At 61.2% G+C, this 43973-nt stretch carries 43 protein-coding genes and 1 pseudogene; 26 read left to right on the top strand and 18 right to left on the bottom strand.

The window, feature by feature from the left end:
• The 3 genes and pseudogenes from FY112_RS19540 to FY112_RS19530 all read right to left on the bottom strand — a co-directional run.
• A pseudogene (locus FY112_RS19540) lies at positions 1-333 on the bottom strand (amidase); the annotation flags it as partial.
• A gap of 445 nt (positions 334-778) precedes the next feature.
• Positions 779-1294, bottom strand: coding sequence for a MarR family winged helix-turn-helix transcriptional regulator (locus tag FY112_RS19535; protein WP_151519077.1), 516 nt, complete (start codon positions 1292-1294; stop codon positions 779-781).
• A gap of 128 nt (positions 1295-1422) precedes the next feature.
• Positions 1423-1860, bottom strand: coding sequence for a DUF6163 family protein (locus tag FY112_RS19530; RefSeq protein WP_025394019.1), 438 nt, complete (start codon positions 1858-1860; stop codon positions 1423-1425).
• A gap of 233 nt (positions 1861-2093) precedes the next feature.
• Between FY112_RS19530 and hemB the strand changes: the two genes are divergently transcribed.
• The 6 genes from hemB (at position 2094) to FY112_RS19500 (ending at position 6201) form a co-directional block, all read left to right on the top strand.
• Complete coding sequence (gene hemB / locus FY112_RS19525) at positions 2094-3107, top strand: porphobilinogen synthase (protein ID WP_151519076.1); 1014 nt, start codon at positions 2094-2096, stop codon at positions 3105-3107.
• A 101-nt stretch (positions 3108-3208) separates the two neighbouring features.
• Positions 3209-3667, top strand: a complete 459-nt coding sequence (locus tag FY112_RS19520; protein ID WP_003547150.1) for an RDD family protein — start codon at positions 3209-3211, stop codon at positions 3665-3667.
• A gap of 193 nt (positions 3668-3860) precedes the next feature.
• Positions 3861-4637 (top strand): arginyltransferase, encoded by a 777-nt coding sequence (locus tag FY112_RS19515; RefSeq protein WP_017959862.1) that lies wholly within the window; start codon positions 3861-3863, stop codon positions 4635-4637.
• Positions 4638-5525, top strand: a complete 888-nt coding sequence (locus FY112_RS19510) for a DMT family transporter (protein WP_151519075.1) — start codon at positions 4638-4640, stop codon at positions 5523-5525.
• A 59-nt stretch (positions 5526-5584) separates the two neighbouring features.
• On the top strand, positions 5585-5806 hold the full coding sequence (locus tag FY112_RS19505) for an AbrB/MazE/SpoVT family DNA-binding domain-containing protein (protein WP_151519074.1): 222 nt from the start codon (positions 5585-5587) through the stop codon (positions 5804-5806).
• Positions 5806-6201, top strand: a complete 396-nt coding sequence (locus tag FY112_RS19500; RefSeq protein ID WP_151519073.1) for a type II toxin-antitoxin system death-on-curing family toxin — start codon at positions 5806-5808, stop codon at positions 6199-6201. Before FY112_RS19505 ends, FY112_RS19500 begins: the two co-directional genes overlap by 1 nt.
• Here the strand turns inward: FY112_RS19500 and FY112_RS19495 are convergent.
• Together FY112_RS19495 and parC are read right to left on the bottom strand one after the other, a co-directional pair.
• A complete protein-coding gene (locus tag FY112_RS19495) occupies positions 6185-6643 on the bottom strand; it encodes an SRPBCC domain-containing protein (protein WP_151519072.1) in 459 nt (152 codons plus the stop codon). The two genes, FY112_RS19500 and FY112_RS19495, sit on opposite strands and share 17 nt — an antisense overlap.
• Positions 6644-6966: 323 nt before the next feature.
• Entirely contained in the window at positions 6967-9222 is a 2256-nt protein-coding gene (parC, locus tag FY112_RS19490) for a DNA topoisomerase IV subunit A (RefSeq protein WP_131708386.1), read from the bottom strand.
• A gap of 507 nt (positions 9223-9729) precedes the next feature.
• Between parC and FY112_RS19475 the strand changes: the two genes are divergently transcribed.
• Positions 9730-10917: a hypothetical protein gene (locus tag FY112_RS19475; RefSeq protein WP_131622354.1), complete on the top strand. Its 1188-nt coding sequence runs from the start codon at positions 9730-9732 to the stop codon at positions 10915-10917.
• Between the two features lie 59 nt (positions 10918-10976).
• On the opposite strand, the gene FY112_RS19470 is transcribed toward FY112_RS19475, so the two are convergent.
• Complete coding sequence (locus FY112_RS19470; protein ID WP_131622356.1) at positions 10977-11618, bottom strand: TetR/AcrR family transcriptional regulator; 642 nt, start codon at positions 11616-11618, stop codon at positions 10977-10979.
• 66 nt (positions 11619-11684) lie between these two features.
• Here FY112_RS19470 and FY112_RS19465 point away from each other — a divergent pair, with 66 nt between their 5' ends.
• Positions 11685-12851 (top strand): serine hydrolase domain-containing protein, encoded by a 1167-nt coding sequence (locus FY112_RS19465; RefSeq protein ID WP_131622358.1) that lies wholly within the window; start codon positions 11685-11687, stop codon positions 12849-12851.
• Positions 12852-12914: 63 nt separating this feature from the next.
• On the opposite strand, the gene aspS is transcribed toward FY112_RS19465, so the two are convergent.
• On the bottom strand, positions 12915-14705 hold the full coding sequence (gene aspS, locus FY112_RS19460; protein WP_065282401.1) for an aspartate--tRNA ligase: 1791 nt from the start codon (positions 14703-14705) through the stop codon (positions 12915-12917).
• Positions 14706-14960: 255 nt separating this feature from the next.
• On the opposite strand from aspS, the gene FY112_RS19450 reads away from it, so the two are divergent.
• From FY112_RS19450 to FY112_RS19435, 4 genes are all read left to right on the top strand, one after another.
• Positions 14961-16352: a multicopper oxidase family protein gene (locus FY112_RS19450; RefSeq protein ID WP_131622360.1), complete on the top strand. Its 1392-nt coding sequence runs from the start codon at positions 14961-14963 to the stop codon at positions 16350-16352.
• A 164-nt stretch (positions 16353-16516) separates the two neighbouring features.
• Positions 16517-17662: a ribonuclease D gene (gene rnd, locus FY112_RS19445; RefSeq protein WP_027665291.1), complete on the top strand. Its 1146-nt coding sequence runs from the start codon at positions 16517-16519 to the stop codon at positions 17660-17662.
• A gap of 79 nt (positions 17663-17741) precedes the next feature.
• Positions 17742-18803: an adenylate/guanylate cyclase domain-containing protein gene (locus tag FY112_RS19440; RefSeq protein WP_017959851.1), complete on the top strand. Its 1062-nt coding sequence runs from the start codon at positions 17742-17744 to the stop codon at positions 18801-18803.
• A gap of 106 nt (positions 18804-18909) precedes the next feature.
• A complete protein-coding gene (locus FY112_RS19435; protein WP_017959850.1) occupies positions 18910-20268 on the top strand; it encodes an esterase-like activity of phytase family protein in 1359 nt (452 codons plus the stop codon).
• A gap of 95 nt (positions 20269-20363) precedes the next feature.
• Here the strand turns inward: FY112_RS19435 and ppx are convergent, their stop codons facing one another.
• From ppx to FY112_RS19415, 4 genes are all read right to left on the bottom strand, one after another.
• Positions 20364-21881, bottom strand: coding sequence for an exopolyphosphatase (gene ppx, locus FY112_RS19430; RefSeq protein WP_017959849.1), 1518 nt, complete (start codon positions 21879-21881; stop codon positions 20364-20366).
• A gap of 12 nt (positions 21882-21893) precedes the next feature.
• Complete coding sequence (locus FY112_RS19425) at positions 21894-24098, bottom strand: RNA degradosome polyphosphate kinase (protein ID WP_151519071.1); 2205 nt, start codon at positions 24096-24098, stop codon at positions 21894-21896.
• 66 nt (positions 24099-24164) lie between these two features.
• On the bottom strand, positions 24165-24878 hold the full coding sequence (gene hdaA, locus FY112_RS19420; protein ID WP_131622371.1) for a DnaA regulatory inactivator HdaA: 714 nt from the start codon (positions 24876-24878) through the stop codon (positions 24165-24167).
• Positions 24871-25995, bottom strand: a complete 1125-nt coding sequence (locus FY112_RS19415) for an AI-2E family transporter (RefSeq protein WP_017959846.1) — start codon at positions 25993-25995, stop codon at positions 24871-24873. Before FY112_RS19415 ends, hdaA begins: the two co-directional genes overlap by 8 nt.
• Before the next feature lie 245 nt (positions 25996-26240).
• Between FY112_RS19415 and purM the strand changes: the two genes are divergently transcribed.
• Positions 26241-27314, top strand: a complete 1074-nt coding sequence (purM, locus tag FY112_RS19410; protein WP_151519070.1) for a phosphoribosylformylglycinamidine cyclo-ligase — start codon at positions 26241-26243, stop codon at positions 27312-27314.
• Positions 27311-27979, top strand: coding sequence for a phosphoribosylglycinamide formyltransferase (purN, locus tag FY112_RS19405; protein ID WP_151519069.1), 669 nt, complete (start codon positions 27311-27313; stop codon positions 27977-27979). The genes purM and purN overlap by 4 nt, the downstream gene beginning before the upstream one ends.
• Here purN and FY112_RS19400 read toward each other — a convergent pair.
• Positions 27976-29145, bottom strand: a complete 1170-nt coding sequence (locus tag FY112_RS19400; protein ID WP_151519068.1) for an alpha-D-ribose 1-methylphosphonate 5-triphosphate diphosphatase — start codon at positions 29143-29145, stop codon at positions 27976-27978. The genes purN and FY112_RS19400 overlap by 4 nt on opposite strands.
• A 179-nt stretch (positions 29146-29324) precedes the next feature.
• On the opposite strand from FY112_RS19400, the gene FY112_RS19395 reads away from it, so the two are divergent.
• Positions 29325-29564 carry a type II toxin-antitoxin system prevent-host-death family antitoxin gene (locus tag FY112_RS19395; RefSeq protein WP_017959842.1) on the top strand — a complete coding sequence of 80 codons (240 nt, stop codon included), beginning with the start codon at positions 29325-29327 and terminating at the stop codon, positions 29562-29564.
• On the top strand, positions 29564-29968 hold the full coding sequence (locus FY112_RS19390; protein WP_151519067.1) for a type II toxin-antitoxin system VapC family toxin: 405 nt from the start codon (positions 29564-29566) through the stop codon (positions 29966-29968). Before FY112_RS19395 ends, FY112_RS19390 begins: the two co-directional genes overlap by 1 nt.
• Here the strand turns inward: FY112_RS19390 and FY112_RS19385 are convergent.
• Both FY112_RS19385 and FY112_RS19380 read right to left on the bottom strand, forming a co-directional pair.
• Positions 29965-30555, bottom strand: a complete 591-nt coding sequence (locus FY112_RS19385) for an NUDIX domain-containing protein (protein ID WP_151519066.1) — start codon at positions 30553-30555, stop codon at positions 29965-29967. The two genes, FY112_RS19390 and FY112_RS19385, sit on opposite strands and share 4 nt — an antisense overlap.
• Positions 30552-32756, bottom strand: coding sequence for a molybdopterin oxidoreductase family protein (locus tag FY112_RS19380; RefSeq protein ID WP_151519065.1), 2205 nt, complete (start codon positions 32754-32756; stop codon positions 30552-30554). The genes FY112_RS19385 and FY112_RS19380 overlap by 4 nt, the downstream gene beginning before the upstream one ends.
• A gap of 16 nt (positions 32757-32772) precedes the next feature.
• On the opposite strand from FY112_RS19380, the gene FY112_RS19375 reads away from it, so the two are divergent.
• Positions 32773-33642 (top strand): 23S rRNA (adenine(2030)-N(6))-methyltransferase RlmJ, encoded by an 870-nt coding sequence (locus FY112_RS19375; protein ID WP_151519064.1) that lies wholly within the window; start codon positions 32773-32775, stop codon positions 33640-33642.
• 60 nt (positions 33643-33702) lie between these two features.
• Positions 33703-34299 (top strand): glutathione S-transferase, encoded by a 597-nt coding sequence (locus FY112_RS19370; RefSeq protein ID WP_151519063.1) that lies wholly within the window; start codon positions 33703-33705, stop codon positions 34297-34299.
• Between the two features lie 85 nt (positions 34300-34384).
• Here FY112_RS19370 and FY112_RS19365 read toward each other — a convergent pair whose 3' ends face one another.
• Positions 34385-35020 carry an outer membrane protein gene (locus tag FY112_RS19365; protein WP_017959836.1) on the bottom strand — a complete coding sequence of 212 codons (636 nt, stop codon included), beginning with the start codon at positions 35018-35020 and terminating at the stop codon, positions 34385-34387.
• Positions 35021-35385: 365 nt separating this feature from the next.
• Between FY112_RS19365 and FY112_RS19360 the strand changes: the two genes are divergently transcribed.
• From FY112_RS19360 to FY112_RS19340, 5 genes are all read left to right on the top strand, one after another.
• Complete coding sequence (locus FY112_RS19360; RefSeq protein ID WP_017959835.1) at positions 35386-36153, top strand: SDR family oxidoreductase; 768 nt, start codon at positions 35386-35388, stop codon at positions 36151-36153.
• Complete coding sequence (uvrC, locus tag FY112_RS19355; RefSeq protein WP_151519062.1) at positions 36150-38192, top strand: excinuclease ABC subunit UvrC; 2043 nt, start codon at positions 36150-36152, stop codon at positions 38190-38192. The genes FY112_RS19360 and uvrC overlap by 4 nt, the downstream gene beginning before the upstream one ends.
• A gap of 192 nt (positions 38193-38384) precedes the next feature.
• On the top strand, positions 38385-38975 hold the full coding sequence (gene pgsA / locus FY112_RS19350; RefSeq protein WP_003547103.1) for a CDP-diacylglycerol--glycerol-3-phosphate 3-phosphatidyltransferase: 591 nt from the start codon (positions 38385-38387) through the stop codon (positions 38973-38975).
• A complete protein-coding gene (gene moaD / locus FY112_RS19345; protein WP_017959832.1) occupies positions 38972-39226 on the top strand; it encodes a molybdopterin converting factor subunit 1 in 255 nt (84 codons plus the stop codon). The genes pgsA and moaD overlap by 4 nt, the downstream gene beginning before the upstream one ends.
• A gap of 196 nt (positions 39227-39422) precedes the next feature.
• Positions 39423-39884: a molybdenum cofactor biosynthesis protein MoaE gene (locus FY112_RS19340; protein ID WP_151519061.1), complete on the top strand. Its 462-nt coding sequence runs from the start codon at positions 39423-39425 to the stop codon at positions 39882-39884.
• Here FY112_RS19340 and FY112_RS19335 read toward each other — a convergent pair whose 3' ends face one another.
• Positions 39885-40781 carry a branched-chain amino acid ABC transporter permease gene (locus FY112_RS19335; protein WP_131708402.1) on the bottom strand — a complete coding sequence of 299 codons (897 nt, stop codon included), beginning with the start codon at positions 40779-40781 and terminating at the stop codon, positions 39885-39887.
• A 64-nt stretch (positions 40782-40845) separates the two neighbouring features.
• Here FY112_RS19335 and FY112_RS19330 point away from each other — a divergent pair, with 64 nt between their 5' ends.
• The gene (locus FY112_RS19330; RefSeq protein ID WP_094086301.1) at positions 40846-41391 is read left to right on the top strand and encodes a CGNR zinc finger domain-containing protein; all 546 of its coding nucleotides are present in this window, start codon (positions 40846-40848) and stop codon (positions 41389-41391) included.
• A complete protein-coding gene (locus FY112_RS19325; RefSeq protein ID WP_131708403.1) occupies positions 41388-41891 on the top strand; it encodes a hypothetical protein in 504 nt (167 codons plus the stop codon). Before FY112_RS19330 ends, FY112_RS19325 begins: the two co-directional genes overlap by 4 nt.
• An 85-nt stretch (positions 41892-41976) precedes the next feature.
• On the opposite strand, the gene ndk is transcribed toward FY112_RS19325, so the two are convergent.
• Positions 41977-42399 (bottom strand): nucleoside-diphosphate kinase, encoded by a 423-nt coding sequence (gene ndk, locus FY112_RS19320; RefSeq protein WP_004680549.1) that lies wholly within the window; start codon positions 42397-42399, stop codon positions 41977-41979.
• An 81-nt stretch (positions 42400-42480) separates the two neighbouring features.
• Positions 42481-43170 carry a glutathione S-transferase family protein gene (locus FY112_RS19315; protein WP_151519060.1) on the bottom strand — a complete coding sequence of 230 codons (690 nt, stop codon included), beginning with the start codon at positions 43168-43170 and terminating at the stop codon, positions 42481-42483.
• 139 nt (positions 43171-43309) lie between these two features.
• Here FY112_RS19315 and FY112_RS19310 point away from each other — a divergent pair, with 139 nt between their 5' ends.
• A complete protein-coding gene (locus tag FY112_RS19310; protein WP_094086304.1) occupies positions 43310-43819 on the top strand; it encodes a DinB family protein in 510 nt (169 codons plus the stop codon).
• Positions 43820-43973: the final 154 nt, after the last annotated feature.

Below are 43973 nucleotides of genomic sequence, written 5' to 3'. Positions count from 1 at the left end.
GCTTACGCCGAGCTGCAGACGCTGATCACCGGGATTGACCTCAGGCCAGCCGCCGGCTGCGGCGATCTGCTGATACTGCATGATCGCCTGCTGGGCGCTTGCGACCGATTGGGGCCCGAGGATCGGCGTGTTGGAAACCATGGCGGTCGCCGTGCGCGACGCCGCCTTGGCGTCAAATTGGTCATCCCAGTTTCCGCGGCGCGGCGCATTGATCAGCGTATCGAGCGCCGATTGCGCGAATGCCGGCGCGGCAATCGCGCTGGCGCCAACCATTGCCGCGGACGCAAGGAAAGCGCGGCGCGAGAGAGCTTCAATTCCGTTTTTCTTCGACATAGTCCCAACCACTGAATGCCGCTATAAAAAGAATCTGCGGCCTTTTGCGATATCACTGCGCGTAAACGCAGATCCCAGTCCACTCGTTGTCCCGGCGCACCGAAAAATTCCGCTTGCCCCATCACAAGATTGCGATGCGGCAGCCTGAGCATTCCTGATCGGTCTATTGAAAGCGCCGGTTGTTAAGCCTTCCGCTGCCACACCAATATGGCCAATTCGTGTTGCCTGGCCGGAAGGCGGACTTGCCGACTGCCGGAAACAGGACGCAACGAACCATATGACGGGGTAAAGCGTGCCGGTTAATAACGGCTAAAAAACGGCTTAAATACCGGGCTTTGCGCTTGTCTGCCCCGCGTTGCAAAGATGCCACGCGAGAGCAAACGGCAAAATCGGACGTGCAGGGACACGTCCGATTTTCTGCAACCCTGGAAGGAGGTCAGGGGTCTCAGAGGCGATACAGGATCTGGTCGTTCCAGAAACGGTCCAGACGCTGGAGCAGCTTGTTCATCTGGGTGAACTCGTCGGTGCCGATGCCGCCGACCTTGTCGATCGAGGCGATGTGGCGTTCGTAGAGCTTGGCCACCGTTTCGGCGATGTCCTGGCCGGTTTCGGTCAGGCTGATGCGGACCGAGCGGCGGTCGATGCGCGAGCGCTGGTGGTTGATGAAACCGAGATCGACCAGCTTCTTGACGTTGTAGGAGACGTTGGAGCCGAGATAGTAGCCACGCGAGCGCAGTTCGCCGGCGGTCAGCTCGGAATTGCCGATGTTGAAAAGGAGCAGCGCCTGGATGGCGTTGACGTCGCTGCGACCCTGACGGTCGAATTCGTCCTTGATAACGTCGAGAAGACGACGGTGCAGACGTTCAACGAGATGAAGGGACTCCATGTAAAGATCACGGATGTCGTGGTCCTGCTGGTCACGGAAGGTCGATACCGACTGCGGCTTTATTTTCGTGTTCATATTGACTGCCTCACTGTTTGTTTGGCGGTGTGTTTTCTTCCCGCCTTGAGTGAGACCCTATCGAATACATATAAAATTCGACTTAAACCGCAGGCTTAACGGAGCCTTACCGGTAACTCCACGTTGTCTCAGGGTAAATCAACACTTACCTGGCGGCGATGCCGGCGCTTTTCCAGCCACAGCAGCAGGCGGAAAATCAAGTAGACCACCGCGACGATGACATGCAGCAGGATGATCAGCTGGTTGGGGCCGAAAATATCCGGCAGCAGGCCATACATGAGGATTTGTCCGCCGGCGGCCAGCACCCAGATGACCGGCCCCCAGGAGACGGTCAGCCAGAGGCCGAGGGAGGCAACGGGGAAGAGCACGGCGAGGCTGGTGCTCGCCACTTTCCATGGCAGGCTCAAAAGATCGAAGCGGCCGGCGCCAACCAGCGAATAGCCGACGAGCATCGCCCAATATTGCAAGCCGAACCAGAAGCAGGATAAGGCAACCAGTCTCAGGAAGAGAATGAAGAGGATATCCGCCAGTGTGCGTTTCGGTATCGTCGGGGATTCGGTTTCCATAGCGCAGACATCGGTTTGGGGTTGCATCTTCATAAGGAACGCCGCGTGTCTGACAAGACGCGCTGGAGAACGCTTTATCACTTTGAGTTTGCGCATACCCCCGAAAAATCGATTCCGATTATCGGCATCATGCGCCAGCGGTTCTTCCGCCGCGGCCAATCGTCCGGTTTGGATTTTCCAGGCGCCATGATAATGAGCGCTCCGATAAATGGAATGGGCCAGGGATAGATATCATGCAGGACAGGACTCATCTCGTCGACGAGATCACCGGCCATCGCCGCATGCGGCGCAACCGCAAGGCGGATTGGACACGCCGGCTGGTGCAGGAGAACCGGTTGACGGTCGATGACCTGATCTGGCCGATCTTCATCGTGCCGGGTTCAGGCATCGTCGATCCGATCCCGGCCATGCCCGGCGTCAACCGGATGAGCATCGACAAGGCCGTCGAGGCCGCGCGCGAAGCGGCCGGCCTCGGCATTCCGGCCCTTGCCACCTTTCCGAATATCGAGATGGAGCTGCGCGACGAGACCGGCTCGAACAGCCTCGAAGCCAACAACCTGATCAATCAGGCGACGGCGGCGATCAAGAAGGCGGTACCTAATATCGGCATCATTACCGATGTCGCGCTCGATCCCTTCACCAGCCACGGCCATGACGGCATTCTCAGAGGCGGCGAGATCGTCAATGACGAGACGGTCGACCAGGTGGCGCGCGCCGCCGTGATGCAGGCAGATGCCGGCGCCGACATCATCGCGCCGTCGGAAATGATGGACGGGCGCATCGGCGCGATCCGCATGGCGCTTGATGCGGCCGGCCACCAGAGCGTCGGCATCATGAGCTATGCGACGAAATTCGCCTCCGCCTTCTACGGTCCCTATCGCGAGGCGATCTCGACGGGCGGGCTGCTGAAAGGCGACAAGAAGACCTATTATATCGATCCCGCCAACGGCACCGAGGCGATCCGCGACGCTGCCCTCGACGTCGAGGAAGGCGCCGACATGCTGATGGTCAAGCCCGGCCTGCCCTATCTCGATATCTGCTGGCGGATGAAGGAGGCCTTTGGCCTGCCGACCTTCGCCTATCAGGTGTCCGGCGAATATACACAGATCAAGGCGGCGGCGATGAACGGCTGGATCGATGGCGAGCGGGCGATGCTCGAAACGCTGCTGTCGTTCAAGCGGGCGGGATGCGACGGTGTCCTCACCTATTTCGCGGTCGAAGTGGCGAAAATTCTCGCAAAGCGGTGATTGGGCGGAACCGGCCCAAAATCATCCGAATCTAGAGCAAATATTGCATTTTGCCCTGCCGATACCATATCAGCGGCATCGTTTTTCCGCAGGAGATTGAGATGAGCTACAACCCCAATCCGCTTTATGCCGCACCGGAGGACTGGCGCGCCTATAGCGGCGTGTTGAGCCGCCGGGTCTTCGCCTTCATCCTCGACTACGTCATCGTGGCGCTGCTCTGCATTCCCGCGGCGATCGTGCTGTTCTTCCTGTCGATCGTCACGCTGGGGCTCGGCTTCTTTCTCTACCCTGCCCTCTTCGTCATCGTCGCCGGCATTTACTTTGGCCTGACGGTGGGCGGGCCGAGCCAGGCCTCGCTCGGTATGCGGGCCATGGGGATCGCAATCGTGCGCGTCGACGGACGGCCGATGGATTTCATGACAGCGATCGTGCATCTGGCTCTGTTCTGGATCCTCAACTCGGTGCTGACGCCGCTCATTCTGCTTGCCGGCCTGTTCATCGAACGCAGCCGTCTCGTTCACGACCTGCTTGTGGGCACGGCGACGGTGCGCACGGCCTGAGACCCTAACTGCGAACCCGGGCGGAGACCAAATAAAGTCTCCGCCTTCCCTTTGCCGGCACGCCCCAGCGCTCCATATCTAAAATTAGAAGACTGATATGAAGGGCGAAACGCGCCCCGCTGTTGACGTTTTTTATTCTTAGGTCATGCTGTCAGGAAACGGCACGGTCTCGACAAGGAAATTTCCGCGACAAATGAATACGCAGACGACGCCATCCCCGCAGTTTTATCTGACGGCTCCGGCTGCGTGTCCGTACCTGCCGCATGAGATGGAGCGAAAGGTGTTCACCCATCTGGTCGGCCCGCGCGCCGCCGAGATGAACGACATCCTGACGCAAGGCGGTTTCCGCCGCTCGCAGAACATCGCTTATCGCCCGGCCTGCGAATCCTGTCGCGCCTGCGTTTCCGTGCGAATTCTCGCCCAGGAATTCGAGCCGACCAAATCGATGAAGCGGGTGCTTGCCGCAAATTCCGACGTCATCGCTACCGAATTCGCGGCCCAGCCCTCCAGCGAGCAATATTCACTCTTTCGACGCTATCTCGATTTTCGCCACCAGCAGGGCGGCATGTCTGACATGACCGTGCTCGACTATGCAATCATGGTGGAAGACACGCATGTGAATACGAGGATCATCGAATATCGCCTGCGTGAGGAAGGCTCAGGACTGGAGCAGCGCCCGAAAGGCGAACTGCTTGGCGCTGCGCTGACCGACACGATGAGCGATGGGCTGTCGATGGTTTATTCCTATTTCAATCCGGCGCTTGAGCGGCGTTCGCTCGGCACCTTCATGATTCTCGATCATGTCAGGCGCACGAAAGCGTTGGGACTGCCGCATGTCTACCTCGGCTACTGGGTTCAAGGGTCGCGGAAAATGGACTACAAGACGCGCTTCCAGCCGCAGGAACATCTGACCCCGCGCGGGTGGGAACGCTTCGATCCCTCGTCCATGCCCGAGAGCACCCACGACTGAATGTTCCCCACCGCTCTTTCCGACCATCGGAAGGGCCTGCTGCTGACGGCGATCGGCGGGCTGGCGCTTTCCGTGGATATCCCGCTGATGAGGCTCGCCGACGGCGAGCTGTGGTCGATCCTGGCCGCGAGAAGCATCGCGACCCTTGGCGTGACGCTTCTGGTCGCCACAGTGCTCAGGATCGCCAATGGGCGCTGGCCGCTGCTTGTGCCGGGCTGGCCGGGCCTGGTCACCGGTCTGCTTTACGGCCTGACGACGGTGGTCTTTCTTCTTGCCGTTTTCAACACGTCGACGGCCAATGTCGTTTTCATCATCGCCTTCAATCCGATGTTCGCCGCCCTTCTTTCCTGGATTTTCCTCAAGGAGCGGCCGGCGCTAGCAACGCTGATCGCCATGGCGGCGATGATCTTCGGCGTCGGTCTGATCGTGCGGGATGGGCTTTCGGGCGGCCATCTCTTCGGTGATATCATGGCGCTGCTGACCGCCTTCATCATTGCCGCCGCCATCACCGTCAGCCGCGCCTCGCGCCGGGAGACGGGCTTCGTCTCGCTGCTTTCGACGGTGCTGCCGGCGGCGGTCGGCCTGATCTCGGTCATACCGGCAGGCGGTTTTTCGATCGAGCATCCCGCCTGGATCCTCTTCAACGGCGCAGTGATGATGCCGCTTGCCTTCTGGTGTCTGGCGACCGGGCCGCGTTACCTCTCCGCGCCGGAGGTCGGCATGTTCTATCTGCTCGAAACCGTGCTCGCGCCGATCTGGGTGTGGCTGATCTTTGCGGAAACGCCGGCGCCAATGACGCTGGTCGGCGGCGGCATCCTGGTGGCGGCGATCGCAGCCCATTCCGTCTGGATCGTGCGGAGGAAAAGCATCGTTCAAATGGCAGGCTAGGACGTCCTCGCCTGCTCTACCTCATGTTATAACTCCGTTACCACACAGAGGATGAAGCGATGAACGTCACAATCCGCAAGATCGGCAATTCCGAGGGTATTATCATTCCCAAGGAAGTTCTCGACCGCCTTGGATTGAAGGCTGGCGATTCACTGGAGTTGCAGATCGAAAACGGCGGCATCACTTTGAAGCCGGCCGATGAGGATTTGTCTCGTCAGCTCGAAGCGGCGCGATATTTCATGGACAAGTATAAGGTCGCTTTGAAAAAGCTGGCCGAATAATGGCCTTCAAATTCCTGACCAGACCGCTGGTGGAGAGCCTGCAGAAAATGCAGATCGAGCGCTTCGGCGGTCTCACAGGACTGCGTGACGAAGGCGCTCTGGAATCGGCTCTCGGCCGGCCTGTACACAAGGCAAATTACGGCTGCGACGGCGTCATCGAATTCGCCGCCGCCTATCTTTTTGGTCTTGCCCGCAACCGTGCATTCGTCGACGGCAACAAGCGGATCGCGATCGTAACCGCCGCTGTGTTCCTTCTCGAAAATGGCTACGAGATCGAAACGACCGATGCCAATCTCTACGCTTTCGTTCTTGCGGTAGCCGCCGGCGAGATCGACGAAGAAGGCGCGACCCGCTTCCTGCGGGATTTCAGCCTACCGCTCAGCCCGTCGCCTTGAGCTGCTGCTGCTCCAGTTCCCTGCCAAGCCCCTCGACCACATGCGCCCAGCCTTGCCGGGTCTTTTCCTCGTGTTCGGCCCATTCCGCGCACATTTCATGGGTCAGCGTCAGGCGGCTGCCGCCGCCCAGAGGCTCGATGTTGATCTCGACGCGGTCGCAATTGTGGTCGTGCTCCTCGACGGAAAAGCTGAAGACCATGCGTTGCGGGCGCTTCAGTTCCAGGAAGACGCCCTGGTGGAATGCGTCGCCGGTCGGGCGGCGGTCGACGACGAAGAAACGGCCGCCGACATGCGGATCGATATCGGCGCGGATGACGTGACCGTCATCGGTCGCAAACAGGAAGCGGCGGGCGATTTCGGGGTTGAGCCAGGCGTCGTAGACGACGGCGGGCGGCATCCTATAGGTGTGGCTGACATGCAGTTTGATGGTGCTGGCGGGCATCGATTTTCCTCCGGTAACGGCGCGCACACTCCTCCCGTGCGCGGCCTGCGGCCATTCCGTCCGCCTCCGGAGCCGGCCTGCTCATATTTTTGCTAACAGGATTGAGATAGAGGAATTGTCGCGCCCGCCAAGAGTCGGGCGCGGAATTTACTGCATCTAAGTTTTACAATGCCCCTTGCGCGTCTGAAAAGACGCGCGGCGCTGTCGTGCCTCAGAGCATGATGCCGAAAAGTGTGAGCGGTTTTCGGACGACATCATGCTCAACTATTTAAATTAGAACAGGATTCAGATTTTAGGCCGAACAGGCCCAAAATCATCCTGTTCTAGCCGGCGAATTTGCCGCTGCGCGGGAAGCCCTTCGGCACTGTGCGGCCGGCGGTGGCGCGATCGGCCAGCCATTCGGCAAGCTCGTCCTTGTTCTTCGTGAAGGTGCGGCCGGCGCTGTCTTCCCAGATGAGGCCGTCCGATATTGCGAAGCAGCGGACGTCGGAAATGCCGCCATCCTTGTAACGCTGCAGACGCACGCCCTTGCCGCGCGACATTTCCGGCACCTGCGCCAGCGGAAAGACCAGCAGCTTGCGGTTTTCGCCGACGACGGCGACATGGTCGCCGCTGACGGGCACGAGCAGCTGCGTTTCCTCGGGCAGCCCGACATTCATGATCTGCTTGCCCTTGCGGGTATTGGCGACCAGCTCGGCTTCGGGAACGACGAAGCCGTTGCCGGCGGTCGAGACGATCAGCTGCTTGCGCGAGGGATCATGGACGAAAGCGGTCAGAACCGCCTGGTCGTTATCCATATCGACGATGATGCGCAGCGGCTCGCCATGACCGCGACCGCCCGGCAGCTTGTCGCCGCCGAGGGTGAAGGCCTTGCCGCCTGTGGTGAGGATCAGGATCTTGTCCGTGGTCTGCGCCGGGAAGGCGATCTTCAAGCCGTCGCCTTCCTTGAAAGTCAGCGTCGCCGTATCGGCGATATGGCCCTTCAGCGCGCGGATCCAGCCCTTTTCGGAAATGACGACGGTGATCGGTTCCTTCTCGATCATCGCCTGCTGGATCGCTTCCTCGTCGGTCTCGGGCGCGTCGGCAAACTGGGTGCGGCGGCGGCCGATCTCGGTCGCCTTGGCGAATTTCTTCTTCACTTCGCCGATTTCCCAGGCGACCGTCTGCCACTGCTTGTCGTCGGAGGAAAGCAGCGTCTCGATCTCGCCCTTTTCCTTGGTGAGTTCGTCGAATTCCTTGCGGATCTCGAACTCTTCCAGCTTGCGCAAGGCGCGCAACCGCATATTGAGGATCGCCTCGACCTGATTGTCGGTGAGATCCCAGCGCGCCATCATGACCGGCTTCGGCTCGTCCTCCTCGCGGATGATACGGATGACCTCATCGATGTTGAGGTAGGCGACCAGCAGGCCACTGAGGATTTCGAGGCGCCTGTCGATCGCCGCCAGGCGGAAGCGCGAGCGGCGCTGCAGAACTTCGCGGCGGTGGTCCAGCCACTCCTTCAACACCTCGTTCAGCGCCATGACCCGCGGGATGCGGCCCATGGAGAGCACGTTCATGTTGAGCGGGAAGCGGCTTTCGAGCTCCGTCAGCTTGAACATCGATTCCATCAGGATCGTCGGATCGACGCTGCGGGTCTTCGGCACCAGCACGACACGAATGTCTTCGGCCGATTCGTCGCGGATATCTTCCAGCAGCGGCAGCTTGCGGGCGATCAGCAGCTCGGCGATCTTCTCGATCAGCCGCGATTTCTGCACCTGGAAGGGAATTTCGGTGATGATGATCTGGTAACCGCCGCGGCCAAGATCTTCCGTCTGCCATTTCGCCCGCACGCGGAAACCGCCGCGGCCGGTGCGGTAGCTCTCGATGATGCTTTCGCGGTTGTCGATGATGATGCCGCCGGTGGGGAAATCCGGGCCGGGAATGAATTCGACGAGCTTTTCGACGGTCGCATCTGGATGTTTGATCAGATGCAGGGCGGCATCGCAAAGCTCGTGGGCATTGTGCGACGGGATCGAGGTCGCCATGCCGACGGCGATGCCGGAGGAGCCGTTGGCGAGCAGGTTCGGGAAGGCGCCGGGGAGGACGACCGGCTCGGAATTCGATTCGTCGTAAGTGTCGCGGAAATCGACGGCATCCTGATCGATGCCTTCGAGCAGCAGTTCGGAGACCGCCGTCATCTTCGATTCGGTGTAACGCATGGCGGCGGGGCTATCGCCGTCGATATTGCCGAAATTACCCTGGCCGTTGACCAGCGTGTAGCGCTGCGAGAAATCCTGGGCGAGACGGGCAAGCGCATCGTAAATCGACTGGTCGCCGTGCGGATGGTAGTTACCCATCACTTCGCCGACGATCTTGGCGCATTTTCTGAAGGCCGAGTTCGGCCTCAGCCCCATCTCGTTCATCGCATAAACGATGCGGCGATGGACAGGCTTCAGCCCGTCGCGCACGTCAGGCAGGGCGCGGTGCATGATGGTCGACAACGCATAGGCAAGGTAACGCTGCTCGAGCGCCGCCTTGAGGTCGACCGGCTGGATGTGATCGTCGTCTCCGCCTGAAGGCGGCAAAATCTCTTGTCCCATAGGTTCTGACTAGAGCCTTTCCTGAACAGATTGCAGCATTCTGCCGGAGCAGATTTTCGTCAGGGCAGAGGCGATTGGCGAAGGGCATACCTCTTGGTACGTCCGAGCCGATCGCCTCTGATCCTGGCGCAAAGATGCCCGGCCCTTCGGGTTGGCTGAAACGGGCCGGCTGATCGACCGGCCGGCTTGGCCGTAGAGCTTGGCTACGACGCGCGCCGGCCGGTCGACCATCCGACTCCGTTTGAGCCAACAGAATTGCTTCAATCTGACCAGGAAAGGCTCTAACTCAGAAGAGGCCGGCGGGCAAGGAATCGGGGCCATTGCAGCTGTGGATGAAGTCTTCGGACCGACATCAAAGGATGAGACAAACGCTCCGCCGCAATTTGGACTTCGTTTGCCGTTCCTCTCAACAAAAATTTAGCGGTCGGCAAATATAAAGCAGGCCTAATCCGTAGTAGCGTCACTGCAGATTTCCAACCGCCACCACGCCACCAGAGGAATCACCCCATGAACTTTTACCGGACAACGCGGCTGATGCTGTCGAGCGCAGCCTTTCTCTCGCTCGCCGGCTCGGCTTTCGCTCTCGACGGCGCCGATCTGCTGAAGAAGCTCAATGCCGCCTATGCCGCACAAGGCGGAACGATTTCGGCTGACAGCGTCGATATCGACGGCACGACTGCGACGCTGAAGAATGTCAGCGTCAAATCGGCCGGCGGCGAAAGCCTGGCCGTCGGCGAAGTCACCCTTTCCGGCGTCGAAGAAGACGAGGATGGCGGCTATTACATCGAAGAGGCCGCCTTCCCTGATATCAACACCACGAAAGACGGCGTCACGGTCACGGCGCAGGAGCTGACGCTCGGCGGCATCTCGATCCCGGCAACGCCGGGCGGCGACACGCTCGATACCATGATGCTCTACGAAACTGCCCATACCGGCCCGCTGAAGGTGGTCAAGGATGGGGCGGAATTGTTCTCGGTGCTTGAAAGCGACGTCAACCTGACGCTGCGCGAAGACGAATCCGGCTTCGATTTCGACGGCGCCTTCAAAAGCATGAAGGCCGATCTCAGCAAGTCTGAGGATCCGCAGAGCAAGGACGCGATCGAGAAGCTGGCCCTGCAGCACATCCAGGGCGACATCACCATGAAGGGCGCCTGGGAACTGGCTCCCGGCACGATCGATATTTCGGAATTCGCCTTTGACTTCACCAACATCGGCAAGCTGAACCTTGGCTTCAAGATCTCGGGCTACACGATGCCCTTCGTGAAGTCGCTGCAGGATGCGATGAAGCAATCCGAAGCCAACCCGAACAAGGAAGAATCGCAGCAGGCGCTCGGTCTTGCCATGCTTGGCCTGATGCAGCAGCTGTCCTTCGAGGCCGCGCAGGTGCGCTTCGAAGATGCCTCGATCACCAAGCGCGCGCTCGATTATGCCGGTTCGCAGCAGAACATGTCGGGCAAGCAGATGGCGGATTCGCTGAAGGCGATGACGCCGATCATGCTGGCGCAGCTCAATATCCCGGAACTGCAAAACGCCGTTTCGGCTGCCGTCAACACCTTCCTCGACGATCCGAAAAGCCTGACCGTCAAGGCCGCTCCTGAAAAGCCGGTTCCGTTCCCGACGATCGTGGGTGCTGCCATGGGCGCTCCGAACACCCTGCCGCAAGTGCTTGGCGTCAAGGTTACCGCCAACGACTGATTGCTTCGATCTCGCGACGAAAAGGCCCGGCAGTTCGGTACTGCCGGGCCTTTTCGTTTTCAGGCGCGGTGGCGGCCGACCTCGGCGATGGCGAGGACTGCGATATCAAGCAATTCCTCCAGCGATGCGCCGTCCCTCGCCTGCACCGACATGCCCTGGATGATGGCGCCGAGGAACCGTGCCAGCGCGCGGGGGTTCGTCTCTGGCTTCATGTCGCCCTCGCGGATGCCACGCTCGATCCTCGCCGTGAAAGCGTCCAGCGACCGACGGCGCATCGCTGCGACATGGTCGGCGATCACGGCGTTCTCGCTGGCGCAGTTCAGCACGGCCGTCGAGATCATGCAGCCTTTCGGATGCTCCGGTGCCGAGAAAATTGCAGCCGAGCCCCGCAATATGCGCTCGAAGGCGGAGACGGTGTCGATCGGCTCGCCGAGCGCGGAAAACGTATTGGAGCCCAGCCCTCGGTATTGCTCCAGCGCGGCGCGGTAAAGATCGGCCTTCGAGTTGAAGGCGGCATAGAGGCTTTGCGGCGTGATGCCCATGGCGGCGGTGAGATCGGCGATCGAGGCGCCCTCATATCCATGCGCCCAGAAGGTCTCGCGCGCCGCCGACAGCACGGTCTCGCGGTCGAAGGCCGGCGGACGGCCGCGGCGGCGGGCGGTAGAATTTTCCACGTCTCGTCTATTTTTCACAATGATCACTCTAGAAATTCGAAACGACCTTCTATATTCAGGAACGGTCATTGTGATTATAGAAGGTTTAATCTGATGAGTCTTCCCCTTGAAATGGCAGACGCCGACAGGAATTCATCGCTGACAGCAGCGGTCGATGCGGCCATCACAAGCGCGCTCGACGACAAACGGCTTGTGGGAACGGTGGTGTTCGTCGCCCGCGACGGAGAGATCGTCCATCGCCGTGCCGCCGGTCTTGCCGACCGCGAGAACGGTCTGGCAATGCACGAGAACACTATCTTCCGGCTTGCCTCCATCACCAAGCCGATCGTCACCATCACCGCGATGCGGCTCGTCGAGCAGGGAAGAATCGGGCTCGACGACCCGGTGACGAGATGGCTGCCGGACTTCCGGCCGAGGCTGCCTGACGGCGGCGAAGCAACCATTCGCATCCGCCACCTGCTGACCCATACGTCCGGCCTCAGCTACAGCTTCTTCGAAGAGGACGATGCCTATGCCCGCGCCGGCGTTTCCGACGGCCTCGCTGAACCCGGACTGCCGCTGGCCGAGAACCTGCGGCGGATCGCCAGCGCACCGCTGCGCTTCGCGCCGGGCAGCGACTGGCAATATTCCGTCGCCATGGATGTTCTGGGCGGCGTCATCGAGGTGGAAACCGGCGTGCCGCTGGGCGAGGCCATCGCTGATCTGGTGACGAACCCACTCGGACTTGCCGATACCGCGTTTTCGGTTCGCGACCGCAGCCGGCTGGCAGCGGCCTATATGGACGCTTCACCGGAACCGGCGCTGATGGGCGAGACTGCGGTGGTGATGTCGCTGATGGGTCCGATCCGCTTCGTGCCGAACCGCATCTTCGACCCCGCCTCCTATCATTCCGGCGGCGCCGGCATGGCGGGAACGGCGGGTGATATCCTGGCCATACTCGAAACCATCCGTAGGGGTGGCGCACCACTGCTCTCGACCGAAAGCGTAAGGATGATGATGACTGACCAGGCGGCCGGCCACCGCCAGCAGCACGAGCCCGGCTCCGGCTTTGGCTTCGGCTGGTCAGTCATCACCAATCCGGCCGAGGCAGGCGTCCCCTTCCCCAAGGGCACGCTGAAGTGGGGCGGCGTCTACGGCCATAGCTGGTTCATCGACCCGGTCAACGGGTTGACCGTCGTTGCACTGACCAACACGACGCTGGAGGGCATGTGGGGCAAGTTCACAGTCGATCTTCGCGAGTCGATCTACTCGGCATTGTGAGCGACCGGACCAACAGAAAAGCCCGGCGATTTGCCGGGCTTTTGCATTTGGGATCAGACGATCTCAGTCTTTCTTGACCGGCGGGATCGGCCGGATCGAGAGTTCGCGCAGCTGCGTCGGCGCTGCCGGGCTCGGCGCACCCATCAGCAGGTCCTGGGCCTGCTGGTTCATCGGGAACAGCGAGATTTCGCGCAGGTTCTTCGCGCCGACGAGCAGCATGACGATACGGTCGATGCCGAAGGCGGCGCCACCATGCGGGGGCGCGCCGTACTGGAAGGCGCGGTAGAGGCCGCCGAAACGGTCTTCGACATCCTGCTGGCTGAGGCCGACCTTCTCGAAGGCGGCGACCATGGTTTCCGGCGACTGGTTGCGGATCGAGCCCGAGGCGATTTCGAAGCCGTTGCAAACGGCGTCATACTGGAACGCCTTGATGGTCAGCGGATCCTGGTTCTGAAGCGCATCGAGGCCGCCCTGCGGCATCGAGAACGGGTTGTGGGCGAAATCGACCTTCTTTTCTTCCTCGCTCCATTCGAAGAACGGGAAGTCGACGATCCAGCAGAGTTCGAAACGGTCGCGATCGACAAGGTTCAGCTCTTCGCCGGCCTTGGTGCGGGCTTCACCGGCAAACTTGTAGAACTTCGCCGGATCGCCGGCAACGAAGAAGCAGGCGTCACCGTCATCGAGGCCGAGCTGGGTACGGATCGCGTCGGTGCGCTCCTCGCCGATGTTCTTTGCAAGCGGGCCGGCGCCCTCGAGCTTGTCACCTTCCTTGCGCCAGAAGATGTAGCCGAGGCCAGGCTGACCGGTCGACTGCGCCCAGGCATTCATGCGATCGCAGAACGCTCTTGAACCGCCGGTCTTGGCCGGAATAGCCCAGATCTCGACCTTCGGGTTGGAGGCGATCATGCCCGCGAAAACCTTGAAGCCCGAGCCGGCAAAATGCTCGGTCACGGCCTGCATGACGATCGGGTTGCGCAGATCGGGCTTGTCGGAGCCATATTTGCGGATCGCCTCATCATAGGGGATGCGCGGCCATTCCTTGGTGACCGGCTTGCCTTCGGCGAATTCCTCGAAGATCGAGGTCATCAGCGGGCCCATCGTGTTCCAGACGTCTTCCTGGGTGACGAAGCTCATTTCGAGGTCGAGCTGGTAGAATTCGCCCGGCAGGCGGTCGGCGCGCGGGTCTTCGTCGCGGAAGCACGGCGCGATCTGGAAATAGCGGTCAAAACCCGCCACCATCAGCAGCTGCTTGTACTGCTGTGGCGCCTGCGGCAGCGCGTAGAAGGTGCCGGGATGGATGCGCGACGGCACGAGGAAGTCGCGCGCGCCTTCCGGCGAGGAGGCCGTCAGGATCGGCGTCGTATATTCGGTGAAGCCGACATTGCCCATTTCGCGGCGCATGGCCGAGATGACCTGGGTGCGCTTGACGATGTTCCGGTGCAGCGTTTCGCGGCGAAGATCGAGGAAACGATACTTCAGGCGGACGTCTTCGGGATAGTCCGGTTCGCCGAAGACCGGCAGCGGCAATTCCTTGGCGGCGGAGAGGACTTCGATCTCCTGTGCGTAGAGCTCGATCTCGCCAGTCGCCATGGTCTTGTTGACGGTATCTTCGGTGCGCGCCTTGACGAGGCCGTCGATGCGGATGACCCATTCACCGCGCACGGTTTCCGCCATCTTGAAGGCCGGGCTATCGGGATCGGCAACGACCTGGGTGATGCCGTAGTGGTCGCGAAGATCGATGAACAGCACGCCGCCATGATCTCTGACACGATGGACCCAGCCGGAGATACGGACGGTCGAGCCGACATCCGACTTGCGGAGGGCGGCGCATGTGTGGCTGCGATAGCGATGCATGATCTCAAATCCTGGCATGTGGCTTAAGACGGCAGCAAGGGTTCCAAGACCCTCAAGCGCCGACAAGAAAATCGGGCGGAAAAGCGCATGGACGCTCCGATTTGTCAAGGCTTGGCGCGCGCGGCCGAGCGTTTGACACGCGTTTGTGGCGAGGCTGCGACCGGTATGCTGCGGCAGTTTGGCTACGCTTCCTGTATTGATGAAGATGCTGGTCAACTTTAAAAGGATCGGCATTTCTCACCGTGGAGCATCCGCATGCCTCTCCTTAACCGACGCAACCTCTTGAAGGCATCCGCTGTGGCGGGTGCCTATGGCGTCGGCATCGGCATTGCCGGTAAATTCGGATTTGCCGCGGCGGCTCCCGAACCGCAGCTGCTGACGGCGGTGAAGACCGAAGCCATGCTGACCGAGGCGGGACCGACCAAGGATATCATGAGCTGGGGCCATGACGGCATGCCGCCGATTCTCAGGATGAGGAAGGGGCGACCCTATGCGGCGCGGCTGAAAAACGGTCTCGACGAGCCGACGACGATCCACTGGCACGGGCTTCGCATCGACAACCGCATGGACGGCGTGCCGTTCATGACGCAGCCCTACGTCTATACCGGCGACAGCTTCGACTATTCCTTCACGCCGCCCGATGCCGGCACATTCTGGTATCATCCGCATTGCAACACGCTGACGCAGATGGGGCACGGCATGACCGGCGTCATCGTCGTCGAAGATCCGGCCGATCCGGAATTCGATGCGGAGGTGGTGCTGAACCTGCGCGACTGGCGGCTCGGCGGCAACGGACAATTCATTGCCCCTTTCCGGCCGCGCGACGCTGCCAAGACCGGCACCTACGGCACGGTGCGGACCGCCAACTGGCATCAGGAGCCGCGATATGACGCGCCGGCCGGCGGGCTAGTTCGGCTACGCATTGCGGTCACCGACGTGACGCGGATCTTCTCGCTGAAGATGGAAGGCGCCGAGGCCACCGTGATTGCGATCGACGGCAATCCGGTGCCGAAGCGTTTTTCCCTCGACCTCCTGCAGATCGGACCGGGTCAACGGCTCGATCTTGCCGTGCGAATGCCAGATGATGAAGGCGCGGTCGCGACGCTCGAGGATATCCGCGGCACGGCGCCGAAGACGATCGCCAGCCTGCGCGCGGTCGGGTCATCGTTGAAGCGCGCCATCGGCGATCTCGGACCGCTTGTCGACAATCCCGTCCAGAAGGCCGATCTTTCCGTCGCCGAGCAGATACCCCTAGTGCTGAGCGCAACTGCCGAGAATGCCGCCGTCGAAAGCATCTGCGGCACGCTCGGTTACAGTTTCTGGGCCATCAACAAGGTGCCGTGGCCAGGCGACACGCCCGATCCGACGGCGCCGCTTGCGGAATTGAAGCTCGGCAAGAGCTATGTCTTCAATCTGGAGAATACCACGCCGCATACGCATCCGATCCATCTGCACGGGATGAGCTTCACGGTGATCTCCTCCTCGACGCGGGAGGTGATGCCGCTGGTATCCGACACCTATCTCATTCAGCCGGACGAGAAGGTGCAGCTTGCCTTCGTCGCCGATAATCCCGGTGACTGGCTGCTGCATTGCCATATCATCGAGCACCAGAAGACGGGCATGACGAGTTATCTCAGGGTCAGCTGAGGATTCCTGCACTTTCACCGCGATTGCCGCCATGCATCGCGCCGTGCCTCAGTTTGGACGTGATTCTTAGCCAGCAATGCTCGAAGCGTATGCTGTTGTATTGACATATCGAACCGAAAGGAGAAGGAAGGTTTAACCGACCTTTTCCTTGCGAATGAATTGATATGATCGAAACCACCGCCGATTTGGCGGCCGCCTGCAAAGAGCTGGCCAAGTCCGACTTCATCACCATCGACACCGAATTTCTGCGCGAAACGACCTTCTGGCCGGAGCTCTGCCTGATCCAGATGGCAAGCCCGACGACGGAGGTTCTCGTCGATCCGCTAGCCAAGGGCATCGATCTCGCCCCCTTCTTCGAGCTGATGGCCGATACGAAGGTGCTGAAGGTCTTTCATGCGGCGCGCCAGGACATCGAAATCATCTTCAATCGCGGCAATCTCATTCCGCATCCGATCTTCGACACGCAGGTCGCCGCAATGGTCTGCGGCTTCGGCGACAGCGTCTCCTATGACCAGTTGGTCAGCCGCATCAAGAACGTCCATATCGACAAGTCGTCGCGCTTCACCGACTGGAGCCGCCGGCCGCTCTCGGACAAACAGCTGGATTATGCGCTGGCCGACGTCACCCACCTGCGCGACGTCTACCTGTCGCTGAAGGCGGAACTCGAACGCGAAGGCCGCACCTCCTGGCTCTCCGAGGAAATGGACGTTCTCGAGTCGCGCGAAACCTACGACATGCATCCAGACGATGCGTGGCAGCGGCTGAAGATGCGCCTGCGCAAGCCGCAGGAGCTGGCGATCCTGAAATATGTCGCCGCCTGGCGCGAACGCGAGGCACGCGCCCGCAACGTGCCGCGTTCGCGGGTGCTGAAGGATGATGCGATCTACGAGATCGCCCAGCAGCAGCCCAAGGATACCGAGGCGCTCGGCCGTCTGCGCACCATTCCGAAGGGTTGGGAGCGCTCAACTTCCGGCGCCGCGGTTATCGAGGCCGTCAACACCGCTCTTGCTCTTCCGAAGGCCGATATGCCGCATGTGCCACGCCAGGCGCAGGCGCCCGAAGGGGCCGCTGCTGCCGTTGAATTGTTGAAGGTTCTGCTGAAGCTGATTTCGGAAAAACACGGCGTGGCGCCGAAGGTGATCGCCAATAGCGAAGATCTCGACAGGATCGCCGCCGAGGGCGAGAAGGCCGAAGTCGCTGCCCTGCACGGCTGGCGGCGCGATCTTTTCGGCGAGCCGGCACTGCAACTGATCCAGGGCGCGATCGCTCTGCGCTTCGTCGACCGGAAGGTCGAAACCGTCAGCCTCTGAGATCCCTATTCGAATTCGCTTGACGGTTTTTTCCGGCCTGAAACAATGGCGGGAAGAAACATCACGGCGCAGAGGCGGCATGCGGGAAATATCTCCGACACAGAATTGGATCCTGATCACGATCGTCCTTGCGGCCAGCGGCGTCATCTATGATCTGATGTTCTATTCCAATCAGACGCCGATCGTCGGGGCGATCTTCGCGCTCTTCATCGGCATGCCGATCCTCGCCTTCGAGCGCAAGGTGCTGTTTCGAGCACTCTACAGGCGCATCCAGAAGCTGCCGACTTTCGCCTTCATCATCACTGAGCTGCTGATCTACGAAATCCTGATGAGCATCGGCTTTGCCTGCGCCGGCCTGCTGCTTTGGTGGCTCGGCATGGTGAAGCCGGTGTCGCTCCTCGACCTCGTCATCATGCCGTTCGAGGTCTTCCTCTATGCGCTTGCGGTCTGCACGATGCTGATCTTCGTCTTGCGCGTGCGGGAACTGCTTGGTCGTGAAGTTTTCCTCAGCATGCTCATCAGCCGCTACCGCAATCCGGTCAGGGAAGAGCGCGTCTTCCTGTTCATCGACCTCGTCGATTCGACGGCTTTTGCCGAAAAGCACGGCGACCTCAGGGCGCAAGAACTGCTGAGCTCGCTGTTTGCGACCTTCGCCGAGCCCGTCAGGCGTCACAAGGGCATGATCAACGACTATGTCGGCGATGCTGCGATCATCACCTGGCCACTTGCCCGCGGCGTCAAGGATGCGCGTTGCGTGCGCTGCATCTTCGATATTCTCGCCGATATCGACGCCAATGCCGCCGGCTGGCGAAAGAATTACGGGCAGGTGCCGAAGCTCCGCGCCGCCCTCCACGGCGGCGAGATCATCACCGCCGAAATCGGCGTCGACCATCACAAGATCAGCTATTTCGGCGATACGGTGAACACCACCGCCCGGCTGGAGACGCTCTGCCGCAGTCTGAACCGATCGGTGCTGATCTCCAGCGAGCTTGCCAGGCGCATGAAATTTCCCGACGACATATCCTGCGAGGATCTCGGCACCCATGCCGTCAAGGGGCGCGGCCAGGCACTGGGCGTCATGGCACTTTCCTCGCGCGCGGTCACCGTCCTGAACACGCCGGCGGTCATTCTGCACGGCTGAGCACCGTCTGACCTTCACGTCACCAAAGCTTCATCCAGCCGTCAATTCGCTGACATTAAAGCCCTGTTAAGCGGAAGGCCTTTGCAATCCGCTCCACGGGGATATTATGAAGAACGTCCTTTTTGCTTCCGTATCGCTTTTTATCCTGGTCGCGGGCTCTGCTTCGGCCGACCAGCAGCAGTTCCCAGCCAAGCTCGCCGGCCAGGCGATCCTGCCTGCCAACACCATGGTTCCGGCACCGGCCGACGCCCCCGAATTCCTCAAGCATTCCGGCAAGTTTACGACGCCGGACCGCAAGCGCACCGAAGCGCTCGGCACCGTTCCCGGCAAGGACGGCGCCCGCATCACCGATCTGAAGCTTCCTTTCGACGGCCAGCCGATCCAGGGTTTCTCCGGCGTCAAGACGATGCCCGACGGCACCTTCTGGACGCTCTCCGACAACGGTTTCGGCTCGAAGTCTAACTCGTCGGACTCCATGCTCTTCCTGCACCAGATGAAGTTCGACTGGGCCGGCAACAAGGCTGAAGTCGTCAAGAACCTCTTCCTCTCCGACCCCAACAAGATCGCCCCGTTCCCGATCGTGCTTGAAGGCACCGACACGCGTTATCTCACCGGCGCCGACTTCGATATCGAATCGATCCAGCCGGTTGCCGACGGCTTCTGGATCGGCGACGAATTCGGTCCCTACATCCTGAAGTTCGACACGTCAGGCCGCCTCACCGACGTCATCCCGACGACGCTCGACGGTAAACCGGTGCTTTCGCCCGACAATCCGCTTCTCTCGGTTCCGGCCAACCCGGCTGCGAAGATGCCGGTCTTCAATCTGAAGCGCTCCGGCGGCTTCGAAGGCCTCGCCATGTCGAAGGACGGCGCCAAGCTCTACGGCCTGCTCGAGGGCGCCATCTACAAGGATGACGGCACGGTGGAAACGGTCGACGGCCACACCGCCATCCGCGTCATCGAATTCGATGTCGCTTCGAAGAAGTGGACCGGCCGCAGCTGGCTCTATCCGTTCGAGGACAAGGGCGTGTCGATCGGCGACTTCAACATGCTCGACGACACGACCGCTCTCGTCATCGAGCGCGACAACGGCGCTGGCACGACGGACAAGGCCTGCGCCGACCCGAAACAGCCGAAGCCGGATTGCTTCGAAGCTCCGGCCGTGCTGAAGCGCGTCTACAAGATCGAGTTCAACGATGCCAATGTCGGCAAGGCTGTCCGCAAGATCGGCTATATCGACCTCATGAACATCCAGGACCCCGACAACAAGAAGAAGGCCGGCAGCAAGGACGGCGTCTACGACATGCCGTTCGTGACGATCGAAAACGTCGACCGCGTCGACGCCACGCACATCATCATCGGCAACGACAACAACCTGCCCTTCTCGGCCGGCCGCGCCGTCGACAAGGCCGACAATAACGAGTTCAGCCTGCTCGAAGTCGGCGAGTTCCTGAACGCGAAGTAGTTTGGGGTTCTGCTACGGAATACGGAGGGCGGCGCGAAGGTGCCGCCTTTTGTTTTGTGGTGATTCGAGATTTGGCGTTGTGCCGCAAATCAGACCTACTCGAACCGAAACGCCAACCGTTTGTTCGTCAGCCTCGACAGCTGCTGCAGGCGGCCGTCCAGGCGTTCGCCGGCGAAGTCGCGATATTCGGGAGGCACGACGAATTCGAGGTCGAGGTCCGGGCTCGAGGATTTGCGGAAGGTCAGGTTTTTGACGATGCCGGGCATCGAGGCCGAGAACAGGTAGACGACGCGCAGCATGCCGCCGAGCAGCTTGGCGCGCTCGATGAGCTGCGGCGTGGCGATCTGCGCCAGCGGGCCGGTGGCGCCGTCGTCATGCAGGCCTTCGAAACGGTAATAGTTGGAAAGCGCGATGAAAGCGCGGCCGGGATGACTGATGCCGACGAAGGAAGAGTGGGCGATGACGTTCAGCGCCTGCAGGCCGCGATAGTCAGGATGGGCGCGCCAGCTGATATCGGCCAGCAGACAGGCGGCCTGACGGTAGCGGCTTTCCTCGTCGGTTTCCTGGATGCCGAAAAGGGGCATCATGCGGCCGGTCCATTCCGCCAGCTCGCGGGCATGCTCCGGCGAACGGGCACGCAGGATCGCCAGTTCGCCGGCCGCGGCAAGCAGCGGATCCAGGCGGCGTTCGGACTCCGACAACAGCGAATAAAGATATCCCTCGCGCACACCCTGCGCCGAGAAGGAAATCACCGACGGCTTCATCGCGCTCAGCACTTCCTTCATGGCGATGGCGCCGAAGGGCAGCAGCGAACGACGGTGCTTGGAAACAACCTGCAGCGCCGGCTCCCTGGAATCGCGCGCGGTCAGCTGTTCGAGGAACAGCATCATCGCTTCGAAAGACACCTCATAACCCTGCATCATATGCAGCGGATAATGGGTGATTTCCATGTGCAGCTTGGCGATGTTTCGCCAGGTGCCGCCGACGGCGTAGAAGGTGCGGCCCTCGCCTTTCGACAACAGCTTTGCCGTCTTCAACTGCTTGCGGGCAAAGGTCTGGGCCTTGGAGAGCGAACCGCCGGCATATTCCGACAGGCGCAGGCCGCCGAGCGGCAGCGTGATGCCCTTGCCGAACTCCTTACCCTTGATATCGATCAGTTCCAGCGAGCCGCCGCCGAGATCGCCGGCAATGCCGTCAGGATTGTAGAAACCGCTGATGATGCCGAGCGAAGCGAATTTTGCCTCCTCCTCGCCCGAGAGGACGCGGACCTTGCGGTTAAGGATGGTTTCTGCCTGGTGGATGAAATCGGGACCGTTGCTTGCCTCGCGCGCGGCCGCCGTCGCCAGCACATACATGGTGGCAGCGCGCGCTTGGTCGGACAGGGCTTTGAAACGGTGCAGCGCCGCCAGAGCCCGACCGACGCTGTCTTCATCCATCTTGCCGGTAAGGGCGACGCCCTTGCCGAGGCCGCAGAGGACCTTTTCATTGAAGAGGACGGTCGGCGAACGGGACATGCCTTCGTAGACGACAAGACGAATGGAATTCGATCCAATATCGACGACGGAGACCGGGGCGATCCCCGGAAGGCGCCCCTGGGCTTCAGATTCAACCATTTAGGTCCAGTATTACTTGTTGTTGCGGCCTTCGAGCAGGCCGGCGATCAGCTTCGGCGCACTGGACTTCAGAGCTTCACCACGGCCCGACAGGCTCGGATTGGTCATGAAATACTGCTGCGCATTGAACGGTTCTTCGCCCCTGCGCACTTCCATGCGACGCGACGTACCGTCGGGCAATATCTCGTAGCTTTGTTGATTGTCAATCACGTTGCCAAGCATAATCTGTGACAAGACCTGCTCGTGAACGGTGGGATTCGTCAGCGGAACCATCGTTTCGACGCGGCGATCGAGGTTTCTCGGCATCATGTCGGCCGAGCCGATGTAAACCAGCGCCTTGTCGGACGGCAGGCCGTGGCCGTTGCCGAAGCAGAAGATGCGGCTGTGCTCGAGGAAGCGGCCGACGATCGACTTGACGCGGATCTTTTCCGAAAGACCGGGCACCTGCGGACGCAGGCAGCAGATGCCGCGCACGACAAGATCGATCTCGACGCCGGCATGGCTGGCGCGATAGAGCGCGTCGATGATGTCGGGATCGACAAGCGAATTCATCTTCATCCAGATCGCCGCCGGCGCGCCGTTCCTGGCGTGCTGGACCTCTTCCTCGATGTGACGCAGGATGCGCGAGCGCATCGTATAGGGCGAGATCGCGAGTTGCATGCCCTGTTCGGGCTCGCCGTAGCCGGTGATGAAGTTGAAGATGTTCGCCATGTCGTGGGCGATGACGGGATTGCAGGTGAAGTAAGAAAGATCGGTGTAGATCTTTGCGGTGATCGGGTGATAGTTGCCGGTGCCGAGATGGCAATAGGTGCGCAGCTTGCCATCCTCGCGACGGACAACCAGCGACATCTTGGCGTGGGTCTTGAGCTCGATGAAGCCGAAGACGACCTGGACACCGGCGCGCTCGAGGTCGCGCGCCCAGCGGATGTTTGCCTCTTCGTCGAAGCGGGCCTTGAGCTCGACCAGCGCCGTCACCGACTTGCCGGCTTCGGCGGCATCGATCAGCGCGCGAACGATCGGGCTGTCGTTGGAGGTGCGGTAAAGCGTCTGCTTTATCGCCAGGACGTCAGGATCGCGCGCAGCCTGGAGAAGAAACTGGACCACCACGTCGAAAGATTCGTAGGGGTGATGGACGACCATGTCCTTTTCGCGGATGGCGGCGAAGCAGTCGCCGGCGTGCTCGCGGACGCGCTCGGGAAATCGCGCATTGTAGGGGGCAAAACGCAGGTCGTCGCGCGGCGCCTTGGTGATTTCCGATAGCGTGTTCAGCGCCAGAAGACCCGGCAGAACGGCGACGCGGTTATCGGGGATGCTCAGCGCCTGGACGACGAACTGACGCAGCGAGGCCGGCATTTCCGAGTCGGTCTCGATGCGGATGACCTTGCCGCGGCGGCGACGCTTCAGCGCCGTTTCGAAAAAGCGGACGAGATCCTCGGCCTCTTCCTCGACTTCGATATCGCTGTCGCGGATGACGCGGAACGTACCGGAGCCCTGCACCTCGTAACCCGGGTAGAGCCGATGGATGAAGATGTTGGCGACATCTTCCAGCGTGATGTAGCGGATTGTGTTTCCATCATCCGGCAGGCGGACGAAGCGGTCGAGCGCCACCGGCAGGCGCAGCAGCGCCGTCATCGGCTCGCGGCCGTTCTTGCTGACGAGCTGCAGACCGATCGAAAAGCCGAGATTCGGAATGAAGGGGAACGGGTGGGCGGGATCGATCGACAGCGGCGTCAGCACCGGGAAGATCGCCTGTTCGAATTCGGCGGCCAGCCACTGGCGGTCGCCCTCGCTCAGGGCGCCGGGGCGCACGATCAGGATGTCTTCCTTGGCGAGATATTGTTGCAGCACGGCGAGCGAGGCCTGCTGCTCCATCTGCAGATGGTCGATCTCGTGCAGGATCGAATCGAGCTGCTCGGCCGGCGTCTTGCCGTCCGGGCTGCGGATGGCGATGTTCTGGCGTACCTGGCCTTCGAGGCCGGCGACACGCACCATGAAGAACTCGTCGAGGTTAGCGGCCGAGATCGACAGGAAGCGGACACGCTCGAGCAGCGGATGCTCGGTATTCAAAGTTTCTTCCAGGACACGGCGGTTGAACTGCAGCCAGGAGAATTCTCGGTTGATGAAGCGCTCGGGGCTCTTGAGCAGCTCTTCCAGCGGGGGGGGGTTGTCGTTGATTTCCGGAGTGAGTTCCTGATGTTCTGCGACTGCGCTATCCATGGTCCGCTTACCCCGTTTTCAATCGCCAAAGGCAATTATATCAGTTTGACGACGGAACTGTGACAGTCAATCGGCCGGTTCCGAATTTCCCAATTCATTCAATACTTCGGCAGCAAGAGACCGGGTAATTTTCGTGCCCCGCGACAGGGCCAGCCGGTCAAGCCTTTCGACGATTGTCTGGGCCGCGTTCAGCGACCGCTCCATCCGGTTCACGATATAAAGCACGAGTTTGTCATCTATATAAAGCTGCCGGTCGGCGAAGAGCTTGACGATCACCTGCGACAACAGTGCCTCGTCGGGTTCGCCGATCTCGACGACGGTCGCCGCTTTCAGGCGCGAGCGCAAATCGGGCAGCGAAACCGGCCACGACATCGGCCAGAGACGGCTGGTGATCAACAGGCTGGTGCCGTTTTCGCGGACGCTGTTGATGACGTGAAAGAGCGCATTGTCGTCGAAGCCGAGGCGGTCGGCGTCCTCGAACAGCACCGGGCCGGCGGCAGCGGCAACCGCCGCGTCCGAGCCAGGCTCGGGGTGGATGTCGACGGCGCCGCTCAATTCCCGCCAGATGCGGGCGAGATGCGATTTTCCCGAGCCGACGGGGCCGGCGAGCACGACCACCGGCGATGGCCATGCCGGCCAGGCATCGACGATCGAAACGGCGGCGGCGAGCCGCTCCGAGATCAGGAGGTCGTCGCGCCCGCTTGCGGCATCGTGCGAGAAGACCAGCGGCAGCTGCTCTCCGGCCTTGCGCTTCGGATCAGCGTTTTTCACGTCATTCATTGGGAACTGATTTCGTCTTCCGGGCACTGCCACTCGGCGACCCGCCAAAATAAAGATCACTCTGAAGGTAGCGTGAAAGTGCGAAACGAACAAGGACGCCGACGGCCGCGGCCGCCGGCACGGCGACCAGAAGCCCGACGAAACCGAAGAGCGCGCCGAAGGCAAAGAGCGCAAACATCAGCCAGACCGGATGCAGGCCAACGCTGGAGCCGACGAGCTTCGGCTGCAGAATGTTGCCTTCGAGGAACTGACCGCTGAAGAAAACGACGAGCACCAGGCCGATCCACGGATAATCCGGCCAGAACTGCACAAGCGCGACGCCGACCGCCAGCACGAGACCAACCATCGAGCCGACATAGGGAATGAAGCTGATCATGCCGGCGAAGAGGCCGATCAGCAGGCCGAAATTCAGCCCCACGAGAGAGAGGCCGACGGCATAATAAATGCCGAGGATGAGGCAGAGCGAGCCCTGGCCGCGGATGAAACCGGCGATTGCCTGGTCGATCTCCTTGGCGATCTGGCGGACATCGCTGACATAATCGCGCGGGATCCACTGATCGACCTTGGCAACCATGCGGTCCCAATCAAGCAGGATGTAAAAGGCAACGACGGGGGTGACGACGAGCAGCGATATGACGTCGACGATCGCCTTGCCTGAATTCCAGATCTGCGCAAAGAGCCCGGTGAGGAAGCCCATGCCCTCCGACAGGATGCCCGAGAGATTGTCCTTGATCGTGCCCACTTGGTTCTCAACCCAGTCCGGCAGCAGCGAATTCTGCGCCTGCGCGATGAACTGCTGTAATTGGCTGATATAACCCGGCAGACGTTGAGCGAAGTCGTTGAACTGGCTGATCAGCACCGGAATGAGGATCATCAGCGCCAGCGCGAAGACGATCACGAAAGCGACGAGAATGCCGATAGTCGCCATCATGCGGCTCAGTCCCAGCCGCTGCAGCCTGTCTGCCACCGGATCGAGGAAATAGGCGATCGCCATGCCGGCGACGAAGGGCAGCAGGATCGAGCTGAAGACGTAGAGAAAGACGATGAAGAAGACGAGAACCACCAGCCAGAAGAAAATCTGACGTTTGAGACTGTTGCCGCTGACTTGCTGTGGCATTGCTTCCCCGCTGATCGCTCGCCGCCGTCTGACGCCGCATCCGATCCGAAGCGGCCATTGAGCACATAGGATGCAGGCGCAAAGATGGTCAACCCTGTCGCGCAGAATCCCGGAAAGGCCGGAAGAAGACGCGGGAAATTGGGGGCTTTCGCCATGCAGCGCTTGCATAAAAGCCCCTGTCATGCAATTGCGACCGGCAGATGACGCGGCACGTTTGCCGCCTGAAATAGCCATCGGAGACCAGCATGAGCCAGTCTGGGAAAAACGGCCTGACATATAGCGATGCGGGCGTCGACATCGATGCCGGCAACCTCCTCGTCGAGAAGATCAAGCCGGCGGTGCGCTCGACCCGCCGTCCCGGCGCCGACGGCGAGATCGGCGGCTTCGGCGGGCTTTTCGATCTCAAGGCGGCAGGCTTTACCGATCCGGTTCTCGTCGCTGCCAATGACGGCGTCGGCACCAAGCTGAAGATTGCGATCGACGCCGACTATCACGACACCGTCGGCATCGACCTCGTCGCAATGTGCGTCAACGATCTCGTGGTACAGGGCGCCGAGCCGCTGTTCTTCCTCGATTATTTCGCGACCGGCAAGCTCGACCCCGACCAGGGCGCGGCCATCGTTGGCGGCATTGCCGCCGGCTGCCGTGAGGCCGGCTGCGCGCTGATCGGCGGCGAGACGGCCGAAATGCCCGGCATGTATTCCTCTGGCGACTACGACCTCGCGGGTTTTGCCGTCGGTGCTGCCGAACGCGGCAAGCTCCTGCCATCAGGCGATATTGCCGAGGGTGACGTGATCCTCGGCCTCGCCTCCTCCGGCGTCCATTCCAACGGTTTCTCGCTGGTGCGCAAGATCGTCGAATTGTCCGGCCTCGATTGGGATGCACCGGCGCCGTTTGCCGAAGACAAGAAGCTTGGCGAAGCCCTGCTCGAGCCGACGCGTATTTATGTGAGGCCGCTCCTGAAGGCGATCCGCGAAACCGGCGCCATCAAGGCGCTGGCGCACATCACCGGCGGCGGCTTCCCGGAAAATATTCCGCGCGTGCTGCCGAAGCATCTGGCGGCCGAGATCGATCTTGCCGCCGTCAAGGTGCCGCCGGTGTTTTCATGGCTCGCCAAGACGGGCGGCGTCGAATCCAAGGAAATGCTGCGCACCTTCAACTGCGGCGTCGGCATGATCGCCGTCGTCGCCGGTGAGAATGTTGCGGCGGTTTCCGCCGCACTCGAAGCCGAGGGCGAGACGGTTGTCACGCTCGGCCGCATGATCGCCCGCGACGAGGGTGCTGCCGGCACGGTCTACAAGGGTACGCTTGCCATATGAGCTCGCCGCGCAAACGCGCCGTCGTCTTCATATCAGGCAGCGGCTCCAACATGATGGCGCTGGTTGCGGCTGCAAAGGCCGCCGACTACCCGGCCGAGATCGTCGGGGTGATCTCCGACAAGACGGATGCCGGCGGGCTTGCCAAGGCCGCCGCCGAAGGCATTGCCACCTTCGCTTTTCCCCGCAAGGACTATGCCAGCAAGGATGCACATGAGGCGGCGATCTTTTCGGCGCTCGATGAGCTTTCACCCGACATTCTCTGCCTGGCGGGCTATATGCGGCTGCTGACGGCGACCTTCATCCAGCGTTATGAAGGCCGGATGCTCAACATCCACCCTTCCCTGCTGCCGCTGTTTCCCGGCCTGCATACGCATCAGCGTGCAATCGATGCCGGCATGCGGATCGCCGGCTGCACGGTGCATTTCGTCACCGAAGGCATGGATGAGGGGCCGGTGATCGGCCAGGCGGCCGTACCGGTTCTTTCCGGCGACACGGCCGAAAGCCTTGCTGCACGTGTGCTCACCGTGGAGCACCAGATCTATCCGCAAGCGCTACGGCTCTTTGCCGAGGGCCGTGTGACGATGGAAGCCGGCAGGGCCGTCGGTGAGGCCTCGACCGCTGTGCCCAAGGCTCAGCTGATTTCACTGATCGGCGATAGCGCTTAAGCCGCCAGCGCCCGCAATGGATGCAGCGTGCCGTCGCTGTAGACGAAGCGGCCGGCGCGGAAGGTGGCGCGGACGCGGTTGATATTGCCGGGTTCGACTGCCACCAGATCGGCGCGCTGGCCGATGGCGATCTCGCCGCGATCCAACAATCCGGCGGAACGGGCCGCATTGCCGGTCGCCATGGCAACGGCTGCCGGCAGGCCACCTTCCACCATATCGGCAAGCTTGAAGATGCCAGGCACGAAGGCGGCCGGATGATAATCGGCGGCGATGACGCTCAGCAGTCCGGCCCTTGCGGCATCCAGCGCGCTGAGATTACCCGACATCGACTGGCCGCGCAGCGCGTTCGGCGCGCCCATCAACGTCCAAAGGCCGCGACGGCGCGCCTCCTCCGCCGCAGGCGCGGTGACCGGAAACTCGCTGATGGTGACGCCGAGATCGTGCATCTCGGCGACTTTTTCGACGCTGTCATCGTCATGCGAGGCAAGCGACAGCTTGTGCTTCAGCGACAGCGCGACGATCTCCTTCAGCTTGGCCTCGATGTCGGGATTGCTGCGCATGGCGATGCGCTTGGCAACGATCTCCGCCGCCATTTCCTCGGAGATGGCGCGACGCTCGGAAATGCTGAGGATGTAGCTCTGCAAGTTGTTGTACTGGCCCTGGCCCGGCGTGTGATCGGTTAACGAGACCATGTCGATCTGATCGGCATTCAGCAGGCGCTCGAGTGCAGGGGCTGCACCGACATTGGTGATTTCGTAGCGGGCGTGGACACGGTGGTCGATCAGCAGATCGTCACGCAGGCGGTTGATGCCTTCGATTACCGCTGATGTCGTCTCCAGCGAGCGGACGTGGCCGTAGACGCTTTCGGTCGCAAAGGAGACGGCGGCAAACGCCGTCGTGACGCCGGCGGCAGCAAGTTTCTTGTCGAGTTCGTGGATGCCGAAATCGATCGGCATCGTCGCGTTCGGCCGCGGGGCGATCTCGCGCTCGATCATATCGCCGTGGAGATCAACAAAGCCCGGCATCAGCAGCCGCCCGCCGCCATCGATGGCAGCACCGTCGACCGGCCCCGGCCTGATCTCGGCGATGACCCCATCCTCAACACGCACGGAACCTTCGCTCACCACCTCGTTTGGGAGAACGAGGGTGAAATTGCCGAGCCACATGGGCTTTCTCCTGACCGCATCCGATGATTGACAAACCGCAGCGCATAGAGCGGCTTCGTGACAACCGCATGAAGAACTTCAAACTTCTTACTCTTTCCGTGCTTGCTTTGCCATACTTGACCAATCAGTTGACCAAGTTTTGACATGACATTACATTAGAGACAAAGTGGATGGTGGTGATGACTATCAAAGTGAAAGTGGCAGAGGCAAAAACGCATCTCTCGGAGCTTCTGACAAAGGTGGAAGCAGGCGAGGATGTGGTGATATCGCGTGGCAACAACGCGGTCGCCCGCATGATCAAGATCGATGACCGCCGCCAGAGGCTCGACGCCATTCGTGCACTCCGCAGCGAACGGGCAGAACGCGCCGGAGCGACCGCGGCTGAAATTCAAGCCTGGCGGCGCGAAGGCCAGCGCTGATGCCGTTCGTGGTTGATGCTTCGGTTGCGGCGGCTTGGTTGCTTGCTGATGAGGAAAACCGGACGGCCGAAGAAGCCTTGTCGTTTCTCGAAACGGAAGACGCCTTGGTGCCTGATCTCTTCTGGCATGAGATGCGTAACATCCTGTTGACCGCGGAACGGCGGAAACGCATCTCCAACGAGGATGTGCTCGCTTGTCTCATGCGACTCACCAGCCTGCCGCTGCGCACTGTCTCAAGCGAAGACCATCTTCCGATCCTACGACTTGCCGGAAAATATCAGCTATCGGCCTATGACGCCGCTTATCTGGCGCTTGCGGTCGCAGAGAACGTATCGCTTGCGACGCTGGACGCCAGACTGGAACGTGCCGCGTCAGCGGAAAATCTTCCCTTCGCCCGAGGTTAGGAAAGCTTTCCCCTGTTCAACAGCGCCCATTGCAGAAGCACGATCGTCTTGACGTCGAAGATTTCGCCGGTTTCGATCATCGCCGCCGCCTCGTCGAGCGGGATTTCGAGGACTTCGATATCCTCGTGTTCCTCGTCCAGACCACCGCCTTCGGCGACGCGATCGGCGGTGTCGATGAGGGCTGCGAAGAAATGCACAACCTCGGTGACGGCACCCGGCGACGTATAGGATTTGAACAGGAAGCGCGCATCGCGCAGGCGATAGCCGGTCTCCTCCATTGCCTCGCGACGGATTGCCGCTTCGGGATGGTCGTCGTCGAGAAGGCCGGCTGGCACCTCGATCATCCAGGCGGGATCGCCGTTGAGATGAACGGCGAGGCGGAACTGGCGGACGAGAACGACAAGGTCGCGCTTCGGATCATAAAGCAGGATGCAGGCAGCCGGCGTGCGGTGGTAGACTTCCCGCTTCAACCGCTGGGTTGCGCCCTTGCGGTCGATATAGTCGAGGAGATAGCTGCTCAGCCGCGTCCACCCATTCGACAGGGTTTCCTCGCCGGCGATCTTCACGCGTGATTTCGGCTGCATCATGCTGCATCCCTGCGAAGCCAGACCTTGTTGTCGTGCACGGCCGCCCCGCCATAGGGCGCGACGGGGTCGGCGCCGGTCAAAACGTTGATGCCCTCGCCGTCGACATGCGCCTTGTTCGGCCAAAGCCCCTCGGCGATCAGCACGCCTGATTTCACTTCGGTGGTGACGCGGGCGTGGATGCGCAGATCGCCGCGGCTGTTGCCGATGCGGACAAGATCGCCATGGGCGATGCCGTTGGCTTCGGCGTCGGCCGGATTGATCATCACCTCGGGGCGGCCTTCCTTCTGGCGGGAGGTCTTGGTCTCGGAAAAGCTCGAATTCAGGAAGTTGCGCGCCGGCGACGTGGCGAGGCGGAAGGGATGCTCGGGATCGGCGACTTCGATGACATCGACCTGATCGGGGAAGGCCGGAAGCGCGGCGTGCGGCCCGAGCGCGCCGATCGCCGCCGGTGGCTTGTTCGGCGCCGGCTGATTGATCCAGTCCGGGCGGAAATGGAACTTGCCATCCGGATGGGCAAAACCGTTCAGATAATGCGCCTCCTCGAAAGCAGGCTGGCGATCGAACCATTTGTGTTCGAGGAAATGGTCGTAGCCCGGCAGGCCGCTCGATTCGAGGATGCGGTCGACCATCTCGCGGGCGGTGAAGCCGAAGCCGGGGCGATCGGCGACGCCGAGGCGTTTGGCCAGTTCCTCGATGACGAAGAGATTGGTGCGCACGGTTGGCGGCGGCTCGACCAGCTTCGGCCCCAACAGGATATGGTTCTGGCCGCCAGCGCGGTAGATGTCATCATGTTCGACGAACATCGTGGCCGGGATGACGATATCGGCGATCTCAGCCGTCTCGGTCATGAACTGCTCGTGCACGGCAACGAAGAGATCTTCACGGGCAAAGCCGCGTCTGACGAGGCGCTGCTCGGGGGCGATGTTTGCGGGATTGGTGTTCTGGATCAGCATCGCCGTGACAGGGCCGCGGTGGCGCAGCGCCACGGCGTCGCCGGTCAAAACGCGGCCGATCTGCGACTGGTCGAGCATGCGGATATCGGCATCCTTCATCGACCGGCCGGTCAGTTCGGCGCTGTTCATGCGGAAGATATCGCTGTTCGAATGGAAGGCGCCGCCGCCTTCATATTGCCAGGAACCAAGAACGGTGGCGATCGAGGCGGCCGCATGCATGGCGACAGCGCCGTTGCGCTGGCGGGTAAAGCCATAGCCCAGGCGGAAGAAGGTCTTCTTCGTCGTGCCGACGAGGCTGGCGAAGGCTTCTATCTCCTCGACGGACAGGCCGGTGATGGCAGCAGCCCATTGCGGCGTCTTGGTTTTCAGATGCGCTTCGAGACCGGCGGGATCGTCGGCATATCGCGCCATGTAGGCGCGGTCGGCGTAACCGTCGCGGAAGGCGATGTGCATGACGGCGCAGGCGAGTGCGGCATCGGTGCCGGGCCTGACGATCAGCGCCATGTCGGCCTGCTTCATCGTCGGATTGTCGTAAATGTCGATGACGACGATCTTCGCGCCGCGCTCCTTGCGCGACTTGATGGCGTGGGTCATCACATTGACCTGGGTCGACACCGCGTTGGTGCCCCAGATGACGACGCAATCGGTGCGACCCATCTCGCGCGGATCGGGACCGCGCAGCGTGCCGGTCGCCATGGTAAAGCCGGTCCAGGCGGGATTGGTGCAGATCGAGGAGAAGAAGCCGGAGTAGCGTTTGGCATGACGCAGGCGATCGATCGAATCGCGCTGCACCCACCCCATGGTGCCCGCGTAAAAATACGGCCAGATCGCCTCGCTGCCGTCCCTTGCCTCGGACTTCACAAAGGCTTCGGCGATCTCATCCAGCGCATCGTCCCAGGAAATCTGCTGCCACTGCCCTCCCCCCTTGGCGCCGGCGCGGCGTAGGGGATACATCAGGCGATCGGGATGGTAGAGCCGCTCGGCGTAACGGGCGACCTTGGCGCAAATGACGCCCGACGTGTAGGAATGGTCGTTCGCGCCGCGCACACGGCCGATGCGACCATCCTCCGATATCTCGACCTCCAGCGCGCAGGTGGAGGGACAGTCATGCGGACAGGCCGTGTGGCCCACCCTGTTGTCCGGCTTTTCTGATTTGGCGTGGATGGGGGTCGCAATGTTCATGGCATTTGTATATTCCAAGGCTTGCACGGCCAAAAGCCACAAAAATTCCCCATGACGCGAATTCATACGGACATCAGCGAAAATGAACTACCGCCACATCTATCACGCGGGCAACTTTGCCGATGTGCTGAAACATGTCGTGCTGACGCGGCTGATCCGTTACATGCAGAAAAAGGATGGCGGGTTCCGCGTGCTCGACACGCATGCCGGCATCGGCCTCTACGACCTCTCCTTAGAAGAAGCGCAGAAAACCGGCGAATGGCTCGATGGCATCGGCAAGCTGATGGAGGCGGACCTCGGCCCTCAGGTCTCTGAACTGCTGGAGCCCTACCTCTCGGCAATCCGCGAACTCAATCCGCAGGGCGGCATCCGCTTCTATCCCGGATCGCCGAAACTCGCGCGCATGCTGTTCCGGCCGCAGGACCGGCTATCGGCAATGGAACTGCATCCCGAGGACTACGTCAGGCTGCACCGGCTGTTCGAGGGTGATCACCACGCCCGCATCACCGAGCTCGACGGCTGGCTGGCACTCGGCGCGCATCTGCCGCCGAAGGAGAAGCGCGGCATCGTGCTCGTCGATCCGCCCTTCGAGGAGGAGGATGAATATCAGCGGCTGGCCGAGGGGCTGGAAAAGGCCTATCGGCGCTTTCCCGGCGGTACCTATTGCCTGTGGTACCCGCTGAAGAAGGGCGCGCCGATCAAGGAATTCCACGAGAGACTGCAGGCACTCGACATCCCGAAAATGCTCTGCGCCGAACTTGCCGTTCGCAGCGACCGCGGCATCACAGGACTGACGGGCTCAGGCCTCGTCATCGTCAACCCGCCCTTCACGCTGAAGGACGAGTTGCACCAATTGCTGCCCCCATTGAAGGACCATCTGGCGCAAGACCGTTTCGCCTCGCACCGTGCCTTCTGGCTGCGCGGCGAGAACAAGGCGGTCAAGGACGATTGACCAGCTAATCGCCTTCAGGAATAGTCCGCGCCGCAGTTCCACAATCTCATCAGGTGTCCCATGAAGCTCCTTTGTTCGCCCGCCTCGCCCTATTCCAACAAGGTGCGGATGGCCGCGCATTTTCTGGGGCTGGACTTGAACGCCATCCGGGTCGACACCAATACCGGGCCGGCGATCCTGGTGGACAACAATCCGCTCGGCAAGATCCCGACGCTGCTGACCGATGACGGGGTCTCGATATATGACAGCGTGACGATCATGCATTATTTCGACCGGCTGACGAAGGGCGGGCTCTACCCTTCCAAGAAGGGCAAGCGCACGGATGCGGAAATCCTCGAGGCGCTCTGTGACGGCATCTGCGACTGCCTGCTGGCGATCGTCTACGAGCGGCGCTTCCGCGACGAGGAAAAAATTCACCAGCCGTGGATCGACAGGCAATGGAAGAAGGCGACGAGCGGTCTCGCTCATCTCAGCGCCAATCCGCCGAAAACAGGCAAGAAGCTCAATGGCGGACATTTCGCGCTGGCCGCGACGCTTGATTATCTCGAGCTGCGCTTCAAGGACCAGTGGGAAGCCGATCATGCGCCGCTGATCGACTGGCTTGCTCAGTTCGAGAAAAAATTCCCTGCCCACCGCGAGCTCAAGTCTGAGGGCTGAGCGGGCTCAGCGTCTGGAGAGACAGGCGGACAGCAAAAAGCCGGGCGACGTGCCCGGCTTTTCCATATCAGGATATTCGGTCGGCTTAGAACTTGACGCCGATACCGAGCTTGACGCTGTTCTCGTCGTAACCGCGCGAGAAGCTGCCGGAGTCGAGGTCGTAGTCCTTGCTCTGATAGTCGGTGTAGCGATATTCGAGGCGCGTCGTGATGTTGTTGGTCACGAAGGCTTCGACGCCAGCGCCGACCGTATAGCCGAAGTTAGTCTTGCTTTCGTCCGAAGTGTCGTCGGAAACCTTGACGTCGCCGATGGCAAGACCGGCCGTGCCGTAGAGCAGGAAGGGGTTCATGTCGTAGCCGACGCGGCCACGGACGGAGCCGTTCCAACCATACTTGTTCTCGACGCCGCCCGAGGAGACGTCGTCGCCGCTGTAGCCGAGATCGGATTCAACGCCGTAAACGATCTGGCCCTGCTGCCAGTTGTAGCCGGTGAAGACCTGGCCGCCGAAACCGTAGGTGTGGCGGTCGGAACCGAAGTCACCCATGTTGTAGGTGCCGGCGCCGCCGAGGTAAAAGCCTTCCCAGTTGCCTGCCGGCTTGACCGGAGCGTCCTGGGCGACCGGTGCTTCCGGAACCTGGTCGACGGCATCGGCCGCCTGAGCTGCCGAGACGCCCGCAATTGCAAAAACGGAGGCCATGAGGCCAGCAATGAGTACACGCATACTTAGTCTCCTTTCAGTCCCGCGCCGCTTGTCAACTGTCTATCAGTGAAGCATTGGCGGGATATTGCCAGATGTCCCTTCCGGATCGAGACTGAAATTGGAACTCAAATGCGGATTTGAAAGAGCCAAATTGTGATATCATTGTGGCTGCCGCATGGCTGAAATTCGATGTTGCTTTGGCGCAACATACACTTCATTAACCCTACTGAAGTGTTAAACTGAAAATACTTATTTTAAGAAATCGCATTCTTAAATAATACATAGAATATCCCCTTCCCCGACGCAACCACAACGGCCTATTTATATAATGTCCGCCGGCCCCTATATAGTCTGCTGACAGACTCGCGGGATCAGAAGGCAAGATTTTGAACCACAAAAGACTTCGCTCGGCCCTTATAACAGGGGCTGCTAAAAGAATAGGCCGGGCAATCGCCGAAGACCTTGCTGCAAATGGCTTTTCCGTTGCGATCCACGCGAACGGCTCCATCGGTGAGGCCGAAGAACTGGTGGCGGAATTGCGGCGGAAGGGATATCGGGCGATCGCGCTGCAGGCCGACCTCACCGATATCGGCGAGACCGGCGCCTTGGTCGCGAAGGCGTCGGAGGCGCTCGGGCCGCTCGATCTGCTCGTCAATAATGCGTCGGTCTTCCAGCATGATTCAGCGCGTAGTTTCAATGCCGCCACCTGGGCATTACACTTCGACCTGCATGTCCGTGCGCCCTCTATCCTTGCGGCGGCCTTCGCGCAGCAGATGCCCGCTGAGGCAGCGGGGCTGATCGTCAATATCATCGACCAGCGGGTTTGGGCGCTGAGGCCCAGCTTCTATTCCTATACCCTCTCCAAATCCGCGATGTGGACGGCGACGCAGACGCTTGCACAGGCACTGGCGCCACGCATCCGCGTCAATGCCATCGGCCCCGGCCCCTCGATGCCGAGCGAGCGGCAGGCGATGGAGGACTTCCAAGCGCAGGTCTCAGCCCTTATCTTGCAGCGAGGGCCCGCGCTGGAGGAATTCGGACAAACGATTCGCTTCCTTTACGACACGCCCTCGATCACCGGCCAGATGATTGCCCTCGACGGCGGCCAGCACCTCGCCTGGCAGACGCCCGATGTGGCGGAGATTACGGAATGAACGGACGAAAGCTGCCGGATGGCGGCGTTCTCTACGACGAGACGGACGAGAGCGAAGACGATATCGAGGTGGAAGGCGACGCTTCCGTCGCCGTGCCGCTTACGGCGACGGTCGACTGGAATGCGGGTAGCCTCAATGAAACCGGGCTCCTCGGCGCGGACCTGATCGGCGAATTCGTCAAGCGGCTGCCGAACAGCCCCGGCGTCTACCGCATGTTCAATGCCGAAGGCGACGTGCTCTATGTCGGCAAGGCGCGCAGCCTGAAGAAACGCGTCAACAATTACGCCGTCGGCCGCGTGCATTCCAACCGCATCGCCCAGATGGTGCGCCAGACGGCGAACATGGAATTCGTGACGACGCGCACGGAAACCGAAGCGCTGCTGCTGGAAGCGAACCTGATCAAGCGCTTGCGGCCGCGCTTTAATGTGCTTTTGCGCGACGACAAGTCCTTTCCCTATATCCTCATCACCGGCGACCACCGGGCGCCTGCCATTTTCAAGCATCGCGGTGCGAGAGCGCGAAAGGGCGACTATTTCGGACCCTTCGCTTCGGCCGGCGCGGTCGGGCGGACCATCAACTCGCTGCAGCGCGCCTTCCTGATCCGCACCTGCACCGACAGCGTCTTCGAAACGCGCACGCGGCCCTGCCTGCTCTACCAGATCAAGCGCTGTTCCGGGCCGTGCACCCACGAGGTCAGCGATGGGGGGTACGGCGAACTGGTGCAGGAGGCGAAGGACTTCCTGTCCGGCAAGAGCCAGAAGGTGAAGTCGCATATGGCCGAGGCGATGAACCAGGCGGCCGAGGACCTCGATTTCGAACGGGCGGCGATCTATCGCGATCGCCTGGCAGCACTGTCGCACGTGCAGAGCCACCAGGGCATCAATCCGGCCGGCGTCGAGGAAGCTGACGTTTTCGCCATCCATCATGAGGGTGGCATCTCCTGCATCCAGGTGTTCTTCTTCCGCACCGGCCAGAACTGGGGCAACCGCGCCTATTTCCCGAAGGCCGATCCGCAGCTTTCGAGCGCCGAAGTGCTGAATTCCTTTCTCGCGCAGTTCTACGACGACAAGCCGGTGCCGAAGCAGATCATGCTGTCGCAGACGGTCGAGGAGTTGGAGCTGCTCGCGGCCGCACTCAGCGAAAAGGCCGGCCATAAGGTTTCCATCCTGGTGCCGCAGCGCGGCGAGAAGCGGGATCTGGTCGACCATGTCGTCGGCAATGCACGCGAGGCGCATGGGCGAAAGCTTGCCGAGACGGCGTCGCAGTCGCGGCTGCTCGAAGGTTTCAAGGAAACGTTCGGGCTTACCTATGCACCGCAGCGCATCGAGATCTACGACAACTCGCATATCATGGGCACCAATGCCGTCGGCGGCATGGTGGTCGCGGGGCCGGAAGGTTTCGTCAAGAACCAGTACCGCAAGTTCAACATCAAATCGACCGACATCACGCCCGGCGACGACTTCGGCATGATGAAGGAAGTGATGACGCGGCGTTTCTCGCGGCTGATCAAGGAAGAAGGCATTCCTGACCGGACGGCGCAGGTGGCCACGCCCGATGCAGCCGACATGCCCTTCCCGACCTGGCCCGATGTGATCCTCATCGACGGCGGCCAGGGGCAGATGACGGCGGTGCGCGGCATCCTTGCCGAACTCGGCATCACCGACAGCGTGACCGCGATCGGCATCGCCAAGGGCGTCGACCGCGATGCCGGGCGCGAACGCTTTTTCCCGCCGGGACGCGAGAGCTTCACGCTGCCGCCGCGAGATCCGGTGCTCTACTTCATCCAGCGCATGCGCGACGAGGCGCACCGTTTCGCGATCGGCTCGCACCGGGCACGGCGCAAGAAGGAAATGATCAAGAACCCGCTCGACGAGATCGGCGGCATCGGCCCCTCGCGCAAACGCGCGCTGCTTCAGCATTTCGGCACGGCAAAGGCGGTTTCGCGCGCCGCCCTGTCCGACCTGATGGCGGTGGAAGGCATATCGGAAGCCGTCGCCAAGCAGGTCTATAACCATTTCCATGACGACGCCGCGAAATAACCGGCGTCCGTCGCAAATTCCACGCAAAGGCGGTGAAAAGACAGAAAGAATATTGACGGTCCGCAGCCAAAGCCGTCATCTACCGCATCGGCCCGAGCATGATGCGGAGGTTCCAGAGTGTTACAGCGTCCCTTTGCGCATCTAAAAGACGTGCGGCGCTGTAGCGACGCATCAATTCAGAGAAACGATCCCATGGCATCGCGTGCGTACAGCATTCCCAATCTTCTGACCTACGGCCGTATCCTCGCCGTACCGCTGATCGTTCTCTGCTTCTTCATCGAGGGCAGGCTGTCGATCAGCAATACGGCGCGTTGGGTAGCGCTGTGGATCTTCGTCATCGCCTCGCTCACCGACTTCCTCGACGGTTATCTCGCGCGCATCTGGAACCAGACGTCGAATATCGGCCGCATGCTCGATCCGATCGCCGACAAGCTGCTGGTCGCCTCGATCCTTCTCCTGGTCGCAGCCGACCAGACCATCGCCGGCTGGTCGATCTGGGCGGCGATCACCATTCTCTGCCGCGAGATCCTGGTGTCGGGACTGCGCGAATATCTGGCGGCGCTGAAGGTCAGCGTACCGGTGACGCGGATCGCCAAGTGGAAGACGACGCTGCAGCTCGTCGCCATCGCCTTCCTGCTCGCCGGCCCGGCCGGCGACGAGATTTTCCCCTATACGACGCAAACCGGCATTGCGCTGCTGTGGATCGCGGCACTGCTGACGATCTATACCGGCTACGACTATTTCCGCGCCGGGGTGAAACATATCGTGGATGACGAGGAATGACGCGGCTTGTCTATTTCGCCTGGGTGCGCGAGCGCATCGGCAAGGGCGAGGAGGAGATCGACCTCCCCTCCTCCGTCGTCACCGTCGCCGATCTCTTGAATCATTTGAAGACGCTGGGCGAAGAATATGAGACCGCGCTTCAATATCCCGACGTGATCCGCGTGGCGCTCGACATGGAGCATGTCGAGCATGACGAACCGATATCGGGTGCACGGGAAATCGGGATATTTCCACCGATGACGGGGGGGTGATTGGGATGAGATCCGGTGCGGCATATTCCCCTCTCTTCTCCCCTCGGGGAGAAGGTGCCCGAAGGGCGGATGAGGGGGCCGCGGCCGCAGGTACTGCCCTTCGCTTGCGCTCAGTGCGTTCGCGGCTTTCGCCACTCACCCCCCTCATCTGTCCTTCGGACATCTTCTCCCCGCTGGGGAGAAGAGGGAGGCTGTGTTGACCATCACCCCCACCATCCGCGTCCAGCGCGAAGACTTCGATCTGCAGGCCGAGGTCGATCGCCTCTCCAAAGGCAAATCCGGCATCGGCGCCGTCGTCACCTTTTCCGGCCTCTGCCGCGATGAAGGCGGCACGCTTGCCGCCCTCGAACTCGAGCATTATCCCGGCATGGCGGAAGCGGAGATGCGGCGCATCGGCGATCTTGCCATCGGGCGTTTCGGACTTCTCGGCCTCACCGCCATCCACCGATACGGGAGGATCGCCGTCGGCGAGAATATCGTGCTCGTCGTCGCAGCCGCACCGCACCGGCAGGCGGCGTTCGACGGTGCGAATTTCGTCATGGACTTCCTGAAGACTGCGGCCCCCTTCTGGAAGAAGGAGCATGCGCGGGATGGCGCCACTGGCGACTGGGTCTCGGCGAAAGACGCCGACGACGCAGCCCGCGACAAGTGGAAGTAGTTAGAGAACAACGCGCTCCCGGCGGCTCATGACCAAGAGCAGGACGAGCAGCGAGAAGATGACCAGATCCCGCCAGACGAAGGGGCCGTAGGCGCCCCACATAGTTTCGGCGACGGCGAGCCCGGCAGCGCCGCCTGCCGAGCGCAGCGGATCGGAATGGCCGCCGACAGCCGCGATCAGCAGCACCTTCAGCCCGAACATCAGGCCAGCGCCGAAATCCATCGAGCCGTAATAGAAAGTTGCGAGGATGCCGCAAATCGTGGCGACGAGGGCGGCTGCCCCATAGGCGACAAGAAAGACGCGATTGGCGCTGGTGCCGCAGAGTTCGGCCGCCAGCGGGTCATCGGTGACGGCGCGCCAGACGCGGCCCCAGGCCGTGCGTCTGAGGATCAGCGTACCCACTGCGACGATGGCACACATCAGTGTGGTGTCGATCAACTGGATATGGGTGAGCGTCACCTTGAACGGGCCGTCGCTCCAGAAGACGACCGTGTCGTTCAGGAACGGCGGCAGCCAGATGGCGCGGGTATTGGCGGCAAGCCGGGCGGTCTCCATGAGGACGATCATGATGCCGAGGGCAGCGACGATCACCGTATTCGGCGATTTGCTGACCAGCGGCAGCATGATAGAGCGACCGATCCATAGGCCCGCCCCCAGCGAATAGACGATGGAAGCGAAAGCGCCGACGGCAAGGGCGGCCGGCAGCACCAGCCAGAAGCGGTTGAAGGCGAGTTCGGTGAAGAGCAGCAGGATCTGGCCCGCGAAGGCAAAGATCGCCCCATAGGTGATATCGGCCCGCTTCGTCACGCCGAAGGCTACGGCATAACCGAAGGCAAGTGCGGCGTAGAGGGCGGCCAGCGGAACCGAATTCGCCAGCTGCTGCAGAAGATAAGCCATTCCAGACACTCCGCGTCACCAAAATTATAACTGGTAAAACCCATTTCGCCAGTTATGATTTATCATGAGCTTTTCCTGGACCCCTCACCGCTTTGCCGGCGGCGCACTGGCGCTCGATGTCGTCAACAGCGTCGTTCTGCGCCACGATACCACGCGGCGGATCGACCGCTTTGCGGTCAGGGACCAGATGCGGAGCTTTCCGCGCGCCGCCGCCGAATTCTGCGCCGAGCGGGCCCTCTTCGGCGACATCGCGCCGGTGGCGGCGGAAAACGAGGCGGACTTCATCGCGCTGCGGGAAGCGATCGACCTCTATTTCCGCAAGCGTATACTTGATGGAGGCGACGACCAACTGCTCGCCAGCCTGCTGGAGGCGCTGGCGAAGGCGTTGCGCGACACGAGGCCCGACAGCTTGGTCGCGGCGACCGCCCATTCGGCGCTGCGGCTGATCGCCATGCCTGATCCGGAGCGCATGAAGATCTGCGGCAACTGCGGCTGGCTGTTCATCGATCGCAGCAAGAACAGGAGCCGGGCCTGGTGCGACATGGCGGTCTGCGGCAACCGCGCCAAGGCGAACCGGCACTATCGCCGCAAGAAGGAGGAGACGCCATGAGAAAGCATTGTATCGTGATGGCGACGGTGGCCGGGCTGATGCTGTCAGCTTGCCAGCGCCAGGCTGAAAACTTTGTCGAGGTCACCGGCCATCTCTTCGTCTTCAACTATCGGATGGCGAGCGCCACCTATCTGCTGACGCTGAAGAAGACCGGGCCGATCCCCGACGGTTCGGTCATCATCGCCGAATTCGAAAACCCGCAAGGCGGCGACCCGCTGGTGCTGAACCAGAAGATCTATCCGATCGACGACAAGATCGCGCTGCAGAGCGAAAACCTGCACTGCGTGCGCAAGGATCGTCCCTATTCCGTGAGTGTCCGGCTGGTCGACAAGGACGGCAAGGTGCTGCAGGAATTGAAGACGCAGTTCCGGTCCGACCTCGACCAGACCGTCCTGCCGAGCAAGCCGCTCGTCGTCGGTGCATTTTATGACAAGAACCCGGAGGTCTTCAAGCCTGACGGCAGCGTCGATTTCTCGAATACCGACAAATGCCCGGCATAGAAAACATGCATAGAAAAAGCCGGAGCGAGGCCCCGGCTTTCGAGAGTCAATTCAAGGCATTGCAGGCGAATGCCGAAGCGTGGCCTCAGCCGACGATTTCGGTATCGGAGAACCAGTACTTGATTTCCTGGGCAGCCGTTTCAGGAGCGTCCGAGCCGTGAACGGAATTTTCGCCGATCGACAAAGCGTGGACCTTGCGGATCGTGCCTTCGTCAGCGTTTGCCGGGTTGGTCGCGCCCATGATCTCGCGGTTCTTGAGGATCGCGCCTTCGCCTTCCAGCACCTGAACGACGGTCGGGCCGGAGGTCATGCCTTCGACCAGTTCTCCGAAGAAGGGACGGTCTTTGTGAACGGCGTAGAAGCCTTCGGCTTCGCGACGGCTCATCCAGACGCGCTTGGAAGCGACGACACGCAGGCCTGCATCTTCGAGCATCTTGGTGATGGCGCCCGTCAGGTTGCGCTTGGTCGCGTCCGGCTTGATCATCGAGAAGGTGCGTTCAATCGCCATAGTCAAATCCTCTGTTTTCTCGGGAAAAGTGGGCGGTCTTTACCCGCCCCAACGCCCGAAAACAAGAGGTAGGCGGCAATTTCACGCCGCTGTCACAGTCCTGCCGCGGCTTTGGTGAAGATCGAGGCAGCGTTCGAACCAGGCCATGACGGGATCGTCGGCAGCCAGCATGGCGAGACCGGCGGAGACACGCAGCCATTGTAACGCGCCGAAGACGATATAGTCGGCAAAGAGCGGCGTTTGCCCGCCGATGAAGGGTTGGAACTTCAGCATGTGCCGGAGCGGCTCCAGCTTGACACCGAAGGCGGCTTTCTCCGCCTCGCTGTCCGCGGCAACCAGTTCCAGCGGCCTGCCAAGCCGAGCCTCCCGGCTTTCGCGGAAATAGGCCTTGTCTTCCTCGTCGAGGTTCGCATGGATATCGAGAAGGGCGATGCGCATGATCGCCGGATGGATGATCATCTGCGAATAGCCTTCCACCATCCGCGACAGCGCCTTGCCGCCCTCGCCGTTGAACAGTGATGGCCGCTCGGGATAGGTCTCCTCCAGATAGAGGGCGATGTCGAAACTGTCGGGGATCAGCCGGCCATTGTCGTCGAGAACGGGCACGATCGACGAGACACCGCCGCCAATCGCGCGGATGCGGGCATAGGTCGTCGGAACCTCCTCGAAATCGAGCCCCTTATGCGCCAGCGCCATCACCGCCTTCCAGCAATGGGGCGAAAAGAAGCGCCGCTCGTCGGCGCCGCAGAGGGAATAGAGGGCTCTGGTCATGACAGTCCTTTCGAGATCGCAGCTCTATCCATTCCACGACAGAAAGCGCCTACAATCAAATCAGGAAATTTCATGGCGTCATCACTCGGCTTTCTGGGGAAAAGGGCTAGACTGCCGATACGACACGGGAGGGGACAGGATGCTCAGACATTACAGGATGTTCGCCGCCTATAATCGCTGGGCCAACAAGCAAGTTTATGCGGCTGCGGCCGAACTCAGCGATGCAGAATTCCGCAATGATTGCGGCGCCTTCTTCGGCTCGCTGCATCGCACGCTCAATCATCTGATCGTCGCCGACCGAATATGGATGAAGCGCTTCACCGGCACCGGCGAAGCGCCGACGACACTCGATGCCGTGCTCTTCGAAGAGCTGGATGCGCTTGCCGCCGCACGCAAAATCGAGGACGCGCGTATCATTGCCTGGACGGGCATGCTGGACGAGAGAGCCCTCGCCGCCGACTTCACCTATGTAACAGTGGTACAGCCGGCCGAGATCACCCAGCCTCTGTCGGCGGCGCTCGCGCATTTCTTCAACCACCAAACCCATCATCGCGGCCAGTGCCACATGACGCTGACGGCGCTCGGCAAGGCGAGCCTCACGCTTGATCTCATCTACTTCCTGCGCAGCGAGGGCCGCGAATGGATGTGAGGCCCGATCCGAATTAAAAAGTTGGAACATGATGTCATCTGAAAACCGCTCACACTTTTCGGCATCATGTTCTGGCATCAAGACTGAATTAACCGCCTTTGCCGGTTCCACCAGCGAATCCCGGGCTTTCCGTTGAAAATTCAGCCTCTCTTAA

It is taken from the genome of Rhizobium sp. PEPV16 (assembly GCF_008919455.1).
In the GTDB taxonomy this organism is placed as follows: domain Bacteria; phylum Pseudomonadota; class Alphaproteobacteria; order Rhizobiales; family Rhizobiaceae; genus Rhizobium; species Rhizobium leguminosarum_Q.
Note: the sequence above shows the minus strand (reverse complement) of the source record. Positions and strands in the feature narration are given on the sequence as shown.

Excerpts from the sequence above, each read along its gene's own strand:
- FY112_RS19535 (WP_151519077.1), bottom strand. The coding sequence starts at position 1,294 with ATGAACACGAAAATAAAGCCGCAGTCGGTATCGACCTTCCGTGACCAG.
- FY112_RS19530 (WP_025394019.1), bottom strand. The coding sequence starts at position 1,860 with ATGGAAACCGAATCCCCGACGATACCGAAACGCACACTGGCGGATATC.
- hemB (WP_151519076.1), top strand. The coding sequence starts at position 2,094 with ATGCAGGACAGGACTCATCTCGTCGACGAGATCACCGGCCATCGCCGC.
- FY112_RS19520 (WP_003547150.1), top strand. The coding sequence starts at position 3,209 with ATGAGCTACAACCCCAATCCGCTTTATGCCGCACCGGAGGACTGGCGC.
- FY112_RS19515 (WP_017959862.1), top strand. The coding sequence starts at position 3,861 with ATGAATACGCAGACGACGCCATCCCCGCAGTTTTATCTGACGGCTCCG.
- FY112_RS19510 (WP_151519075.1), top strand. The coding sequence starts at position 4,638 with ATGTTCCCCACCGCTCTTTCCGACCATCGGAAGGGCCTGCTGCTGACG.
- FY112_RS19505 (WP_151519074.1), top strand. The coding sequence starts at position 5,585 with ATGAACGTCACAATCCGCAAGATCGGCAATTCCGAGGGTATTATCATT.
- FY112_RS19500 (WP_151519073.1), top strand. The coding sequence starts at position 5,806 with ATGGCCTTCAAATTCCTGACCAGACCGCTGGTGGAGAGCCTGCAGAAA.
- FY112_RS19495 (WP_151519072.1), bottom strand. The coding sequence starts at position 6,643 with ATGCCCGCCAGCACCATCAAACTGCATGTCAGCCACACCTATAGGATG.
- parC (WP_131708386.1), bottom strand. The coding sequence starts at position 9,222 with ATGGGACAAGAGATTTTGCCGCCTTCAGGCGGAGACGACGATCACATC.
- FY112_RS19475 (WP_131622354.1), top strand. The coding sequence starts at position 9,730 with ATGAACTTTTACCGGACAACGCGGCTGATGCTGTCGAGCGCAGCCTTT.
- FY112_RS19465 (WP_131622358.1), top strand. The coding sequence starts at position 11,685 with ATGAGTCTTCCCCTTGAAATGGCAGACGCCGACAGGAATTCATCGCTG.
- aspS (WP_065282401.1), bottom strand. The coding sequence starts at position 14,705 with ATGCATCGCTATCGCAGCCACACATGCGCCGCCCTCCGCAAGTCGGAT.
- FY112_RS19450 (WP_131622360.1), top strand. The coding sequence starts at position 14,961 with ATGCCTCTCCTTAACCGACGCAACCTCTTGAAGGCATCCGCTGTGGCG.
- rnd (WP_027665291.1), top strand. The coding sequence starts at position 16,517 with ATGATCGAAACCACCGCCGATTTGGCGGCCGCCTGCAAAGAGCTGGCC.
- FY112_RS19440 (WP_017959851.1), top strand. The coding sequence starts at position 17,742 with ATGCGGGAAATATCTCCGACACAGAATTGGATCCTGATCACGATCGTC.
- FY112_RS19435 (WP_017959850.1), top strand. The coding sequence starts at position 18,910 with ATGAAGAACGTCCTTTTTGCTTCCGTATCGCTTTTTATCCTGGTCGCG.
- ppx (WP_017959849.1), bottom strand. The coding sequence starts at position 21,881 with ATGGTTGAATCTGAAGCCCAGGGGCGCCTTCCGGGGATCGCCCCGGTC.
- FY112_RS19425 (WP_151519071.1), bottom strand. The coding sequence starts at position 24,098 with ATGGATAGCGCAGTCGCAGAACATCAGGAACTCACTCCGGAAATCAAC.
- hdaA (WP_131622371.1), bottom strand. The coding sequence starts at position 24,878 with ATGAATGACGTGAAAAACGCTGATCCGAAGCGCAAGGCCGGAGAGCAG.
- FY112_RS19415 (WP_017959846.1), bottom strand. The coding sequence starts at position 25,995 with ATGCCACAGCAAGTCAGCGGCAACAGTCTCAAACGTCAGATTTTCTTC.
- purM (WP_151519070.1), top strand. The coding sequence starts at position 26,241 with ATGAGCCAGTCTGGGAAAAACGGCCTGACATATAGCGATGCGGGCGTC.
- purN (WP_151519069.1), top strand. The coding sequence starts at position 27,311 with ATGAGCTCGCCGCGCAAACGCGCCGTCGTCTTCATATCAGGCAGCGGC.
- FY112_RS19400 (WP_151519068.1), bottom strand. The coding sequence starts at position 29,145 with ATGTGGCTCGGCAATTTCACCCTCGTTCTCCCAAACGAGGTGGTGAGC.
- FY112_RS19395 (WP_017959842.1), top strand. The coding sequence starts at position 29,325 with ATGACTATCAAAGTGAAAGTGGCAGAGGCAAAAACGCATCTCTCGGAG.
- FY112_RS19390 (WP_151519067.1), top strand. The coding sequence starts at position 29,564 with ATGCCGTTCGTGGTTGATGCTTCGGTTGCGGCGGCTTGGTTGCTTGCT.
- FY112_RS19385 (WP_151519066.1), bottom strand. The coding sequence starts at position 30,555 with ATGATGCAGCCGAAATCACGCGTGAAGATCGCCGGCGAGGAAACCCTG.
- FY112_RS19380 (WP_151519065.1), bottom strand. The coding sequence starts at position 32,756 with ATGAATTCGCGTCATGGGGAATTTTTGTGGCTTTTGGCCGTGCAAGCC.
- FY112_RS19375 (WP_151519064.1), top strand. The coding sequence starts at position 32,773 with ATGAACTACCGCCACATCTATCACGCGGGCAACTTTGCCGATGTGCTG.
- FY112_RS19370 (WP_151519063.1), top strand. The coding sequence starts at position 33,703 with ATGAAGCTCCTTTGTTCGCCCGCCTCGCCCTATTCCAACAAGGTGCGG.
- FY112_RS19365 (WP_017959836.1), bottom strand. The coding sequence starts at position 35,020 with ATGCGTGTACTCATTGCTGGCCTCATGGCCTCCGTTTTTGCAATTGCG.
- uvrC (WP_151519062.1), top strand. The coding sequence starts at position 36,150 with ATGAACGGACGAAAGCTGCCGGATGGCGGCGTTCTCTACGACGAGACG.
- pgsA (WP_003547103.1), top strand. The coding sequence starts at position 38,385 with ATGGCATCGCGTGCGTACAGCATTCCCAATCTTCTGACCTACGGCCGT.
- moaD (WP_017959832.1), top strand. The coding sequence starts at position 38,972 with ATGACGCGGCTTGTCTATTTCGCCTGGGTGCGCGAGCGCATCGGCAAG.
- FY112_RS19335 (WP_131708402.1), bottom strand. The coding sequence starts at position 40,781 with ATGGCTTATCTTCTGCAGCAGCTGGCGAATTCGGTTCCGCTGGCCGCC.
- FY112_RS19330 (WP_094086301.1), top strand. The coding sequence starts at position 40,846 with ATGAGCTTTTCCTGGACCCCTCACCGCTTTGCCGGCGGCGCACTGGCG.
- FY112_RS19325 (WP_131708403.1), top strand. The coding sequence starts at position 41,388 with ATGAGAAAGCATTGTATCGTGATGGCGACGGTGGCCGGGCTGATGCTG.
- ndk (WP_004680549.1), bottom strand. The coding sequence starts at position 42,399 with ATGGCGATTGAACGCACCTTCTCGATGATCAAGCCGGACGCGACCAAG.
- FY112_RS19315 (WP_151519060.1), bottom strand. The coding sequence starts at position 43,170 with ATGACCAGAGCCCTCTATTCCCTCTGCGGCGCCGACGAGCGGCGCTTC.
- FY112_RS19310 (WP_094086304.1), top strand. The coding sequence starts at position 43,310 with ATGCTCAGACATTACAGGATGTTCGCCGCCTATAATCGCTGGGCCAAC.